The sequence below is a fragment of the Agarivorans sp. QJM3NY_25 genome (genome assembly GCF_050870875.2).
Taxonomy (GTDB): Bacteria; Pseudomonadota; Gammaproteobacteria; order Enterobacterales; family Celerinatantimonadaceae; genus Agarivorans.
In genome coordinates this window covers 4,663,144-4,720,814 of record NZ_CP194041.2, presented here as the reverse complement: position 1 = coordinate 4,720,814, position 57,671 = coordinate 4,663,144, and the positions used below count along the sequence as shown (strand labels likewise).

The window sequence follows — 57,671 nt, the reverse complement described above, 5'->3', positions numbered from 1 at the left end:
TAATCCAAACAACATGCCGATTAACCACGCCAGTCCAGCTGCACCCGATAAGATAATCACGAGACCGAGTAAGATGCTAAACAGCGCTCGGCACTTCGCCCAAATAAGCTGCCCCGCGTTTAGTCGTGAGCCTTTGAAACTTTGGATACCGTAGATGATCAAACCGCCGCCTAAACACAGGGCGGCTAGACCTAAAGTGATTCCAGGAAACAGCGTTAGTAATAGTCCCACGGCTAAAAACAACCAGTAACTACTATGATCGATTGGTTTGACGAGTTGTTTGCGTAGTCGTTGGTTGAACCATAAGCCTACAGCGGCATAAGCAATGATCGATAAGCCTAAAACGATGGCACTAAAGGTCCCTACATAATAGGCCAATAGCATGGTGATGAAGCCAGCGATAATATGTACAATCGCGATTTGTTGAAGATAGCTAAACTTGTGCTTGGAAAGTTTCATAATGTTCTCATTTCCTCAAAATAAATTGTGGTGAGGCGATTTGAGAGCCAGACCCGCATCGTCTTATCAAGGTAGTGATGTGTTGTTGAAAGTACAACTAAAAATAGCGGTATTGTGGCAAAATTAAGGCACTTAGTTTTGCGATGAATTTTATATTTGATTGCTGATTTTATTGATCAATATCTTGTAAAGTTACATAAATTTATTATTCATCATACTAAATGAAGATCTAGTTCAATTAGTTGGTGACTAGAGCTTGCTTGACTATTGGTTAACAGGATGTGAACAGGCATAATAGAAAAATATCGCTTAAGTATGTTTTGTTATGGTGAACGCCAAACGAGAAAGGGGGCTAAATGCTGGAATTGAGTTGTTTACGTTTATCGCAAGATAAGTTGGCTGCGTTAATCGAAATCACACCGCAAGACAGCCATGTTAGCGTCACCGATGTTCAAGCACTGTTGCATCGTTCTGAATATAGCCACTACTTATTTGATGAGGAGGCGATTCAAGACGCTGTTGCTAAGTTTGCCGAGTTGAGGGAGTCTCCTGAACTGATTAAGAAGTGGGGCGATACTTTTATAAAAATTGCCAGTATTCGCAATGCTGAGATTAGTATTCGAATTTCAGAGGATAAGATGGTGGCTCGAGCCACTATTACCGCCGCCTATGGCGGTAGGCCAATCTCTCAGGGGGATCTGGTAAATGCTATGCAAGAAGCGGGGGTGAGCTTCGGTCTACAAAAACAACGCGCTTTAGCATTGCTTAACGCCGCTAGAACTGCCGATCCGGGGATGAAATTGGAGAAGGTTGTGGCCTTAGGTCGTGCAGCGGTTGATGGTCAAGATAGTCGTTTCGAGCGCTTAGTTGCCACTCCTAAAGAACGTTTGTTACAACCTCAGGAAACCAGTGATGGTAGGGTTGATATGCGTGACCTTGGTAGCCTCGAAACGGTTGAGCCAGATAAGCCCTTGATGCGCCGCCATCCCTTCACTGTCGGTCGTCAGGGGATGAGTGTTTGTGGCGATTCCTTACCTTTTAAGCAAGGCCGAGAGATTCCTTTTACCGTGGGCGAGGGTTCGCGTATAGCAAATGATGATCAAAACCTGTTACTGGCGACCTGTACCGGCCTGCCTTTGGAAATCGAAAATGGCATGAAAGTTGACGATGTGTTGTCGATTAAAGAAGTGGATGTCAGCTATGGCCATGTCGATTTTAGCGGTAGCATATTAATCACGGGTAACGTTGCCGAAGGTATGAAGGTGTCCGCGACTGGCGATGTACATATTAATGGTTTTGTCGAATCGGCGAATATTGTTGCGGGTGGTGATGTAGTGGTTGGTAAAGGGGTGATAGGCCACCGACTCAAGGAAGGGGACGAAAACTACTCCTGTTCGATTCAAGCCCAAGGCGAAGTGCATGCCACTTTTATACAGTACTCTCATGTCCAAGCGGAAAAAGATGTGACCGTGACCAGCCAGTTACTGCATAGTAAAATAGAGAGTAAGGGAAAGGTGACGGTGAGTGATGCGGGTGGTTTGCGAGGAACCTTAATTGGTGGCTCTGTCGAGGCTGGTGATGAAATATCGACTGTAGTACTTGGCGCCACTGCGGGCACTGCAACGCAGCTGACTATCTCTGGTGATTTTGATGAAATCCAAGAAGAGCGTCGAAGCTTAAATAATGTGAAGCAAACTCTCCACCAAAAGCTGGGTAAGGTGCTTGATGCCCAGATGAAGTTGAGTTCTGTAAAAAAAGAAGAACGGGAGCCCGATACTGCCGATAAACTTGCGGCAACCTTACATCATACTCGTCAGGAGTTGGTACAAATTGACTTTGCCCTCGATTATAACCAGCAATTAGAGCAAGAATTTTTTGCTAAGGCGAAGCTGACGGTGCGCCGAGAGTTACACCCTAATGTTCGTTTAGATATTGTGGGTCAGAAATTATTTACTAATCGGGAGTACGGCCCCACCGAAACCAAATATGAAGAGGGTAAAATCAGCTTCACGCCTCTAGTGGGTAAAAAGTAAGACCGAGGTTGAATGACTAAGGTGTCGAGTGTGGTGTGAATCGACCAGTGACACAAGCTGTTAGTTTAAGCCATGTTTCTGGTAAAAATGCGTCGAACAGCACTGTTATAACCGACTAATTATTTTTAGGTTTTTCTAAGAGTTCTAGGGCATATTCGAAGGCCGCAATAAAATCACCTTCGTGCTGATTGGCATTTGTTTGCATTGAGCCACTCACCAAGCGAACTTGGGTTTTCGGGCGTTTTTGTTTACTCGGTTTGTTCGATTTACTCAGGTCAGAACGCTTCAAATTCAGCCTCTAGTTGCGAGTAGTGATTCGTTATTGTTGAATAAAACATCTTAATCAACATTCGATGCCAGAACCATAGTTATCTATCGCATATTTAATCATTGCCGCACTACTATCGAGTTTCAGTTTACGTCTGATCTTTAAGGTATGGGTTTCTACGGTACGGATACTAATCGATAATTTATCTGCAATTTTTTTGTTACTACAGCCAGAAGCGAGTAGTTGCAATACCTGTTGCTCTCGTTTACTGAGGGCCGCGCTGGTTTTGCCTGATTCGAACAGTTGGTTAGAGACCCCTGCACTGATATAACATCCGCCATTGGCTACGGCTTGTAAGGCGTTGACCAGCTCGCAAGAGGTAATGTCTTTTAAAAGGTAGCCTTTGGCACCATGACGCATTGCATTTTGCACGTATGCTTTGTTGTTGTGCATGCTTAACATAATTACCTTCGTCTCGGGGGATTGTACTGCTAGTAATTCTAGCAGCTGAATCCCATTGAGCTTGGGCATATTAATATCAGTGAGCACAATTTGGGGTTTTAAGCGGATGACTAAATCTAAGGCTTGTTGCCCATCTGCAGCGGTGCCTACGACTTTAAATTCTTCCGTGGTTTCTAATCGCATCTTCAAACCATCTTGTACTAAGGGATGATCGTCGACGAGTAAAACTGAGGTCATGTAATTTGCTCCAAGGGTATTTGGCTGAATGTTGAGCACTTTTGTAGCGGGAGTTTGATGGTAATTTGAGTCCCTTTCGCAAGTTGGCTATGGATACTCACTTGGCCATCGATGTGGGAAATTCGTTCGAATATATTGCGTAAACCCAAGCCGCTACTGGCGAACTCGGGGCCTCGATTAAATTGTTTGAAGTTTGCTTGAGTTGATTTGTTTTCGATTTCAAAACCACAACCATTGTCGCGAATGGACATCTGGAGTTGTTGTTTACGATGCGTTAATAGAATATCGACAGTATCAGCAGCAGCATGTTTTTCTATATTTTGTAGAGCTTCCTGAGTGATCCGATATAAGGTGGTTTGGACCATTGCTGGTATGTGAATGGCATTGATGTCGCATTCGAAAAATACGTCGATAGCGGTGCGTTGTTCAAATTCTTGGCAGAGACTGGTTAAAGCCGCGCCGAGGCCAAGATCATCTAATACACTTGGGTGTAGATCTTTGGAAATACGTCTTATTTCACCGATTGCTTGATTAATGGTGTGGAGTCCTTGGTGCAAGCTAACGCTGATGGTTGTTGGGGTGTTGCTGCATTCGGTTGCGCTTTCTAGGCGATACTTAATAGAGACAAGCAGTTGATTAATACCGTCATGTAATTCACGACTCACGCGCTGTCGCTCTTGTTCCTGGGAGTCGATGATTCGTTGGGTGAGCGCTTTCAGTTTTTTATCGGCCAGCTTGTGTTCGGAAATGTTGAGAGAGGTGCCTAGTAAAGCGATCACAATGCCTGAAATGCTGGTGACGATGAATAGCCATATAAAATTATGATCAATATTTTGCTCGGTTTGCAGCTTGATTCGAGCCAGTTCTGCATCCACATCATCGAGATAGACGCCAGTGCCTAGCATCCATTGCCACTTGTCGAGCAGGACCACATAAGCCAGCTTTTTCACCCGTTTTCCGGTACTGGGTTTTTCCCATAAGTAATGGCTGAAACCGCCGCCAGCTTTCGCCTGAGTAATCAGATCCTGAATTAACATGGTGCCTTCCGCATCTTGGTAATTCCAAAGGTTTTCTCCGACTAATTCGGGCAATATCGGGTGTACTAAATTTAGTCCATCTAAGGTGTACGCAAAAAAATAACCATCTTCACTAAAGCGTAGTCGAGTGAGGATGTCTCGAACTTGCTGTTTCGCGTATTGATCGTTGGCAGACGCTGGCTCATAAATATTGCGAATGCTCGCAAAGGCTTGCGCGATATGATTTTGCAGTTCCAGGGTTTTGCTGTGCATGATATTGGTTTTGATCAGCTTAAGCTGTTGCTTTGCCAGCGTTGATGATTGCTTAAAGACCAAGCTAGCAATTAAGGCTGTAACGCAAATCAGGGGAACCACCGACAGTAGAATAATTTTAATTTTAAGCGACCACATGACCGAAGCGTCTCATTATTTCTTGTTAATTTAATGTTAAATCTGTTGCCTGAGCTAAAATAGTGAAATCGTACGAACTTATACCAAAGTATAAGGCTACGTGATCTTACGTAATCGAAAACCGTAGTTTAGCGGATAGCGCCCTGTTAACAATGTGATAACATTGTTGGTGCTCAATTCGTGAGCAGCGAATACTGGTCATACCTAAAATAATCAACGGATGATAAGGAAAGGGTGAATCACATGCTTAAGTCCCTCTGCAGTAAAACATTATTGGCTTCGGTCATTATTGCCTTTAGTTCCACGGCTTTGGCCGCAGAGAAAGTTTATAAATTGAAACTCGCCGAAAGCTGGGGGCCCAATTTTCCGGTATTTGGTGACGCAGTGAAAAACATGGTGAAAATGGCCGACGAGATGTCCAATGGGCGTTTAAAAATTCGGGTCGACTCCGCCAACAAACACAAAGCGCCGTTTGGCGTGTTTGATTTGGTGAAAAGTGGTCAATACGATTTAGGTCATTCCGCCTCTTATTACTATAAAGGTAAGGTCCCGAATACTCTCTACTTCACTACGATGCCCTTTGGTATGAATGCCCCTGAGCAACATGCCTGGTTGCAATATGGTGGCGGTCAAGCCTTGATGGATCAGGTTTACGCTGAGCATAACTTGCTGCCCTTTCCTGGCGGGAATACTGGAGTACAGATGGGGGGATGGTTCCGCAAAGAAATTAACTCGGTAGACGATTTAAAGAATCTTAAAATGCGTATTCCCGGATTTGCAGGTGAAGTATTGGCTAAGCTTGGCGCAACACCAGTGAATATTCCGCCCGGTGAGTTATATACCGCCTTAGAGCGGAATACTATCGATGCGCTGGAGTGGGTGGGGCCATCATTGGATCTGCGAATGGGCTTTCATAAAATCGCGCCCTACTACTACATGGGATGGCATGAACCAGCCACTGAGTTAATGTTTATCGCGAATAAGAAAAAGCTTGAAAGTCTACCGAAAGATTTGCAAGCGATCCTTGTGGTCGCGATGCGTAAGGCGGCTTACGACATGTTTATTCACTCCTATGCTGAAAGTGCCAAGAACTGGCAAACCATGTTGCAGGAGTATCCAAATATTCAAGTGAAGACCTTCCCAGTGACGGTGATTAAAGCCTTGAAGGAAGCCAATGATGCATTGCTCCAAGAGAAGGCTGCGAGCGACCCGATGGCCGCTAAGATAATTCAATCGCAACAGCAATTTATGCAGCAAATACGAGCTTATACTGCCATTTCTGAGCAAGGTTACTTAAATAGTACCCAAGATTTGTAGTGGCTTAAGGCGCTGGCGGCAGTGGCGGCTAGCGCCTCCATCGACAAATTAAAGGGGAGGTGAAAGATGTTGCGTTGGCAACGAGCTATTGATGGCTTTTCTAAAGGAATTGCGTCTCTCACTGCGGTATTGATGCTGTTGATGCTGGTAAATATCTTTTATGACGTGGTGATGCGTTACTTTTTTCGCTCCAGTTCAATTGGTATGCAGGAGCTGGAATGGCACTTATTCTCGGCGATGTTTTTATTGGGAATTGCCTCGACCTTACAGGCCGAAGGACACGTGCGAGTGGACATTATCTATGACAAGTTATCTCGTCGTAAAAAGGCTTGGATAGACAGCTTGGGGGTGCTGCTATCGCTGTTACCATTCTGTGGGTTGATGGCTTGGTACGGATATGACTTCGCCTTGGAGTCTTATCATCTTGGTGAAATTAGTGGTGACCCAGGTGGCTTGGCTTATCGCTGGCTAATTAAAGCGATGATCCCTATTTCAGCGCTATGTGTCGCGTTAAGCGGCCTAGGCATGTTACTCAAGAATTTAATTCAGCTGCGAAATCAGCACTAACTCGTCGTCGCTAAAAGGAAGTTTTCATGATTGGGATTGTCATGTTTTTCGTAGCCTTATGCATGCTATTAACTGGTTTTCCGGTGGCCTTTGTTTTTGGCGGCGTGGCGCTGGTATTTGGGGTTCTTTCCGAAGGCTTCGAGCTATTTGCATTTATGCCCTTTCGTATCATGAGCATCATGCAAAACTCAGTATTAATGGCGGTACCGTTGTTCATCTTTATGGGGATCGTGTTGCAAAAAACACGTCTTGCTGAACAGCTATTGGAAGCGATGGGCCAGCTATTTGGAGGCGTACGCGGTGGTTTAGCGGTCTCCACCATTCTAGTTGGCGCGTTGTTGGCTGCATCAACAGGCGTGGTGGGCGCTTCGGTGGTGGCGATGGGGGTTATTTCCTTGCCGGTGATGCTGAAATATAAATATAACAAGGGGCTTGCTACTGGCGTGATCTGTGCCTCGGGCACCCTTGGTCAAATTATTCCGCCGTCGATTATTTTGATTATTCTAGGGGATGTGATGGGAGTTCCGGTTGGCGACCTATTCAAGGCCGCATTAATGCCGGGAGGGGTGCTCGTTGGGGCATTCATTTTATATGTGTTGCTGATTGCCTTTCTCAAGCCTGAAATGGCCCCCGCTTTACCTAAAGATCAAGTTGCTGGGCATGGTCTCAAGCCTTGTTGGAAGGCCTTTAAGGCGATAGCTCCCCCCTTAAGCTTAATGATTGCGGTATTGGGCTCTATCTTCTATGGCATTGCTACGCCCACTGAATCTTCGGCGATTGGTGGTGTTGGCGCTGTTTTGTTGTCTTTGTTATATCGTCAGTTCTCTTGGAAAATTATTTATCAGTCGGCCTTGGAAACGGTTAACGTTACTGCGATGGTGTTCGCTATTTTCATTGGTGCGACGGCTTTCTCGATGGTGTTTTCCTACACTGGTGGCGAAGAGGTCATTGAGCAAGTGATGACCAGCCTTCCTGGAGATAAATGGGGATTCTTGATCTTAACGATGTTAGTCATATTGGTGCTGGGTTTCTTTATCGATTTTGTAGAAATATCGTTTATCGTGGTGCCGATGTTATATCCGGTTGCCGACCTGATGGGGATTAACTTAACTTGGTTTGCGATTTTGATCGCCATGAACTTACAAACTTCTTTTCTTACCCCGCCCTTTGGTTTTAGCTTGTTTTATTTAAAAGGTGTGGCTCCCCCAGCGATTAAAACCACCGATATTTACAAAGGTGTTATTCCGTTTATCGCGCTACAAATTTTAGTGTTGGTATCGCTACTTATATTCCCCGAGTTTTATGGTTTTTCGGTTTAGCTGAGTTTGAGATGATTGGGTGGCGATTAATCTTTGGTGGTATTTTATTGGGAATAAAGTGATAACAATCCTTGAAACATGCTGAATCAATCATCCGAAAGGCTCAGGAAGATTTAGTTTAACTCAAACCAAGTGCGAGCACTCAACAGCTTTAGAGACTGTTGAGTGCTTGCAAAGCCTAGAACGAAGTGCGCTTGTAGTGACGGTATTCTGGGCGCCAAAAGCTGGTTTCAATCGTCTGACTTAATACTTCATCAGAGATGGGGATTGCTAAACCCTGTTGCATGGCCGTTTTGGCGACCGCATAAGCGATGTGTTTGCTAACGATGCGAATTTCTTCGAGGGGAGGCAGCAAAGCTCCCTCGCCGTCATTGGCCAACGGTGAGCATTCGGCTAAGGCTCGGCTGCTGGCAATTAACATCTCATCACTGACTCGAGTCGCTTGACTCGCTAAGACGCCAAGGCCAATGCCGGGGAAAATGTAACTATTGTTACATTGGGCGATGGGGTAGCTCTGCTCTCCTAGTTTTACTGGAGAAAAGGGGCTTCCGGTCGCCACTAGCGCTTGCCCTTGGGTCCAACGAAGGATGTCTTCGGGAAGTGCTTCAACTCGGCTGGTAGGGTTTGATAAGGGTAATACGATGGGTTTTTCACAGTGCCGATGCATGGTTTCTATGATCGCTTGATTGAATACTCCCGGGGCGCCAGAGACGCCGATCAGCACGGTCGGTTTTGCGTGTTCGACCACATCGAGTAAGGATAGACTGTCACTGCTCAAGCCCCATAGTTGCTGCAACTCGGCGGGTTGTGCCAGGCGCTGTTGAAAGTCTAACAGGTTGGGCATGTTGCTTTGCAGTAAACCCCAGCGATCGACCATGAAAACTTGGCTGCGGGCTTGTTGTTCACTGATCCCTTCTTCGACCATGGCGCGCACAATCGCTTCGGCGATCCCACAACCGGCTGACCCTGAGCCAACAAAGGTGATCCTTTGTTCGCTTAACGCCGAGTCGGCGGCTTTACAGGCGGCTAATAATGAACCGACGACGACTGCTGCTGTTCCCTGAATATCGTCGTTGAAGCAGCACAATTGATCTTTATAGCGTTGTAAGAGTGGCATGGCATTTTTTTGGGCGAAGTCTTCAAATTGGATCAGAGCCTCCGGCCAGCGAACCATCACGGCTTGCATAAATAACTCAATGAACTGAGCGTATTCTTCGCCGCCGATCCGTTGATGACGCCATCCCATATACATTGGGTCATTCAATAGCTGCTGGTTGTCGGTGCCCACGTCCAATACGATGGGTAAGGTGTAGGCTGGGCTGATCCCGCCACACGCAGTGTACAGCGACAATTTACCAATTGGGATCCCCATGCCTCCGATGCCTTGATCGCCCAAGCCTAAGATCCGTTCGCCATCGGTCACCACGATAATCTTTACGTTGTGACGGGTGGCATTGTTCAGTAGTTCATCGATACGGTGGCGATTGGGGTAAGAAATAAATAGCCCCCGAGAGCGACGATAAATATTAGAGAATTGCTCACAGGCCGCGCCTACGGTGGGAGTGTAGATAATTGGCATCATTTCGCTGATATGGTCTTCGACGAGTCGGTAAAACAAAGTCTCGTTGGTATCTTGAATATTGCGTAGGTAAATATGTCGATCAAGATCATTGGTGAAACTTTGGTATTGTTTGTAGGCTCGTTCACTTTGTTCATCGATACTTTCGATGGCTTCGGGCAGTAGTCCCTCTAAGTTAAAGAAAATCCGCTCTTCTTGGCTGAAGGCGCTGCCTTTGTTCAGTAGTGGGGTTTCTAACAGTGCCGGTCCGGCATAGGGTAAGTAAAGTGGGCGTTTTTTATCATCCATATCGACAAGGTCTTTCGCTAAGCACAGAGGAATGGTTATTTTTTCACATTCTGCACGCTAGGTCATGGTTATTTGTATCGAATGTTAGCTTAATGTTGATCGAATGTGGGCTTAATATAGGCGAGCCGGCACCGCTAGTAGATTGGGAAGGCATAACGCTTGGTAAACCAAGTATTACAGCCTGAGCATCTAAAAGCGACAACCGACTAATGTAATTATAAATCACAGCCGCTAAATCGCCAGTCCAATGTTGCGAATATGTTAATTTGATGATGCTTATCACTATTTGTCGCTTGGCTATCCGTTCCTCAGGATTTAGTAACGGGCTTGAACTTGCTGAGGCATCGCCTTGAGTTGTTGAGTCACCAGCGCTTCCAATATTGCGGAGAGTGGCCTAGGGTTAAATGCTTCGACTTGCTGTAAGGCATAGCCGATTGCTTCGATAGTGGAGAGTCCCTGTGCAATGGCGGTTTTACGTATTTTATATTGGCCTTGAGGCGGGCTGGTAAAGTGAAACTGGGGCAGAGCATGTAACCAAGGGTTGAGGTGCCAGAGTTTTTGCGCTTTACGCCAGGTGCCATCTAAAAATATCAACGTGGGATAAAGCGCAGGCGTATGGAGAGTGGTCTGCTGAGTGAGCGCCAGACACGCCTGTTGTTCGAGGCTTTGACTGTGCTCACTGGGGTAAATTAGCCAATACTGTTGTGGTTGTTGCTCTACTGCTTGGCGTAAGGCGGCGAAATCCTCGGGCTGCTCACCAGATATCAATTGCGCTTGCTCTAAGGCTAAACAAGCTAAGTGAGCAGTACCTTTGGCCTGCTTCTGTTCACTTGGGTGCTGTAAGATAATAAGCGGATGCTGATGCCGACAGTGTTGAATGTATGAGCATAAGCAGTGACTTTGTGGGCGTAAACAGCGGGCGCAATGGGGTCGACTCATGATCTCGATTGATGAATGTTGGAAATGGTTAATTATACCTATCTCGGCTTCAATTGGCATTGTCCGTTAGTGACGGCCCGTTTAAGCGACATCTTTCTGCTGCATCAAAAAGTGACGGAGGTCGCTCGGACAGTGCGCCGATAGATGAATGTATGTTGCTTGTTCGCCTAGCAGATTTGGCCAGGCTTTGAGGGTTCCTTCGGCTAAGCGTGATTCGACACTGATCTGTGGCAATATTGCCCACCCGAGGCCCGCTTGTAGCGCATCGAGTAGCAAGGTTTCACCCATAAACAGATTGCTTTGCTGTGGCTCCCTCATATCGAAAAGCTTTAAATGTGCGTCGAACTGCTGGCGATGATTCACTAGTTTGGGATGTGCCACTTTTACGAGCTGCGCTTGTTTCCAGGGGAATACTTCAGCTGCTGCATGTTGCTTGTTCGCTGAAAAACTAAAGTGTACCGAGTGTTGTTGAGAACCGCTAAAGCGGAGCTCCAATAGCGGATCATAACGATGTAACTGCTGTGCGAGTAAAGTTAACCAAGGGCTGGGAAACCAGGCTTGATAACTGATACTGAGTTGTAAACTTTTGGCCTGTTGCAAGTGCTGACAGTGTCGCTGGAGCTCGGCGTAACGACCCACAATTAGCTCGGCTTGTTCAACTAAGGCTAGGCCTGCGTGGCTTAATTGATAGAACTGACCGGTTTGTACAAATAGACTACAGGCCAGTTGCTGCTGCAGTTGTTCCAGTTGCTCTAGGATCCGCTCTGCGGGCAAAGCCAGCTGCTCGGAACAAGCATTGAGGTCGGCTTGCTTGGCTAAACAAACAAAGCTTTGTAAAGCGGCAAGGGTGGCGTGTTCATCCATCATAAGCGCTCAGTCCTAACAGGTTTAAGCAATGGGCGACCTGGCTGTCTCGTTGGCTGCTTAACCATAGTATTTCTATCTCTAATTTGGTTGGTGAAAAATAATTACTCAGATGTAATTCAATTAAGCTGCCATTACGAAAGCTCGCTTCTAACCAATGCCGTGGGGCAAAGGCCCATCCCATACCTAATACCAATAGATCATGAAGGATCTCGCGATGTTCCAGTTGCCAACAATTGACTCGGTTGAGTTGCAGTTCGATGGGAAGATGAGGTAAGCAAAGCTGGCGATGGCCTTGTAATTGTTCGACACTAAGTTGTTGGTGTTTACTCAAACTATGCCGTGCAGCGCAGGCGAGGGCTAAGCTAAGATTGCAGTAACGGCGCGAATGGGTTTTTACAGGTTTTTGCTGACGGGCAACTCGTAAGGCAATATCAATTTCCCCTTGGATTAATTGTTCAGATAGCTGTTGTGAGCCAAGTTGCACTAGTTTTAACTGTTGCAGCGATAGTTCGCTAATAAAGCGTGGATAGTAGTGCAATAGACTTTGACAAGGTACAAACTCATCTATTCCAATGATGATTTGTTGTGGCTGAATCGGGTGTTGTTGGTCACTGAGTAAGTTGTTTAGCTGAGAATGTAGTTGTTTCGCTCGTTGATAAAGTAGCTGCCCTTGCGAATTTAGGTTCTGGTAATCGCGATTAAACAACTGGCAGTTAAGCTGGCGCTCAAGTTCTATAAATAGTTGCTTGCGTTGAGTTGCGCTGGTTCGTTCAGGAAAATGGTGGCTTTGTTCGTAATATTGTACAAACTGACGCAGTAATTGGATGTTGGGGAGGGCCATCATTACTCGTTATGATTGGGAAGCCTTGTATAAGGCTAGCAGAAAATGATTGCAGAGTAAGCTGTTAGGATAAGCTTTCATCATTTTTGAACGCTGGTTTTTGTTTGTATCTGGAAGGCGGTGAAGCTGTTATTCGTGACCGGTAAGCTGATTTGCTCGCTTGTCTGTTGAATAAAGCTTGTCGGGGATCGCCAAGCGTGATAAATCTAAGTCGAGTGCAGCGCCGCTGTTTGGCGGGCGCGGGCACCAAGCGCTAGCGATTAATTTGGTTGTAAGGAGTGCTTATGAAAAGTGAAATCGATTTTGCAAAAACCGGTTTATTAAATCGTTATTTAGCTGAACGAGAGCAATTTTTGAAAGGGACTTGTTGTTTTGTTCCCGACAGTGAGATTAACTTGAAAGAACAGCAGCACAGCGCGCTGCAACACGCTTATCAACAATCTTGGATTACAATTTTTGAGTATCAACACTGGTCACAACAACTGGATTTGTGATTCGCTATCTTGGTTAATTCGCTGCGCGAGGGTTTCAGCGAATTTGTTTCTGGCAAAGCATAATAGGCTATCGGCAGTTTGATAGCCGCTAGTTGCCGCCGTAAGAATTGATTTAAGCGGTGGCTTGTCAAGCCGTTTGGGCCAGCGATAAACGCTACTGGTCGCTGGCCGTACTCGGCGCTATCTTGTGCCACCACAATCGCCTGCCTAATTTGCGGGTGCTGCAACAAGGCCTGTTCGATTTCTTCTGGCTGGATGTTTTCACCTGCACAGATAAACATATGATTACTGCGACCTAAGGGATAAAGATTATCTTGCTGCATTCGCCCATGATCACCGCTGTTAAACCAGCCCTCTTGGTCGACGACTGGGCAAATCCCACCATTCTGCCAATAGCCGAGAAATAGTGTTTCGCCCCGTAGCAGGATTTGTTGTGCCTCTATTTTGGCTTGTCGGTAGGGCAGTAATTGATAGCCTCGCTGGCCTAATCGATGGTTGCGGGTGGCCACCTGTGAACTCATTTCGCTACTACCATAGGAGCTATAGACCTGAAATCCCCGCTCGAGCGCTGCATCGATGAGTCTATCATTGCAGGCTGCGCCGCCAATTAAGAGCGTGCTTAACTGCAAATTGGCAGCGTTAAAATCGGGGCGCTGTAATAGCCGGTAAAGTTGCGTTGGTACTAAGGAGACATGGCTGGTGGCGCTGCTCACTAAGTCGGCATACAGTTGGCCCTTGTTCTGTGCCACGACGATCCCGGCCCCCGCTAATAGGCAACGCCATACAATGGCCTGTCCACCAATGTGATAAAGCGGCAAGGATAATAACCATTGAGATTGGGGCACCAGCGGGAGCATGCTGTGCGAACCCAAGGCACTGAAGTAATGATTTGTCCAACTGTGCACCACCGCCTTTGCTGGGCCACTGCTACCTGAAGTAAACACCATGCTTATCGCTTGGCTGGCTTGGATTTGGTCTGGCGAAATTGCCTTTAAATCTCTTTGCTGAGGATTAAATTCAACTCTTTGGCGACCGCTCAGTGTTGCTTGGCTATCAGTCCAATAGAACTTGGCATCAATTCGCTCGCTAAGGCTTTGCAGTTGACTCACTGGGTGATGGTGGTTGAGTGGGCAAAAAATATAGCCTAGTTCTAAACTGGCTAACTGTAGTAGCAACATGCGTAGCTGGTCATCACCAAAACAGCTGAGTCGGTCGCCTCGGCTAAGGCCTTGCCGACGCAGTTGTGCTGCGGTAACGCCCACCATTGCCTGTAACTGTTGATAACTATAGTGCTGTTCGCCAATACTCAGGGCCACCCGGTTCGGGTGTTGTTGGCAAGTCTGATGCAGCGGATGTTGCTGTAGGGGATCGCAATTCATGGCGGCATTATGCCGTACTTGGTGAGCTTTGTCGCCGCTAAGTCGATGCTTGGCGGCGAGTACCCAGTGCAGCAGGTTTGCTGCACTGGGTAAGGTTTAAGCGATTAAGGCTGAGATGCCAAAGAAGGCCGCTACGCTGGCATAGCCGCGCATCAACTTTAGACCATAGGGTGAACGTTGAACCAAGTTTCCAAGCAGATACCCCCCACAAATGATGGCTATCGAGCTGGCAATAAAGCCGGCAAAAAATAGCTTCACATCGGCGCTTGCTGGCACCTCATTACCATGCGCTGCACCATGAAGTGCGGCGACAATACAAACCGCAGCGGTCACTGCACTCGCCGAACTGGGCAGTAGCTTGGCCACTAATAGCGCCATCACTAACAGTGAAATGGCGAGACCCGTTTCCAGCATCGGTGGCACAAAACCAAAGCTGGCGACAACGGCGGCTAAAACTAAGGCGAACAGGCTTTGCATTAAGCTGAGCTTGAGTTTGCCGGTTTGACTGGCTAATAGACCAATAAGGCTTAAGGCGAGCAGGTGGTCAAGACCAGTCAGTGGATGTAAGATCCCCGCGCTCAAGCCATTATGAACGCCTTCATGGGCCAAGCTGGGGAAGCTGACCAGGGCGAGTAAACCAATACTAAGTAATTTTTTCATGGGAGATCTCCGTTAAAGGGTTGAATTGGCGAGGTTTGCAGAGCTTTCTTCTAACATGCCTTGCTCGATAATAAAGTTGATGATGTCTTGTAAACCTTGGTTGGTTTTGAGATTGCTAAAAACAAAGGGGCGTTCGCCGCGCATTTTTTTTGCATCGCGATCCATCACGTCCAGCGAGGCACCTACATAAGGGGCCAGATCGGTCTTGTTGATGATCAGTAGGTCAGATTTGGTGATCCCTGGGCCGCCCTTGCGGGGAATTTTATCGCCAGCGCTAACGTCAATCACATACAGGGTTAAGTCGCTCAGCTCTGGACTAAAGGTGGCACTGAGATTATCGCCGCCACTTTCTACCAGCACTAAATCTAGGCCTTGATGCCGACGGTTTAACTCGGCGATTGCAGCAAGGTTCATCGAGGCATCTTCACGGATCGCGGTATGGGGACAGCCACCAGTTTCAACCCCTAAGATCCGATCTTCGGCCAGTGCGTTGTGACGCAACAGAAACTGGGCATCTTCTTTGGTGTAAATGTCGTTGGTTACCACCGCTAGGTTAAAGCGGTCTTTCAGTTCACGACAAAGGGCGGTCAGTAAGGCAGTCTTCCCCGAACCGACAGGGCCACCGACCCCGACGCGTAAAGTTTGTTTAATGGTCATTTTATATCCTCGATTGGCTCAGTTTCGCCGATTAAGAGCGGAACAAGCGGCAGTATTGGGTTTCGTGAAGGGTGCTGGCCAAACTTAAGGCGGGCAGCGACCCGGTAATTTGTTCAAAGGGCAAAGCCAGGCCATAGGCGCGTGCGGGCGGCAACAAGGGTAGCAACTCGCTAAGTAGCTTTTGGCAGGCGGTTTGCCCGAGCGGTAGCGTTTTACCCGCCACCGCTAGTTGGTTTTCTAACCATGTCCATAGGTAGCCATCTGCCAAGTCGTTGAGTGGGATCTGCCAATGTTCACCTGCAACCGCAAACATACTGGTCCAGCTCATCGGTTCATCACTTAATGGCGCGATGATGTCGGCGTCGAGCTGTTGTAATAAAACGCGCAGCGCATTGCCCATTTGAACGTCTTCTAACTCTAACTCCCGAGTCTCTCGGCTGGCGATGAGTTCCAGATTAAGCTGTTCAAAGCGGCGGTAATCTTGTATCGACCAAGCTTGGTATAAAGCCGCGAGCATTGGGATATCCAGACAGGCAAGGCCTGCTTCCAAACAGCCCTGGACCCAAGCTTTTAGCGCGGCGGGGTTAGTCACCCAAGCATTTTCGATGGCGTACTCCAAACCTTGCGAGTAGGCAAACCCTCCCACTGGTAAGCTGGGGCTTACCAGTCGCATGAGTTGCAGTTGCGCCATACTGGCCATTAGTGACTGTGTCCCGGTAAGTGGCTGTGATAGGCTCCTGTCTCGGGATCAAAGGGGCCTTGGTGTTGCTCCACCCGCAAACCGTACAATTCCACTAAATCTTGCAATACATGGTCGGGTTGAAAACGAACCCAGCCCTCGCCAATTTGCAGAGGGGTATGGCGGTTGCCTAGGTGGTAACAGACTTTGGCGAACATCAATGGGTCATCGCTATAAGCGGTGGTGACCAGTTCATCGGCACTTCTAATTTCAACCACTTCACCATTGTCGGCTTCCAGCAGTTGACCATTTTGTAGCACCTGACCGCGTTCTAAGAAGAAGCCAATTTCTTGCTGGGCCTCGGTTTGCGCCTTGATCCGGGCCTTTTTGCGTAACTCGTAGCTCAATACCACACGGTGATGGACCGGACCATGGTAGTGATGGAGGGTTTGATACACCTTTAACATTCATTCTCTCCTTAAAATAAAAAGTAGCGCTGCGCCAGTGGCAGTTCGGTTGCAGGTTCACATTCCAGTAATTGGCCGTCGGCACGAACTTCATAGGTTTGTGAATCTACTTCCATATGGGGTTGATAGTGGTTATGCACCATGTCTTTCTTGGTGATGTTGCGGGTATTTTTGCAAGCTACCAAGCGACTCTGTAACCCGAGGGTATCCTGTACCTTGGCGTCCAGCGCCGCTTGACTGACAAAGGTGACCCTCGTTTCGCTCATGGCCTTGCCATAGGCGCCAAACATCGGCCGGTAATGAACCGGTTGCGGAGTGGGGATTGAAGCATTGGGATCGCCCATCGGTGCCGCAGCAATTGCCCCACCTTTGATGATGAGTGAAGGCTTTGCGCCAAAGAAGGCTGGTTTCCATAACACCAAGTCGGCTAACTTACCCACCTCCACCGAGCCGACTTCGTGGGCAATACCATGAGTAATCGCTGGGTTGATGGTGTACTTGGCGACGTAGCGTTTAGCGCGGAAGTTGTCGCAGCCTATAGCTTTATCTTCTTCGAGTAAGCCGCGTTGCTGCTTCATTTTATGCGCGGTTTGCCAGGTTCGGGTAATCACCTCGCCGACCCGCCCCATGGCCTGTGAATCGGAAGCAATCATCGAGAAGGCACCTAAATCGTGCAAAATATCTTCAGCAGCAATAGTTTCTTTGCGGATCCGTGAATCGGCAAACGCCACGTCCTCTGGGATTGACGGGTCGAGGTGATGGCATACCATTAACATGTCCAGGTGCTCATCCACGGTATTTACCGTGTAGGGGCGAGTTGGATTAGTTGACGAGGGTAATACATTGTCTAAACCACAAGCGGTAATGATATCGGGGGCGTGACCGCCACCGGCGCCTTCGGTGTGGTAGGTATGGATCACTCGGCCTTTAAAAGCGGCGAGGGTATCCTCTACAAAACCCGACTCGTTTAGGGTATCGGTATGAATGGCTACCTGCACATCGTAGTTTTCGGCCACGGTTAAACAGTTGTCGATAGACATCGGGGTGGTGCCCCAGTCTTCGTGAAGTTTGAGCCCCATGGCACCGGCAACCAGTTGTTCTTCTAGCGGGCGCGGTAAACTGGCGTTACCTTTACCTAAAAAGCCTAGGTTCATGGGAAAGCTGTCAGCCGCTTGCAGCATTTTACCTAAGTGGAAAGGCCCCGGAGTACAGGTAGTGGCATTGGTACCTGTGGCTGGTCCGGTGCCGCCACCTAACATGGTGGTGGTGCCAGACATTAAGGCTTCTTCGATTTGCTGCGGGCAAATAAAGTGAATATGAGAGTCGACTCCGCCAGCCGTTATAATTTGTCCTTCACCGGCGATCACCTCGGTACCGGCACCAATTTCGACATCAATATTATCTTGAATATCCGGATTGCCTGCTTTGCCAATGGCCTGAATGCGACCTTCTTTAATCGCGATATCGGCTTTAACAATGCCCCAATGATCAAGGATCAAGGCATTGGTAATCACCGTATCGGGAACCATCGCACAGCTGGCTTGGCTTTGCCCCATACCGTCGCGGATCACCTTACCGCCGCCAAATTTTACTTCGCTACCATATTGGGCGTAATCTTTTTCGACTTGAATGATGAGTTCGGTATCGCCTAGACGCACCTTGTCACCTAGCGTTGGGCCAAACATCTCGGCGTAGGCGCGTTTATCCATCTTGCTCATGCTTGCTCCTTGGTGTCTAAGGCACCCATTACTTCACCACGAAAACCGTAGACTTCGCGCTTACCACTTAAAGCAACCAGTTCTACTTGGCGACTTTGTCCGGGTTCAAAACGGACTGCGGTGCCTGCTGCAATATTTAGTCGCATGCCAAAGGCGGCCTCACGGTCAAAATGCAGGGCTGGGTTGGTCTCGGCGAAGTGGTAATGTGAACCCACTTGTACCGGGCGATCGCCGCTATTAGCAACATCGACGCTAGTGGTGGCTAAGCCTTGATTGAGCTCTATCCAACCATCTTCAATAATTAGTTCTCCAGGTATCATCTGTCGTTCCTTGTTGTTGGTGCTAGAGGCCAGGCCTAAGGGATCGGGTTATGCACAGTGACAAGTTTGGTGCCATCGGGAAAGGTGGCCTCAACCTGCACTTCAGGGACCATTTCTGCGATGCCATCCATCACTTCATCGCGGCTGAGCAGGGTTCTTCCCCAACTCATTAATTCGGCGACGGTTCGGCCTTCGCGGGCACCTTCGACGATTTGCGCTGAAAGATAGGCAACGGTCTCTGGATAATTGAGTTTTAGGCCTTTGTCTTTGCGTCGCTCGGCAACCAAAAATGCGGTGAACAGCAGTAGCTTGTCTTTCTCTCTTGGTGTTAATTCCATATTTGCCTCGTAATTTGTGAGTAATTAGGTATTCCAAATGCGTGGTGCTATGGCTTCTCGGCCTAGGGTACATGGGCGGATCAGCGCCCATGCTGCTTCAAATTGCTGACGCACGGTTTCGGCCTGATCACCTAAATAACGCAAGATAATTAGGCCTCTGACGAGGGTGATCCCCAGCTGTGGACAGCTAAGATGCTCCCGTAAAAGATCTAATAGTTCGGTTTGTTTGGCCTCACTGAGCTGGTCAACGGTGGCTAGCATACAAGCATAGACATGTTTACTTGCCAGCGCCGCTGGATTGTTGGCACTCACTGCGTTATGAATACGAGTATTCTCGATTAATAGTGGACGCTGCTCGCGATAAACCTTAATCGATTGCAATAATTCACCATGATCAAAGTCTTCATCGCTGGCTTTACGGCCTAAACAGGTGATTTCCCAGGCAATTAATTGGGCATTGCCGTGTAGCTTAAAGTGACTGTCTAAACGGCCTTGAGCGCCATTAAACACGATGGTTTCCGGTGGTAGCCATTCCAAACTGCTATTGGTTTGTAGGTGAAACAACTGTTGTTGACTCTGTTGCTGGCGAGCAAGATTGGAGCGATACAGTTTGCCAGAGGCGGGGGTGGTGAGTAAGACCTTACTGCCTTCGGCACATGTTACGTTCATATGTAACTGGTCACCAGCCACTAAGCCCCCAGGTGGGTGCAATAAGTAAACGTGGCAACAATCGTTTGCTTGCCGCTCAGGGTGAAACGGTCGTTGCACCCGTAATGGGCCAATACTCTGGTTTAAGGTTAAGCGAGTCTTGGCCGCAATTGGCGCAAAACCTAGCTCGAGTTTGGCTAGCCAGCCTTGCTTAATTGGCGCCGGAGTACTGCTGTGCTTGACTTGAGTAAGCTGACTCACATCATTCCTTTTTAGCTAACTAGTTGTTTTTGACCTTATTTATTTAGATAAATACAGCAAGAACCAAACCAGCTTTTCCTGTACTAAGCAGCACTAGCTTGAATGCGTATTGGTCATAAATTCTTATCCTGATTGTGGATCTTTATGGTGCGAGCGCATTTTTTTGGTGCAATAGATGAATACTTATTAGTCACTAAAATATTCTGGTGCATGTTTTTGAGGCAAATGTTCGATTCTTGTGCATTAGGATCTTGTGTTTCGCTTTGTCTCTGGGATTAACTGATTGTTTTATAATGATTTTGGTTGGTTGGCATGGTCAGTGCTGCAGTTCGACTAGCAATGCATGAGGTATCGCATGCTTTAAAAGCAACAAAAATAGGGAATATAGCAATGACACAACACAATACATGGAAGAAAATAGCCACAGTCGCCAGTGGCGTAGCTTTAGCTTTTTCAATGAGCGCAGCTCAGGCAGCAGATACTATCAAGGTCGGAGTCTTGCACTCCTTGTCAGGCACCATGGCGATCAGTGAAACCACACTGAAAGATACCGTGCTGATGATGATTGACCAACAAAACAAAAAAGGTGGCTTGTTAGGCAAAAAACTGGAACCGGTGGTGGTTGACCCTGCATCTAACTGGCCGTTGTTTGCCGAAAAAGCACGCGAATTACTGGACAAGGATAAAGTGGATGTAATTTTTGGCTGCTGGACTTCAGTGTCGCGTAAGTCGGTGTTGCCTGTGATTGAAGAATTGAATGGCATGTTATTCTACCCGGTACAATATGAGGGCGAAGAAAGCTCTAAAAACGTATTTTATACAGGGGCCGCGCCTAACCAGCAAGCAATCCCTGCCGTGGATTACTTGATGAGTGAAGAAGGAGTTCAACGTTGGGTATTGGCCGGTACCGACTATGTTTACCCACGCACCACCAACAAAATTCTAGAAGCTTACCTCAAGTCTAAAGGGGTCGCGCCTGCTGACATCATGATTAACTACACGCCTTTTGGTCATTCCGATTGGCAAACTATCGTTTCTGATATTAAGAAATTTGGTGGCGCAGGTAAAAAAACCGCGGTGGTTTCAACCATTAATGGTGACGCCAACGTGCCATTCTATAAAGAGTTAGCCAACCAGGGGATATCGGCTGAAGATATCCCTGTGGTGGCTTTCTCGGTGGGTGAAGAAGAGCTGTCTGGTTTTGATACCACTCCTTTGGTGGGTCACCTAGCGGCATGGAATTACTTCCAAAGTGCTGAGAGTGAAGCCAACGATGAGTTTATTGCCGCGTGGAAAGCCTATACCGGTGATGACAAACGCGTGACCAATGATCCTATGGAAGCGACTTATATCGGTTTCCAAATGTGGGCAGAAGCGGTTGAAAAAGCTGGCACGACCGATACCGATGAAGTCCGAGAAGCGATGTATGGTATTACCGTACCGAATCTCACTGGTGGATATGCCGTGATGAATACCAACCATCATCTGACCAAACCAGTGCTAATTGGTGAAATTCAAGCCGATGGTCAGTTCGATATCGTATGGCAAACCATGGGTGGTGTGATTGGCGATGCCTGGACGAACCATCTTCCTGAAAGTGCCCTGTTAGTTGCTGATTGGACCGCGCCAATTAGCTGTGGCAACTTCAATATTAAGACCGGCCAATGTTCAGGCCAGAACTATTAAGTCGGTTCGCCTGAACAGCTAAGCGCCTCCGGTGCTTAAATGAAAGGCGCGACTGAATTGCTTCGGTTGCGCCTTTTTTAATTGTTATCCATAGAAAGTAGGGATTGTTTTGAGCATATACATATCTCGTTTCTCCGCACTGTTGTTGGCTCTTTTATTCAGTAGTGCTTTGTTTGCAGCACCAGCCAGCGATTGGTCACAGACCGTGCAGACTTTAACCACCAAAAAAAACACCCAGAAGCAGCAAGCGATTGAACAGCTTATAGAAACTACCGATCCACGGAATAGTTTAATTTTTCAAAGTCTGTTAGACGCTAACTTGTACTACATCAAATCAAGCAAACAAGTGGTTATCGCTAAGCAGAAAGGTAAGCAATATGCCATTACTTCGGTAATTGATGGCAGTGATTTAGGCTCCCTGAAAAAAACGGCAATTAAGAAAATTACCGTGAATAACAAAATTCGCCGTCAACTGCGCAATGGTTTGGCGTTGGTCGGCTTGAATGCAGAGACCAGCGAGCAGCGCATTGCGGCGATCCGCTCGCTAATGAATGACGCAGATAGCTCATATTCTGGGCTCATCGAAAAGCGTATGGTGCTGGAGCAAGATCCGGCGGTGATCGCCAAACTTAAAGAAATGCAGGCGATCATTAACCTGCAATTTGCCGATCTATCGGCGCGTGCCGAGGCTGCCGAACTATTGTCTGGTCAGTTAGATCCTGCCTCACGTAATGTACTGGTAAAACAACAAACAATTGAAAAAGACGCCAAGGTGCTGGCCGCGATTAACGAGTCGATAGCGACCAACCAGCAGTTATTGCAACTGAATAGCGTCGCTGAAAATATCTATTTTGGCTTGAGTTTGGGGGCGGTGTTATTGCTGGCTGCGGTTGGCCTGGCGATTACCTTTGGGGTGATGGGCGTAATTAACATGGCCCATGGCGAAATGATCATGCTCGGCGCCTATACCACCTATGTGGTGCAACAGTTGATGCCTCATCATATCGAATGGTCGCTGTTGGTGGCGATCCCTGCGGCTTTTGTGGTATCGGGGCTGGTGGGGATTTTGATCGAACGCGGGGTGATCCGTTTCTTATATGGTCGTCCGCTAGAAACTTTGTTGGCGACCTTTGGTTTAAGTTTGGTTCTACAGCAGGCGGTGCGCAGTATCTTTGGCCCTTTGAACCAAGCGGTGATTACCCCACAATGGATGAGCGGTTCGTTGGAAATTAACGGCGTGTTGTCGCTGACTTATAACCGCCTGTACATCATTATTTTCAGTTTTATGGTGGTTGCCCTGTTATGGACCATTTTGCGCAAGACCTTTTTCGGTCTGCAAATGCGGGCGGTGACGCAAAACCGAGCGATGGCCAATTCAATGGGGATCCGCTCGAGTTGGGTGGATGCCATGACCTTTGGCTTGGGCTCGGGCATTGCTGGTATTGCTGGAGTGGCCTTAAGTCAGTTGACCAATGTTGGCCCGAATTTGGGGCAAAATTACATTATCGATTCCTTTATGGTGGTGGTATTTGGCGGTGTGGGTAACCTGTTTGGTACGGTGATTGGAGCTCTGACCTTAGGGGTTGCGAACAAGTTAATGGAACCTTTTGCTGGCGCAGTCTTAGCCAAGATTTTGGTGCTGGTTTTCATCATTCTGTTTATTCAAAAGCGTCCTCGAGGTTTATTTGCCTTGAAAGGTCGTACGGTGGAGGACTAGTTCATGCCGAAGTCAGTATTCGTTCGATTTTTAGTGAAAGACAAAGTTGGCAACGCCATGTTGCTGGCCTTGTTATTGTCGGCGGTTTTAGTGCCCTTCATGAGCCTGGCACTTAGCCCGGAAAACCCACTCCATCTTAGCTCTTATTGGGTTACCCTGTTAGGCAAGTATCTGTGTTATGCCTTGCTCGCGCTGGCGGTGGATTTAGTGTGGGGCTATTGCGGCATCTTAAGTTTGGGGCACGGTGCATTTTTTGCCTTGGGTGGCTACGCCATGGGTATGTACTTGATGCGACAAATTGGTGACCGTGGGGTATACGCCAACCCAGAGCTACCAGATTTTATGGTATTTCTTGATTGGTCGGCGCTGCCTTGGTACTGGTTTGGTTTTGATTGGTTTCCCTTTGCCATGTTAATGGTGTTTTTAGCACCGGGTATTTTGGCCTTTATTTTTGGTTACCTGGCTTTTCGCTCCCGAGTGACCGGCGTGTATTTGTCGATTATTACCCAGGCCCTGACCTACGCCCTGATGTTGGCATTTTTCCGCAACGACATGGGTTTTGGTGGTAACAACGGCTTAACCGATTTTAAAGATATTCTTGGTTTTAGTTTGCAGGCGGAGAGTACCCGTGCGGTATTGTTTGCTTTGAGTGCGTTGGCATTAGCGCTGGCTTATCTGCTTTGTCGCTGGATTGTTAATTCCAAGCTGGGGCGAGTATTAATTGCGGTGCGCGATAGTGAAAGCCGGACGCGCTTTATCGGCTACCGGGTGGAACGTTTCAAATTGTTTGTATTTGTGGTTTCGGCGATGTTAGCGGGGGTTGCGGGGGCGCTGTATGTGCCACAGGTTGGTATTATTAACCCTGGTGAATTTGCACCGCTCAACTCGATTGAGAGCATTGTTTGGGTGGCTGTAGGTGGTCGCGGCACTTTATTTGGTGCCATCTTTGGCGCACTGTTGGTGAACTTTGGTAAGTCTTGGTTTACGGGCGCTTTCCCCGAGCTGTGGTTATTTTTCTTAGGCGGTTTATTTGTGGTGACGACTTTGTGGCTTCCCAAGGGCGTGGTGGGATTATATGCCAGTATTAAGGCTAAGTTCGCCGCTCATTCTGCGCGAAAGCCTGCCATGACAACTTCCGATAGTAAAACAAACGCACAAGCTAGCCCAACAGCGGAGTCGGGTAAAAAAAGTGAAGGAGTGGTGAATGCGTAGCGTACATATTCCTCAAGACACAATCTTATATGTGGACGGTGTCACCAAAAGCTTCGACGGCTTTAAAGCCTTGAATAGTTTGTCGTTGATCCTTGAACCGGGTCAAATGCGGGCGATTATTGGCCCCAATGGCGCGGGTAAAACCACCATGATGGATGTGATTACTGGCAAGTTGCGTCCCGATGAAGGCTCGGTATTTTTTAATAATGATGTGGACCTGACTCAATATGATGAAGCTGAAATTGCTAATTTGGGAATTGGTCGTAAGTTTCAAAAACCGTCGGTGATTGAAAATCTCTCGGTCTTTGAAAATCTTGAGTTAGCCCTCGCTGGGCATCGAGGGGTGTTTGAATCCTTGTTGCATAAACTCTCCAGGCGTGCTCATAAAACCATTGACGATACGCTGGCCTTAATCCGCTTAGCCGATAAACAAGATTGGCTGGCAGGCTCGCTGTCGCATGGACAAAAACAGTGGTTGGAAATTGGCATGTTAATTATGCAGGAACCGCAGTTGTTACTTATCGATGAACCGGCTGCTGGGATGACCGATGAAGAAACCGCTTTAACCGCCGAGTTATTTAAACAACTGGCCAAGAAGCACTCGCTGGTGGTGGTTGAACATGACATGGATTTTGTAAAAGCCCTCGATTGTCCGGTTACGGTATTACATGAAGGTTCGGTATTAGCTCAAGGCACCCTTGAGCAGGTACAGCAAAACCAGCAAGTGATTGAAGTTTATTTAGGGCGCTAGGAGGTCGTAATTGATGTTGGAATTTTGTCAATCAGGCTGCCATCACAGTGCCGCCAGCCAAGCGTTATGTAAGGTGGATAAATGTTAGAACTTTCTCAAGTGAATAGTCACTATGGCGCTAGTCAGGCGCTATACAGTGTGGATTTGAACGCTGAAGCGGGCAAGATCAGCTGTGTACTGGGTCGTAATGGGGTGGGCAAAACCACCTTGCTGAAGGCGCTGGCGGGCCAACAAGCAATTAGTGCCGGTCGCATCATGTTTAACGGTAAAGATATTAGTAAACTGTCGGCCGCACAGCGTGCCAAGCAAGGCATTGCCATTGTGCCGCAGGGGCGCGAAATATTTGGTCAGTTAACGGTTCTGGAAAACTTGAAAACTGGTTTTTCGGTGCTGCCGAAGTCGGAACGTTTTATTCCCGATGAAATTTTTCGTTTGTTTCCAGTATTGAAGCAAATGCTCAGCCGTCGCGGCGGTGATTTATCGGGCGGGCAGCAACAACAACTGGCGATTGCTCGGGCCTTAATTATGCAGCCAAAGTTGTTGATGCTCGATGAACCTACTGAAGGCATTCAGCCTTCAATTATTAAAGATATTCAAAAAGTACTGGCGCTGCTGCGCGATCGCGGTGAAATGGCGATTGTATTGGTAGAGCAGTACTTTGATTTTGCGGTGGCTTTGGCCGACCATTACACCGTACTCGATCGAGGTAATGTGGTCTTGCAAGGTCGTAAAGAGGACGTCGATGAGGCTGATGTAAAACGTTGGATGAGTGTTTAAGTTTTTAGCCACTTTAAGCGACACTGATCAAGCCGCTCTTTTGAGTGGTTTTTTTGTCGCTATTGTTTGGCCTAACGTTACGCTTGGAGCTTGATCGTTGCGTTTCATGAGGCTGCGGGTCAGAAGTATGATTTAGTCAAAGATCACGTTTAATTCAATCTTGCTCACGCTGGTAGATGATAAACCTGCGTTATTAAATATTTAAAGTTATAATGCTCAATATCTTGGGCTGTGATGGAGAATCAAGCCAAGAATTCTCATCTATTCACTTTGTCGATGATCATATTGTTCAATGACCACCGTGACATAGTGTCGACCGCCGTTAGGCGGGCATAGCTGTTTCCTTTTCCCAATAGAGGTTATGAATGTTTAAAAAAATATCCCTGAAAAATAAACTCGCCATTTCTGCTAGCTTGGCGATTATTTTGGGTGGATTACTAGTAGAAGCCCTATCATTTAGGGCATCTTTGTCGCGCCTCGATTATGATATGGAGCAACGACTACTTAGCTCTTCGACTGCTTATAATCAATACGTAAGCAATTGGTTGCTATCTAAAGAACGGGCTTTGACATCTTTGAGTGAAGCCGCTCAAGAGCAACAACTGGTACTGCATTTACAACAAATTCGTGATTCGGGAGCCTTCGATAATGTGTTCCTCGCATATCCCGATGGTTCGCAAAAAAATGCCAATGGCGTGGTATTGCCAGCCGGCAACAATGACCCGCGTCAGTGGGGGTGGTATATCAATGCGAAGGCCAAGCCGAGTGAAGTTTTTATGGATAACCCAACCGTAGCCGCGGCCACTGGGGCCAATGTGGTGTCATTGGGTAAAGCTTTAAGGCTGAATGGTCAACAAGTAGTCTTGGGCGCAGATGTTGAAATTACCGATATTATTAATACTCTGGATAAAGTGATTTTGCCGGGCCAGGGGGACATGTTCATCGTGAACCAGCAAGGCCAGTTTTTCGTGTATTCAGACACTAAGTTATTAAATAAATCGGTGGCAGAGCGGGGTTTAAACTACGCAGATATCCAAAATGCATTGCGTGTCGGTAAAACTGCCTCGGTGAATATCCAGGGTGAGCAGTTTGTTTTATTTGCTAAAGCTATCGTCGGTACTAATTTGGCGACGGTGATTGTGGTGAATCACGATTCGTTGGTTAAGCCCTTGTTTGCCGCAGTTTGGGGACAAGTGATGGCGACTCTGGCGGTTGTGGTTGTGTGTGTCATTTTATTCAATTTGTTGTGTAACATCTTATTCAAACCATTGGGGCGAGTGTCGAGTGCCTTAGCCGAGTTTGCTCAAGGCAGTGGTGATTTAACTCAGCGGATCGATATCGATAATCAAGATGAAGTGGGTGAGCTGGCCAATAACTTTAATATTTTTGTCTCAAGTCTGCAGCAGCTGATCAGCCATGTGCAGCAGCAGTCGATCCAGTTAACACAGCAATCAGAATTAGGTATTCGCAGCGCCAATGAGACGGTTGCAGAAATTGAAGGCCAGCAGCAAGAAATTGTTATGGTTGCGACTGCTGTGACCGAGATGGCCTCGGCCACAGTCGAGATCGCCTCGCATGCGGATAAAACTGCACAGGCCACTCACGATTCGGCGAGTAGTACAAACCACGGTCATGAGTTGGTGGTGAATAGCAAGGCTTCGATCAACCGTCTGGCCAACGAGGTGCAGGAAGCAGGTTCGGTGATCGCCGATTTAAGCCAACATGCCATGGAAATTAGTACTGTGTTAACAACAATCCAAGGGATTGCCGAGCAGACCAACTTACTGGCTTTAAATGCGGCGATTGAGGCAGCTAGAGCTGGAGAACAGGGGCGTGGTTTCGCGGTGGTTGCCGACGAGGTTCGAGTATTATCGCAACGCACGCATACTTCTACCGAAGAGATTAAAGCCACCATCGATATGCTACAAAAAACTAGCGAGCGTGCTGTCTCGCTGATGGCCAGTAGTTCTGAGCTAGCTAGCGGATCGGTGGATGATGCCGATAAGGCGAGTGATGCCTTAGAAGAAATCACCGCTTCGGTGATGTTAATTCGAGACATGGCTACTCAAATTGCGACCGCCGCAGAAGAGCAAACCCATGTTTCAAATGAAATTTCACAAAATGTAGTGGCGATTCAAGATGTGACTGAAAACCTGATCTCGAGAGCGAATAATAGCTTGAAACAATCACAAGCCTTACAAACGCATGCCGAAGAACTCAATAGCGATGTTAAAACTTTTAAATTGTAAGCCGTGATCGTGTGTTTAAAGGGACGCATTGCGTCCCTTTTGATTTAGGGAGCGTGACTGTCCTGTGCAGCGATAGACATTGTTATCGGTATCGAGCGGGTGTGTTTCGAGATTGGCCGGGTGATAATTTACCCAGAGCGTTTTAGCGGACAATAAGTAAAAATGTAATCATTTGATTTATAAATTAAAAATAACTTACTACCTTGTGGCCCGAAAATTGTTTGAGTGAATCAGACAAGAGTCTTCTACGGAGTGAGTTATGGACGAGCATGCAAAGGGAAGCTCAGCCCCTTTTAAACCTTTATTCGACACCACTCGGTTTTTCAGCCGCAATGTTAATCGGCTACAGAGCCAATTTTCCTCTTATCAGCCACCGTCTTTTCAGTCCTCGCCCTTCGGTCAGCACTTGGATTCCGTGAAGGACTGGACCCAGCAACGCCGTAACACCTTTCACCAACAGTTGGATTCAAGCGTTCAGGAATCTGCTGTAGTCGCCAACAATAAAGGCAGAGAAATGCTTAAGTTTAAGAGCAGCCAGGATGACTGGCTGCCTCAACGTATCCAAAAAGCGGTGTATAATAAGGGCGTTGATGTATTGGCAGATAATAGCGAACGTTTGCTTCGATACGGGAAAGGTTATGCCAGTGGTGTGGGCGATAAAATGCCTTCTAAAACAATGGAACGTTATCATCCTGGCAATATTGCAAGGCTCTTTACTCAGCCGGATCAGTCAATGCGCTATCTGCAGCAGCGCAAAGCCCAGCTGTTGCAGCCGTGGGAGCTGTACCAGAGTCCAACTCAGTTTGGTAAGCAGAAAATGGGGGAAGCTAAACGTACTTTTTGGAATATGCATGAGCGGTATCAGGAGTTGGACTCTGGAAACAAGCTGGCCCACGGTGGTCGAGCCGCTGTCGATTATACTCAGGAAAAAATTGCACCGGTGTTAGGCTCCAGTTTATTGGCATTCTCGCTCTACCATCGTTACCAACAGCGGCAAAATACCAATCAGGCGATGGACCGAATGTTTCCTCGGCAAACCCGCGTGGGTAAAACGGCCCGCTTCCTACCGACTCGGATGATGTTCACCAAGCCTCTCTCAAGGGTGGTTGGTAACCCTCGTTTGTCCTTAGCCTTATTGACTTATGGTGCGCTGACAGGTGTCGGGCAGAGTATAAAAGACAGCATGGACTTACAGCATTCGGCGCCGAATACCTTTAGTCGCTTAAAACAGGATAACCGCGAAATGTATAAGTCGTCTTTTCAGCGGGACTTACAGAGTTCGGTGCAGAACACCAGCAGGACCCGCTCTCAGTCGACAGATTTGACTGGACACAAATAGTCTAAGCTACGAGCTTGTTTGTTGCAGCTTGAAGCAAGGCATGATTCCCTTATCAAGTGAAATAGACAGCACCGAAAGCGCTGTCTATTTCATGGTTTTACAAAGAGCGTCTAACTACTTTTGGTGATGGCAGCTAGCTATAAGTGATTTGTCTTAATTGATAGTTGATGGTTATTACTGGTTTATGGCGTTTAGCTAAAGCGGGTCCGTTCACGATTGCTAAACTGTTCAGAGTTCCAGCTTCTTTGATATATACAAATCGGTAATTGTGCTATTTTGTACGACTTATCTTTTTCTCCCTCCCCCCTTTCACCCTGATAAGCAGATATTCGCATCTGTCGATGTTGTGATTTCAATCCATCTTCTTTGAATTTATTTCATAACAACGACTATTGATCCAACTTGGGTCTAATCCAATGGAAATCGGAAATGAACATAGAAATTATTAGCACTAGAAATATAAAACTGAAGGAAACTGGCTTTGGTTCGTTGTTCGCTTGTGAGGATGTGTCAGCCTCTTTAATCAATATTGGGCATTCAGTTTTACTCACAGTATGTGAAACCTTAGATGATCTCGCGAGAGTGGTGAGCCGCAAGCCTGATTTGCTTGTTTTAGCGGCAAAATATATGCCGATTGACGGTGAAAACGATGTGTGGTTTTCTGAGTATTTTGAACAGCATCACATCATTTGTTCCGGCTCGGATCGAGAAACACTGCGGTATGATTCAAACAAAGTGTCGGCGAAAGCGCGTTTAGCGAGCCTCGGTATTAAAACAGCGAAGCATTTTATGGCAATACCGGGTCAATATCGGATAGAAGAAGATCTGCCGTTTTCATTTCCCTTGTTCCTTAAGCCAATGGATGCCGACAATGGGAATGGCATTGATGATCATTCTTTTGTGGAAAGCTTTGCAGAATTTGAGTTAAAAGTCATGTCTTTATATGGTCAATACCAGCAGCCTGTATTGGTAGAAGAGTATTTAGCTGGCAAGGAGTATACGGTCGCTGTTATTAAGAGCAGCCTCGGTAAAATGATGGTATCGGCGATTGAAATCATTCCTCCAGTATCTTCGAATGGGCTTCGGATCCTTGGTGCGATAGTTAAAACATCGGATAGCGAAATGCTGCAAGAAATCGAAGCGCATGATATTTGCTGCTGTGAAGGCTTTGGCTGCTGCCGCTTTTGTAGGTTTCGGTGTGCGAGGTTTTGGGCGAAACACCTTGTTTTCAATTAAATCTCAACATGGATGCACTCGGCTTATGTTCTCTTATGGAAACCAATTTGGTTTCGGGAATGAATCATGGGACTCGTTATTTCCCAAGAGCTTGCGAAATTGCGGATCAGATGCCGTACGATGAGGTGATCTGCATGATGCTCGATGAGTGTGTCGCCAGGGCGAGCTTAGACAAAGCATTGAGCCCCCTTGTCAAACCACATGCCCTAAGCTGCGCAGTGTAACTAAGTCCTTGCCGTGAAATATAGCGATGGATATCAGCATTACTTCTTTTCTTTTTTTGCCAGAATTACGCAAACACTTGAAAAGCTCAGGTCGCAGCATCGGGGATATAAAATATTGCGGAACGGATGATTTCTCCGTTGCGTACAGTTTGCTGGGGATTTTGCTTGAGTGGTGTTTAGACTGCGGTTTAAACCGTTATCGTTAGCCACTGTCTGCAGCGCAAAATTGCTTAGTGTTGGATTCTGCTGCGATATGTTGACGTATTAATTTGGCCGAATCAGAAGCGTTGGCTTGGCAAACAAATAAGCCGATTTGCTCATAGCCTCCCATCATCTGAGTTTTGGGCAGAAACTCGATGTATAAACCACAGCCAGGCCCGTTATTCACAATCATATTATAGGCAGGGCTCATCCCCATCTGTTCCATCAGGTGCATGATTGCCCGAATCGCCTGTTGTATACCCAGCACTAATTGCTGTTGCTGTTGTTGATTGAGTTGGTGTAGGTAGCGTTTTTCGTTGTCTTTAAAGATCAAAAGCATGTCTAGTGGTCTTTTCATGAAGTAAGGCACGATTAGTTGTACCTCGCCATAGTCTTTTACTAATAGCTTTTTAGGATTTTCGTCAATCATGTACTGACTGAAGGGGCGGTTATGACGTTTTCTAAAACGTAGGTTATTAAAAAAATGCTGTGGCAAAATATTGCTATAAGCGATCTGTTGATGACCATGGCTCAGCGAGGCCCCAGCGGTGGCACCATAGTTTTTTATAATTGAGACATATCCGCTGACCACCTGTTGTTCCACTTTGCTTTCGGAACGAGACATAAAATCGGTGGGTTGATGCAGCAAGCTTTGCTCTAAAGCTGCCAATCGCTGAAAGCTAATCATGGCGTCAGCATAGGGCAAGTTATGCCAGTCGAGTTCGTGGATCGACGAGGTCCACTGTAAGAGGTGAAAGCCATAGGAGGCGCGACCATTGTGGTAAGGATCTTGATGCTGAAAGTAGTCTGCGGCTTCTTGAGGTAATTCCTTGATCGGATGAAAGATAGGGTACAGGTTTTTATTGATAAAGGTAAAACCTTGACTGTGTTCGGCAATATCTAAAATATCGGCGCTTTTACCTTCACAGATAGGGCACGCTTGGTTGGTATTTACGTTTATCGGCGGGCTGGTTGTATGGATCCGTTTGGCGCGCGCTGAATTATAGATAATTAAATTGCCGTTGCGCGGGTCGATTTGGCAGATCCCATCGGGCGCAAATTTTTGCAATTGAGGATCATTGCTAATGTTCTTTAGCAGATGTTCAAAGTTTAGCTGGCTCACGTCTTGGCATAGTGCTATCGATTGAGCCCAAGCAAGCGGAAGTTGTTGCCGCATCGCATTCTCCATAACTCTGCAAGTGATTGATGTTTGGTGCCTTAATTATAGTTGAATACGCTTATGATGCAGGCTCTCTCGGGCGCTTTGTTAATTTTTTGCGATACGTTATGGCGGAAATTTGAACTCTTGGTGGAAAGGATTTAGCGCTTGAACGGCCGGTGAGACTCAATATTTCAAGCACTTAAAAACTAATGATCAATCACATTATAGATGCGGTGATGATGTCTGTCCGACGACAATAAAAATTCATATTATTTTCAGTGTACAAGTGTACGCTGAAAGTTTAAGCTGATTCAGTTGATGATAAATGGGTTGCGAAATGAGCGTATTGACCAGTGGCTACAGTGAGCGTGAAGAGAAACTGAATGTTGCTTCTCATGGGATTGCTTTGTTGATTGCGATCATCGGTTTAGTCATGTTAATCATTAAGGCTAATGGTTTGATGGCGGTGAGTGCGGTGACAATCTATGGAAGCGCATTGATCCTATTATTCCTGGCTTCGTCCTGGTATCACGGGTGTCGCAATGTCACTTGGAAGGCAGGCTTAAAACTGTTTGATCATTCTGCTATTTACTTGTTAATTGCCGGAACTTATACCCCTATTTTGTTGCTTCGCTTTGAGGGGATGCTATCGTGGGGATCGATGTTGATCATATGGGGCCTCGCGATTTTTGGGGTCGCTTTTAAGCTACTCACTGGCACTCGCTTTCCTAAAATTTCCTTGAGCACTTATCTCATTATGGGATGGTTATCGTTAGTGCTCGCTTATCCTATGTACTTGAATATCGCCACCCTAGGTCTCGTCTGGTTAGCTGTTGGCGGTTTGTTGTTTAGTATTGGCGCGCTTTTTTATGTCGCTAAACATCGAGTCTACAGCCATGCGATATGGCATGTATTTGTGGTGGCGGGCTGCGCTTGCCATTTCGCGGCGATATATCATTATATTGTTTAGGGCAGCCAGACCAGCTTTGGCAAGGCGCTCAAGTCTAGTTTATCGCCGCGTTTTGCGGCGACTAAAGCTCTGGGGGGCGGACTGAGTTGCTCATTGATAGCGGCGATTAAACCTTGTTGAGCTAGTGGTTCGCCATGTACTAAAACTAAGGGAGGGCTCGCTTTAAATTGGTGATACCAAGCGATGAGTTCCGCTTGGTCTGCATGGGCAGATAAACCGCCCACGGTATGTAGTTTAGCCGCCACTTTCACTGGTTTACCATGAATGGTGAGGTAATCAGCCCCATCAACCAGTAGCCTTCCGGGAGTGCTAATTGCTTGATAGCCGCATATAATGACATCACATTCGCTGCGCCAAAGATTATGCTCTAGGTGGCAACGGATCCGGCCGCCATTACACATGCCGCTGCCAGCGATGATGATCAAACCGTGATTGATATCGTTGAGCGCCATCGACTCTTCGGTGCTTTCTATAAATTCAACATTAGACAATAAGGGATGCTCGCCAGGGTGTTGCCGAGTAAAGCGCTTAAAGTCATCATCCATTACCGGATAATTATTGATGTATACCTTGGTTGCTTCTATCGCCATTGGACTATCTAAGCAAACCTTCCAACGAGATAAATCCCATTGTTTGGCATAAAGATGAAATAGGTAGAGCAATTCTTGGGCTCGGCCCACCGAAAAAGCGGGGAGTAAAATATTACCTTGACTATGGCTGATCGCAGCGGCAAATATTTGTTCCAGTTCGGTGATGGTTTCTTCCCAAGAGCGGTGAAAACGATCGCCGTAGGTGCTTTCCATTAATACTAAATCGGCATCATCAATGGCAACCGGATCGTTAAGAATTGGCATGCCCTCTCGGCCTAGATCACCACTAAAGACAATTTTTTTCTGACCGATGGGGTCGGTTAACCATAGTTCGACCAAGGCAGAGCCAAGGATGTGCCCCGCATCGGAGAGGCGCAGTTCAATACCGGGGAAAATGCTGACTCTTTGTCCGTAGGTAATGGGCAAGAACTGCTTTATTGCTTGTTCGACATCGCGTTCGTCATAAAGTATATCGATCGTGGGAAGATTGTTTTTCAATCGCTTCTTATTGACTCGTTCGGTATCGCGTTGCTGCAACATGGCGGCATCTTTGAGCATGATTTCGGATAGTTCTGCCGAGGCCTTATGAGTGTAGATCGGCCCGCTAAAACCTGATTTCACCAGTTGTGGGATCCGCCCGGAATGGTCGATGTGGGCATGACTAAGAATGACAGCATCGATGCGACTCGGATCAAAATAGAAGTCTTGATGATTGCGTAGGGCATCAGTTTTGCTGCCTTGGATCAACCCGCAATCTAATAGGATCTGGCGATCATTGATGGTGAGTAAGTGACAAGATCCCGTGACTTCTTCGGCGGCTCCTAAAAAGGTGAGTGTCATGTCCATAAACCAACTCCAATGACTTGTTTCTTCTAAGGATAGGCTAGTTTAATGAAGTTACTCGCGAGTTGGCTCACGGCATGAAGGGATGGATGATTGAGAACGGGAACTGAATTAAACCGCTCATCGGAAGGATGAGTACCAGCTGGCAAAAAGTAAACTGGTACTCATTAACGATAACTTAGGCCTTCAAAGTCGCCAGTTGGTCATTGAGTAACAGGGCCAATTGAGATAATTCGGTGCTGAGATTTTCAATATCATGAGTTAAGGCATTTTGCTGCTCAGCCGCTTCACCCATGCCGCTAATATTATTATTGATATCGCCGCTGACATGGCTTTGCTCCTCCGCTGCGGTCGCAACTTGAGCGGCATTGTCGTTGATGGCCGAAATACTAGCGACCACGCTATGCAACTGTTCGTAGCTACCTTCGGTATCTAAAGCTGTTTTGTTGACTTGTTCTCGACTGGTGGATATTAAATCTACGGTTGCATTCACATCACTTTGTAAGGCTTGAATCAACTGGTTAATTTCTTCGGTGGAGCTTTGGGTTCTTCCTGCAAGATTACGAACCTCATCGGCTACAACCGCAAAGCCGCGTCCTTGTTCACCAGCTCGAGCGGCTTCAATGGCGGCATTTAAAGCTAATAAGTTGGTTTGCTCGGCGATACCGCGAATGGTTTCTAAAATACTGTTAATATCTTGGCTGCGTCCGGCAACCTTGGTGATTCGCTCGCTAATTCCTTCCATACTTGATGATACGTCGCGGATCTGTTCCACAGAATATTGAAACTCTTGCTGAGTTTGACTGAGCTGTTGCTCGGCTTTTTGGGCGTTACTGGCAGTACCATTGGCCAGTTCGGCGACTTCTCCGGCGCTGGATGACATCTGATTGACCGCGGTGGCGACATTGTCGGTTTCATTATGTTGGCGGCGACTTAAGCTACCAGAGGTTTGAGCATTTTTTGCCAGTTGCTGTGAACTTTGAGTGAGCTGATTGGCCTGCTGTTGTAGCTGTAGCATTATTTGGCGAAGTTTTTCGGTAAAGGCATTAAATTGCAGCGCCATGTCGGTTAACTCTTGGCTCTGTTGAGCCTCCAATTTCAATCTTAAGTCACCATCTTTTCCTGCGAGATAACCCATGTGGCGGGTCATTCGAGCTAAAGAGGCTAAGAAGTTTTGTAATATCATGGTCACCACCACTAATATCACAAGGCCACCAAGCGCTGAAATTAACAACATTTTAGCTTTTGCCTGAGCTGTCGTTTCGGCAAATAATGCCTGAATTTGATTGGCATTTAATTGGGTGGCAGCAGCAGCCTGCTCGGTACTGAGTGATGCGTTCCCAAAAATCAGCATTGTCACTAACAAACAACAAAATAGTACCGTAATACTGATTAGTAATTTTAGTTTAAACGACAACTGCGCCATTATATTTCTCCGTAAATAACTAGTCTTCTAAGATCGCATACTTTTGCTCTAAGTGCTCAATTTTTATCGAGAATTGAAGAATAATTAGCAAATTAATGGTCTCGTCGCGAAGATCTTGTGAGCCGAGTAAATTATTCGTGGATTTGTTGATTGCTGGCCAGAGCGCCGTGCTTCATCGAACCACCTGCTTGGTCAAAGTATCATGGCTGTTTTGGTTTCGACGAACCGGGTTTTGTTTGATCTAAAAATAGACCTGAGCATAGGGCTTTATCACTCATGGTTTGTCATATCATGAGCCATTGAATTGGTGCCGCTGCTCTAGCTGTGGTTTTTGTTCGCTAAGGTTGGCTTTCGTTCGGTAAATACAGGGCTGAATGCTAACTAAAGAAGCTAAATTTGTCAGGTGGTTTATAGTTTTAGATAGTGATTATTTTCCTAGGTTTAGACTTTGCTTAAAGTCATCGCTTTAATCTTTATTTTTTTGAGTGCTTGCGTATTTGCGCAACCTTCGGTGGTGTTTCTTAATCCAGGTAAGCCGACGGAGAATTTTTGGGCACACGTCGATTTGTTTGCCCTCGCGGCGGCACAACGTTTAGATTTAAAATTGACAATTTTCCACGCGAAACGTGAGCAGTATTCAATGATTAAGTATCTCGAGAAGATGATTCAGCAACAGCAATTGCCCGATTACTTGATGTTGGTTAACGAGAAACAAAGCTTGCCACGAATGCTTCATTTGTTGGAAGAGCAGCCAGTTTATGTATTGATATTACTCAACGATTTAGAAGCAGTGCTGCGCTCAAAATATGCGCTAAATACGCATTGGCAACAGTATATTATTAGCCGTTTGGTGCCGAATAATTATTGGATTGGCGAACAAACGGCTAAAGCGATGTATCAGCAAGCGGGCGGGCAGCCTGGCGGAGTGGTGCTGATATCCGGTGATCGAGCCACTCCGGCCTCCAAGGAAAGGGAAGCGGGCGCTCTTAGCTTTTTTCATCAGCAAACTAATTTAAGCGTGAAACCAGTGATATATGGTGATTGGGAACAGGCTCGCAGTTATCAACAAAGCAAATCTTTGCTGCGTCGATATCCCCAACTCAAATATATTTGGACGGCCAATGATCATATGGCTTTTGGCAGTTTGCAAGCGATACAAGACATTGGTAAAAGCGCTGGAAAAGATATTTATTTAAGTAGCGTGAATGTTTCACTAGAAGCACTCAAATTAAGAGAGCAGGGACAACTCAGCGCGCTCGGGGGAGGACACTTTATGGCTGCAGGTTGGGGTTTACGCCTAATTCATCTGCACTATCTGGGTTACGCACTGCCGTCAAATGTGACGCTACCGATGTTCAGACTAGTACAACCAAATACAGAATTTTATCAACAGCTCAAAGCGCAAGACTGGTCTGGGATCGCCTTTGAACGACTATTTTTGGATGAGCATAATAAGCTAACACTCGAGTTTGTCCATTGAGGATGCCATGCTAAAAGCCTTGTTGAAATCGCGATCTCCAATTGCTAAAAAAATGGTGTTTCTGATTGTTGGTGCTAGCACGGTGTTTGCGTTGGTCTCGGTTGTGGTGCAGTTAGCGTTTCATTTCACTGGTGCGGTAAGACACATCGAACAAAGCATTGATGAGTATAACCAGGCCAATATTACCGCACTTGAACAAGCCTTATGGTATATCGACTACAACTTGGTTGATGATTTGCTGCAGGCTTTGCTCAAACAACAATATGTGGGAATGCTTAAGTTAGAAGTTAACGATGAGCTGAATATTGCTATCGGTGTGGCTGAGCTGAGTGAGAAAATTTACGTTTATCCCTTGGTTTATCAACAGCAAAACCTTGGTCAATTAAGTGTCGGTTTAGACTTATCGGTGGTGAAACGTGATATTGTAAATCAAGCTTTGGTTATCTTTCTGACTAACGGCTTTAAGACGTTGTTGATGACTCTTATTATTCTGCTATTGGTGACGCGTCTGGTCACTCACGACCTACACCGTTTAGCCAAGGTGGCGGATCAAATTTTCACCAAGCAGCAGCAAATCGTGCAATTGCCAGATCAGCTATTGCAACGTAACGATGAAATTGGCTTGGTTGCGAGTTCAATGCGGCAATTGCAACATCGTTTTCAGCGGGGGTTGGATGCGCGTTTAGCTGCCGAATTACAGTTACATCAACATCGAGAGGAGCTGGAAGCTACCGTTGAACAGCGAACGGCTTTGCTGAATTGGCAAATCGAAGCCAATAAACTGTTATCCGAGATATCACTGTCCTTTCTTACTCAAGGCTCCACGGATGAGTTATTACAACGTGCGCTTGCTATCATTGGTCGTTTATTTGCGGTGGAACGGGTCTGTATCTTTACTTTTGAAGGCCCGTTGGCGGTTTATCGAAATGTTTGGACGCTTTTTGAGCAAGAGGTCCGACTCGATCCGATTGATTTAGAGCCATTGAGATTGCTGAATGCATATTTGCGCGATGCGACACCCTTTACCGTGAATGATATTGAAACGGTTAAGCAACAGGCGGAGCCTGAATATGATTTGTTGCGCGAGCGTGGTATTAAGTCTTTTGCTGGTTTTCCTTTACACGATGGCAAGCAGACTTTTGGTTTGCTGAGCTGTGCGAGTCTCAATTATCGATCGATATGGCATGATCATCAGGTAACGCTGTTGAGCCAATTTGCGACCGCGATTACTAGTTTGCTGATCAAAGAAAAGAAAGAGCTGGCACTGGTGCGATTGCAGTCTGAATTACTACAAGCAAATCAACGCTTATTGGTATTAGCCGAAACCGATGAGCTAACCGGCTTACTGAATCGCCGCCCCTTTAAGCGTGAACTTACTCGAGCAATTGCGAGTGCTCGTCGTCACAAGTCTAAGCTTGCCGTGATGATGGCAGACCTCGACTATTTCAAGGCTTATAACGATCGCTATGGGCATTTGCAGGGGGACGAAGCTTTAAAATTGGTGGCGAAGGCTTTAACTTCGGTGGTTCAGCGTAGCGAAGATTGTGTTGCGCGAGTCGGTGGTGAGGAATTTGCGTTGCTGTTAACCGACGTGAATCAAGATGAACTACCTTTGATGGCCAGGCGAATCGTAGAACAGGTGGCGGCTCTTCAAGTTGAGCACCAGGATTCGCAAGTGAGTCCAGTGTTGACGATTAGTTTAGGCGGGGTATTGCTGAGCTCGATGTCGGTTGATGATAACAACGAGATACTCCAGATGGCCGACAATTGTTTATACGATGCCAAACACCAAGGGCGTAATCGTGCGGTACTTGATTTAGTGAGTGACTGAGTCGATGTTGTTTGCTTTTTAGTCAGAAATATCCATAGTAAACATATCGCTGTGCATTGTTTTGGATAGCTCATTTGCGAGGTTGTATATGACTCATACTCGAATGATGAAATGGACGATTAACGCTTATGTGGGTTGCGCATTATTGGCGTGGCTTGTTGCGGTTTTCAGTGGAGTACTTACGGAGGCTGAATCAGGCCCGAAGCTATGGATTTTTCCACTCAATTTTGAATTGACCTTAGTTGTATTATTGTTCAGTTTATTGGCTGCTTACTCCTTACGCTACGGCAGTATTCACGGCCGTTTGCTATTGTCTGGCCTTGCCTTGATTGATTTGCTTAATATGATATTTACCAATCCCTTGGTACAGTCCTCGTTGGTCTCTTCGCTTGATGTACTGAGCATGCTTGCCTTGTTTGTTTTATTGTATATCGCTTGGACCAATACTTTGGCTGATAAGGTGAAACGCTTACAGGCATACCAGCATCAGCAAGTAAAAGGTAAAAGCATCCAATCGCAAGCCGAGCTCCAGCCTAAGCCACAAAATGAGTCACAGCACAAACCACATCGCCCTGAGTAATGCTGGGAAGCCAAGAGCCCTCCTGCTTAAGGGCTTCTTTTTTAGTAACCGGATTAGCTGCAACTAGCGGCTCTCAACATCAGAGTCATCATCGAAGATGAGCGTGCTTAGCGTGAGTCACTCACGATAGCACTAGAAATGTCAGCACCTTCAGCAAACAATGAAAGGCCTGAAAGCAGCCAAGCTTGGCATGTCGTCAGTCCTACTGAGCATTACGGAGTTTAAATAAACATTGAAGTATTAGACAATCCTACTCAACAGCCGATTGATTATCTCGATAAACAAATCAAGGACTTTAACTCGCCAATTGGGAAATTACCGAAAGAATTCCGCTCGTGGTTCAACTTAAAAGTAATTCCGGTGAGGTGATTGCTGGTGCGATCACTCGCTCTTTTGGTGATTGCTTGTTATTGGATACGCTAGGGGTTTGTGAAGCATTACCCGGTCAAGATATTGGTCGTCAAATTTTAAATAAAGTAGAGCAAGTGGGGAAATTTCGGGCTTGTCTTAAGTGCTTCTTGCACTCACTAGATTTTCAAGCCATGCCCTTTTATAAACCGCAGGGTTATCAAGTGTAGTGGGTGCAAGAAGGTTACCCCAAAACGGGCTGTCAGTACTTCATGGTGAAACAACGATAGTGTTGCCAAGACATGTTGTAGAGCGTGTTTTAATTTTCTACGAGGTGCTGAGAGGGCAGTGATAGATCACTGGCTATTGCAGGCGAAATCAGCGGATAGATGTTCCGTTGAAGCTTTAAACCATGGTCGTTGATGGGGCTCGCTTTGGCATTTTGAGACTTCGCCAAGCCTCATGCCCCTCACTTCTGAAATCCGTGATTTATTTGATGTGAAATACTTTTAAGACATTATTTCGCTGAGGATTAAAATCCCTTTGAGTCATGATTTGCTTGGTTGCAGCTGTTGGCAGTAGCTCCATAAATAGAGGCTTCCGAATAATACGCCGGGTAGCATCGCTTGCTGCCAATTTGGGGTATGTTGCCACAGGTGTAACAGGCTGGGAATGCTCAGCATTACCAACCAACTTAGCAGCATTGCTAAGTAACGGATGTGCTGGTGATACCCCCAGCGTTGCAATACTGCTCGAGCGACATAACTAATCAAGGCCGTTGAAACAAACGCGTAGCTGCCTTGTACCAGTCCGGCTCTTAAGCTGACAACTGGCCCATATTCCCGATTAACCAAAGCGGCCCAAGCGCCGTATCCCAGTGCCGCTAAGATGGCTATTTGCCAAGGGCTGAGGCCATTCACTAACTTGCTGTAGCGCTGTATCATTTCAGTACACTGGGCCAGTTTTTATCGGCGTCTGCAATATAGTTATCGCGTTGCGCGAGCCATTTTTTTTGTATTTCGGCATCGTAATTGAGATAGAGCTTACCTTGGTTCACGGTGAATTGCTCTGGCTCAATACTGGCGGTGCTATTGTTGGCGACGGCATAGGCGCAATAGCCGCCATACTGTGGGGCATATTTTTCCGGTTGCGCCTTAAACATGGCGAGATGTTCGGCATTACTAAATTGCCAGATCGCACCCTGCCACTGATATTGGTATTGCTTGCTGCCTTCTATCGGCGCATTGTCGGTGAAGTAGGCGACGCTGTCGTAGCCTTTAATTGCTAAATTGTTATACCAAGGCGTATAAATAGCATCGGCGGCGTAGCTGGTGCCAGATAGTAGTAGCAAACTAAATAGGAGCTTTTTCATCATGGTTCCTCTCTCATTGACTGGGGGTAAGGCGGATTAACTGGCGCTGCTGTCTATGCAATGACTGCCAGTCTCTTTTTGGATTTGCCGCTTGGTTGCGCCAGTGCGCTAAACTGTTTTCGGGGTAGTAGTTAAAATTAAGATTTTTCCTACCGAGGACCACTTGGCATATGCTTTTGCTGTGAGCATCTTGGCGATCCATTAATACGGATTCATTCGGCTGCTTGCCTTGTTGGAGGTGAACGGCTTGCAGTACACCGTTGGCCAACTGTTCTGCATTCTGTTTGAGATTTTCCTCCTGACTTTGCCACCATTGCGCAAAGTACTGTTGGCGCTTGGCGATAATCCGCTTGGTATCTAGCGCCGAAGAACTGAATAGCAGCGCTTTTTGAGTGACTGGACTGGTGCTGAGTTGTTGGCCATTCCAGCGGTAGTGTTGACATAAGTGTGGTGACATCATCAATAAATCGAAAGGATTATAGTCACGGTAATCTTGGTTGGTTAAATGTTCTTCAAGTGCTTCGGCTGCGCCAACATTGAGCGCCTGTGGAATGATGGTTCCGCGGCTTGGCGCATCGCTGTGCTGTGGATCTTGATAACGATTGAGTAAGGCCAGCGTTACCCCATGATTGTTCACTCCAAACCAGCTGCCACCCGCTTGAGCATCGCGTGGATATAAGAGCTGAGTGTTGCATATGCTGTGCTGGATGAGTCCGGCTTCATGACGAGTTCTTGCCTCATCACGATTCATGGTGATGACTAGCTGCTGTGGCAGGCGTATCAGACTTAAAGTACACATTTAATTGGCCTGCTGACGCAGATAACTGGCGGTACTTGGTGCTATCCCAATTTTGGCATTTACCAGCAGCCCGAGTTCTTTAGCTACCAGCTTGGCGTAGGCGACATGGTGCACCGTATGATTAATCAGATAACAAAGCTCTCGGTCGATGCTGCTGTCAAATTGCTGGCTACACTGCTGCACACTGGAAATTTCAGATTCAACTCGAATGGGCGCGTCTGCGAGCGTAGTCTCGCTTACCGAAAACCAATGGTTCAGTTGGTGAATGAGTTGTAATGCAATCATTGGGTCCTGTTCTAACTGACTGTCGCGATGACGCTGATTGTAGTCGATACAGCCTTGTTTAATACCTTGTTGTAGTGCTAAAAAGTGGTCCAAAATATGTCGCACATGGCGTCCTATCCCAGATTCACTGTGTCGTGAGGGTTGATTGTAGCGTTGTCTATCACTGGCTTCGACTAAGTGTTGTACTTGTTGCAATGCCTCGATGGTTGCCTTATGCAGCGGCTTCATTATGTCTCCATTTAGTTAAAAATATTTCACTACCGGTTTGACCGAGGTAACGCCGTAAATATTTCTGAGGGGTCTTTCTAAGATCAACAATAATTAACCCATCGAGTGATTGATTGAAGCGGTTGTTTACCGAGAAACAAACAAAACGACCGTTTAGCGCTAAATAATGACGTAATAAAATTGGGATCGATTTCCCCGGTTCGCATTGCCCAATCAGTTTGTTTAAGATGGCGATATTACTTAAGGATGCGAGTACCTTGGTGGTCCATACCTTGCCTTTAACCTTGAGAGGCACCATTGGCTTGACGTCATTTAAGTAACGTTGTTCAGCCCGAAAGGCAGAAATCATAGAGTCAGATATAAAAGCTTGGGCGAGCTCAGAATGCTCTTGAGAGATACTGACACAGCCAAATAAGGTGTGATATTGCGGATGTTTGGCAACATAGTGACCAATCCCCTGCCAAAGCAAGTCGAGAGCCCGCGGATGGCGTTGATACTTAGGAACCACAAACGACCGCCCCATCTCCAGACAGTCACCCATGCGTTGCAGATATTGTGGTTCAAAATCATACAGAGAGCGGCTATATAAGGCTTTAATGCCATGTTGTTTCACAATCTCATTGGCTTGACCTAAACGATAACCGCCAACTAAGCAATTGGCTTGTTTATCCCAAACAAACAGGTGCAGGTAGTGAGGGTCAAACTGATCACTATCGAGTGGTTTTCCGGTGCCTTCGCCAGCGGCTCTGAAGGTGACTTCTCTGGCGAGAGCTATTTCATCCATCATCGGGCCTAATCGTGAGTATGGGGCACAATAGACTGCAAAGTTGCGTCGTTCGAGTAACATGCAATCTTCGAGCGCTTGTAATTGCTGACGTAATTGTTGGCGGCCATGGGGCAGGCTTTCAACCAAGTGTAGCGGGGGATATTTCGACACCAGCTTGGGAGTGGTGAGTGGCGATAAACTCAGTAGGTCGGTGGCGACTCGAAAATAATCGGTCACGGCTTGCTCATCGGCTAAGTCTTGATAGTCCTTAGGGGCAATCGTTTGACCTAGCTGCAGGGTAAATTCACGGCCACGTTTATTCACCAGTTCTCGGGGCAGCAATAGAGTTCTGAGTCGACGATGTACGAGGCCGGCTAAATAAAACAGCTTCGAGTTGCGGCCTGAGACAAAACAGGGTAGTACCGTCGCCTGATAACGCAGCGCCAAACGACCAACCAAAGTATGCCATTGACGGTCTTCAATTTTGCCGGTGTCGGTATTGATGGCCGAGACCATGCCCGCAGGATAAATCATCAGCGCGCCGCCCTTGGCGAGGTGCTGGCAAGCCGCTCTGATCCCTTTGGCGTTAGCTTTGGTAGCATTTTTTGATAATACATCCACCCCAATGAATAGCTGGTTAAACTCGGGAATATTGGCCAATAGTTGATTGGTGAGCACCTTTAAGTCTGGCCTCACTTGTAGCAGTTGCTCACTCATCGCGACGCCTTCTAAACCGCCTAAAGGATGATTCGCCACAATCAATAGTGGGCCTTGTTGCGGGATAGTTTGAAAGATTTCAGGATTGTTGACCAATAATGAGAAATCCAGGCTGCGCATAGTATGACGTAAAAACGTAGCGGCGATGTGCTGCTTATCGGCGTGCCGTGGCCGACTTGCATAGTGCTTGGCCAAGGGCGAAAGAGCCAGTACCTGCTCAAGGATGCGTGCCAGCCATTGGGGACGCAGCTTTAGCTTAAATGGGTTATCGAATTTTTGCATGGACTGCTCCTTAGTCTGTTTCTGGGTAGCTAGCGCTTAGTTCGCGCTCGTGTTTCCAGCGAACCAGCAGTTCTTTAAATTTTGGTGGTTGATAGCCTCGTTTACGATTTGCAGCGCCGAGTTCGAACAGGGTTTTATATTGAAACAGCAATGAGCGGATTGCTTCTCGAAAAGAGGTATTGCGATCCCAAATATGTAGTGATTCAGAACTGGCGCTATTGATCTCCACTATTTCTAAGTTTTTGCCCTGTTGTAACTGCTCTATATCGGCAAATTTTATATCCATGCGGCCGTAATAAAACTCTGGTAGATCAGCCATGATCCGATTGATTGCAGCATTCAGTTGTGGCGTGATCAGATGCTGAGCATCGCGGAAAATAGCGCCACGACAGTGGCTGGCAGAGAATACCAGCTTATAAGGTTGGTCGAGGCGGAGCACTTCATCTAATTTGTCTTGGTGACGAGATAGATATAGGTGCTGTAATTGGCTGGCGCGGGGATCAGCTTGAATGAGTTGCCTTAAGGTACTGGTTCCATCGCCGAGTACATAGGGGGTGTACTTGAGTGCCAATGAGATAATTTTCCCCTCGGCTTGTTCAGGGTGACGAACAAAAAACACGCCCGCTTCCGCTTCATAACTGGCCAGTTTTTGGAGCAACATCACGGCATTGAGTGGGTAGCTGGCTAAACATTCGCGTAATTGTTTGGTGTTGTGCAGTAACTTGACTCCTGCACCTCGACAGCCGATATCGGGTTTTCCAACCAAGGGAAATTGCAAGTCACGTTGCGCCATTAAGGATATTAAGTCTTCAACTTGGCGTTCTAGTGGTGCGCCACTGCGAGTCACTTTTAACCAACGCAGCACGGCTTGTTCGCAGTGTCCTTGCGCTTGACAGAGTAATTCACTCTTGCCAACACCAACCATGCCCGCTAACGGCAACTTGGGGTTGGCGAGTAGTGGTAAAGTGAGCGAGCGATGCCGTAGGCTTAACAGTAAGCACTGTACCACGACTGGAATGTAGACTGCCCAAGTTGGCCAAAACTCAAAGAATGAGGTGGCTTTGCCACTCATATCTAAGGCGGGCATACCGGGAGAGACATAGGGTGTGGAGGGTTTATGATTTGATGCTTGAGTCACGGTATAGAGGCGTCCAATTATATTTGTTCTGCCCTATCAGACCTGAGAAACCCAATAAATAATTCAAGGTCTTCAAATTTAGTCCGCTGACAAGTGGGTAAGGATTTTCAAATTATGCTGAATATGGCAATAAAAGGGCTTCTTAAGCTGACTTTATGTCTCGGCTAGATTGGTCGTAGTGGGCAGTGAAATGCCAGTGTTGACCAATCGTCATGAGGGATTTAGATGAAGATAAGGGACGTTTAATTTATGCTATTGCGGCCAGGGATGAATCGTGTTTCATCTCCAACAAGTATCCCCTAAGGCTCTAGGAAGTATTTCGATGATCATACAAGACTTGGTACTGCTCGCCGGTGAGCGGCGTTTAGCAATCAAACATTGGTCGATAGCAGCAACTGAGCACTGGGCCATTTTAGGCCACAGTGGCAGTGGTAAATCTTTGTTGGGGGCGTGGTTCAATGGTGAATTAATTGCTCAAGCTGGCGAGTGTTGCGGTGCGCCGGAGCGAGTGGCTTTGGTCTCCCTAGAGCAGCAACAAGCATTGTTAGAGCGCGAGTTAGCCGAAGATGACAGCGATTTTAGTGACCAATTCGACCCCGGACATAGTGTGGCTGAATTATTGCTGCGGGTTAACCATGAGCCAGCGCAACGACAAGCAGTGATCGAACAGTGTGATTTAAGTGGTTTGTTGGCGCGTGGTTTTAAGCTGCTCTCTACGGGAGAAACTCGCCGAGTGATGCTGGCCTTGGCCTTACTTCGCCAGCCGCAGTTATTGGTGCTCGATGAACCCTTTGCCGGTTTAGATCTGGCGCACCAACAACAGTTACTGGATTTACTGGCCTCGCTTGCCCAGCAGAGCCAACTGATGCTGATTAGTTCGCGTGACGAAGAGCTACCTGCGGCGATCAGTCATGTTGCGGTGCTCGACGATCAGGCTTTGAGTCAACAACTCACCATCGAGCAATGGCGCGAGCACCCAGAGCGTCGTTTGTTAGAGCAACAGGCTGAGCGGCAGTCATTCGCGATTGTTGAAGGTTTACGCCAACAGTGCCAATCGCCGCCATCGGGTCCCTTGTTTTCGATCCGCGATGGGCAAGTGGCCTATGCCGGTGAAACTCTATTTGAGAGCCTAACTTGGAGTATTGAAGCAGGTCAGCATTGGCAAATTCGGGGGCCGAATGGCTGTGGTAAGAGCACTTTACTTAACCTGATCTTTGGCGACCATCCCCAGTGTTATAGTAATCAAATTGAAGTCTTGGGTTATTCTCGGGGAAGTGGCGAAAGCATTTGGGAAATTAAACGGCAAATTGGCATGGTTTCCTCGAGTTTACATTTGCAGTATCGGGTTAACTGCAGTGCTCTGGAAGTGGTGTTGTCAGGTCTTTATGATTCCATCGGTATCTATCAACAAGTTTCGGAGCTGGAACGACAACAAGCCAAGTTGTGGTTGGAACTATTTGGTTTAACTGAGCTGGCTAACTGTGGTTTTAAATCTTTATCCTACGGACAACAACGGCTACTGCTGATTGCTAGAGCCTTAGTGAAAGGCCCCGCTTTGTTATTACTTGATGAACCATGCCAAGGCTTAGATTTTTTACAGCGTCGTTTGGTGCTGAATGCCCTTGAGCGAGTCGCAAAATATCAACTGAGTCATCTGGTGTATGTGACGCACCATCAGCAAGATGCATTACCCAGTATTCACCATTTCATCGACTTTGTGGATGGTAAAATTCAGATCAGTCGTTCGCTAGGATCTGAGTTTGGATAAGTCGGAACCGGGTCAATCAGGTTTATATCGTGATTACTATCGGCGAGGGCCCGATTACCGTCATGGTGATGAAGTGGATTTTGCTGACATTAAAAATACTTTTGGTTTTGCGGGCTTAAGCATTGGCGCTTGGGTGACTGCGCAAGAAAAGGTGCTGGCCGCAAACTTATTATTTGATGCTTTGGCCGATCTTGCTTTTCTATTAAATTTGCCGCCTCAGGCCTTGGGGTTACGCGGTCATTTAAACTTGGCCTTTGGGCATGGCGGGCAGCCTTTAGCGCAAGCCCATTACGCACTCAATTCACGAACCCTTGCCTTAGCAAAAAATGCAGGGGCAGGTGCTTTGGCCCATGAATGGTGGCATGCCTTCGATCATTATATGGCCGATAAGTTATTTGTTGAGCCCGCGGCTATCCATGATTTTGCTTCAAGTCGCTGGTTGTCTGATGATCGGCAACGCCAGCATCCATTGAATCAACGCCTCAACCGCTTGTTTGCTGTGGCTCTATTAAGCTCAGATGGACAAGATCTAAACTCTTATGTGCGACGTTCGCTGGCCTTAGATAGGCAGTTTAAGCAAAGTTATTTTAGTCTGCCAACGGAGATGATGGCTCGTGCTTTCGAAGCTTGGGTGCAAAGTCGCGAGGAACTCAAAAATGCCTATTTGGTGAGTGGAACCAAGCAAAGTGAGCTTGCTCAAGCAGGGGCTTACCCAGATTCCGAACATCTGCAGCGGATTGGCGTTGCGCTACTGGCTTATTTTGAATCACTGGGTCAAGCGTTAACCCAAACTGAACTCTAATATTCATTTTTCTTGTAGCAATCAATCGTTCACACATGGATTTTGTATAAGCGCTGAAGAGTAAGCTAAGCTTTATAGCGATGGTTTGTTGAATGCGCTTAACTTTTAATTCACATTATGGACATTATTCGTATACTTAATCACTCTATTGTTATTTTACGTTTTATAGCTTAGCTCTAAGTAAACATCAAGGAACAAGGAATGTTGCGAGTTATATCAGCAGGTTTGCTGGTTGCTTGGTTAGCTATTTTGCCAGCGGTTGCAGAGCAGGTCGATTTGCGGGTACTGGCTTGGCCCGGTTATGCTGACAGCGATATTGTGACCGTGTTCGAGAAACGCTATCAAGTAAAAGTTAAAGTTAGTTATGTGACTAACGATGATGATATGTGGCTACGGATCGGTCATCAGCAGGGGGCTGATTTTGATGTATTTGCGGTGAATAGCGCCGAATTGCAGCGTTACATCAACGCTAATTTGACCCAGCCGCTCAATCCAAAACTACTGCCGAATGTGCTTCATCAACGGTCTCGCTTTAAGGCATTGCAATCGATCCCGGGAGCGACTCGCGGCGATGCCGTGTATGCGGTACCTTATACCTACTCTGAAATGGGGCTTATTTATAATTTAGCCATGTTTAAACAGCCTCCTACTAGTTGGCAGGTATTATGGGATCCCCGTTATCGTGCTCAAATTTTGGCTTATAACGGCAGTTCGCATAATTACTCTTTGGCGGCGATGGTCGAGGGGGTTGCTAATCCGTTTCAATTGGATGAGACGCAATTCAGGCAAGCCACCGAACGTTTAGTGGCTTTGCGACGGAATGTATTGACCTTTTATGCTTCCCCCGAGGAGGCGCTAGATTATTTTACTCAGGAAAATATAGCGCTGATGTTTGCTAACTATGGCGCGCAGCAGGTCAAAATGCTCACCGATGCTGGCGCTCAGGTTGGTTACGTGATCCCAAGAGAAGGAGCCTTAGCCTGGCTTGATTGTTGGGTTCTTTCGGCAGGCATGAAAAACTCAGAGTTAGCCCATCAATGGATTAATTACACTTTAGAGCCTTGGGTGAGTGAGCGTTTAACTCAGCGCCAAGGGCTGGCGAATACGATTGTACAAGATCCGCGAAGTGTTACCGAAGATAAAATTATCTGGCTACAAGCGGTAGAGGATCAGCAACGTCGTAGTCAAGTTTGGCAGCTTATTCTAAGTGGCAAAAATATGGCCACGATGGAATGACCATGAGTAATTCCATCTCACTTCGTCTTGGCTTATGGTTTTCAATGTTTGGGATCTTAGCCTCGATCGTGACGGCGACCATCAGTTATCACGAAAGCCGCGGTTTGCTCAGCCAAAGCGCCGAACGAGAACTAGCCACAACCACTCAAATATTAACCCGTGAGTTTAGTCGAACCATCGATGAAATTGCCAAAGATGCACGTTTTTTGAGTGCTATACCACAGACTGTCGGTTATTTTAGTACGCTTCAACCCGCTGAATTTGCCGAGCAACTGAATTCAATATTTACCCAAAAACTGAAGTTAAACTCTTCTTATTTTCAGATCCGTTTTATTGGTGCCGCCGACTTTGGTCGAGAGTTGATTCGGGTGGACCGTTTAAGTTCTGGTGTGGTTTCTCGCAGCCCTTCTGAGTTAGAAGAAAAAGCTCATTATCCTTATGTTTTTCGAACGTTGCGGCTTAGTCCGGATGAAGTTTATCTATCGGATATTGAAATTCATACCGAGCAGGGCTTGGAAGTGGATTTGCATCATCCAACTTTAAAGGTTGCTTCGCCAGTGTATGTTGATGGTCAGACGCTCGGTTTGGTGGTGATTAATGTAAGTTTGACCCAATTGTTTAGTTTATTACAGGCGGATTTACCGAAAGGTGTTGATATTTATCTGAGTAATCAGCACGGTGATTATTTAGTGAATCCAGATTCTGATAAGCAGTTTGGTTTTCATTTTGGCCACCGCTATTTAATTCAACAAGATTTTCCCGAAATGGAAGCGTTATTTAGTAACCATCAACCGCTGACCTATGTATTGCCCTCCTCTGTTGGCGTGAATTACCAACGGGCGGTATCATTTACTGCGTTGTTTTATGGTTCTATCACCAATCAAAAAATGGCGGTATTGGGTTTGGCTAGCCCTTTACCAAGCTTGAGTGCGATTATGGATGTCTTGGCTGGTTCAATGATTAAGGTGTGTTTGGGTTTGAGCCTATTGGGATTATTGACCTCACTGTTGTTTGCTCGGATTTTGTCGATGCCGATCCGTAATATGGTGGCGGCAGTGAAAGATTTTTCTGCGGGCCAGTCGTTGGATCAGCGTTTATTACCAAGCGACCGTAATGATGAGATTGGTTTACTTGCGAATAGCTTCTATGCCATGTCGCAGCAAATTAACCTGCAGATTAAAATACTGAAAGACAATGAGACTAATCTACGTCATCTCGCCAGTCACGACGGTTTGACTGGCCTGCCAAATCGAGCGCTGTTCTTGGAGCAGTTAAATGCCTCGATGCGTCAAGCACAACTTAGTGAGACTCAATTGGCCGTCGTGTTTATTGATTTAGATGATTTTAAACAGGTGAATGATAGTTTTGGTCATGCTGCGGGTGATCAATTATTGCAGCAAGTTGCGCAGGTGGTGCGAGACACCATTCGAGCGGAAGATTCGGTGGCTCGTTTTGCGGGAGATGAGTTTATGCTCGCATTGACTTCGATAGACCAGCATCAGGATGCATCGTCGGTGGTGAATAAGGTTTTGAGTCGTTTAGCCGAAGAAATATATTTGGATACTCAGGTTCATCCGGTGTACGCCAGTGTTGGCATCAGTATTTATCCGGGTGATGGCATTAATGCCGAAATGTTGATCCGAAATGCTGATGCCGCGATGTATAAAGCCAAGGAAAAAGGTCGTAATTGCTTTTGCTTTTACGACCTTAAATCTGCTCAGTCCAACAATTAAGCAGCCTGGTGTGCGATCATTGTCGGTTTGCACAGCGTGCTGTTTTAAGCGCGTTTTTTACTGGCAACATCCATCCATACTGCGAGTAGCAAAATACTGCCCTTAATGATCGATTGCCAATAGGTCGGTACATCCATCATGCTCATTCCGTTGTCCAGACTGGCCATGATAAAGGCGCCTAAAACAGCTCCGAATACGGTACCGACCCCACCCGCTAAGCTGGTACCGCCAATCACACAGGCGGCAATTGCATCCAGTTCGGCGATATTACCCGCCGAGGGGGAACCCGCACCTAAGCGGGAGGCCAAAATTAAACCTGCGACCCCAACTAATAAACCATTAATGGCAAATACACTGAGTTTAGTTTTTTCTACATTGATCCCCGATAGGCGGCTGGCTTCGAGATTACCGCCAATGGCATAAATACGCCGTCCAAAAGCGGTTTTTTTGGCCATGAATGCGGCGATAAACATCAAAACTACCAATAGTAGTACCGGGGTGGGGACGCCGCGATAATCGTTGAGCAACAATATAGCCGCTAAGGCAAAAATTGCGATAAAACCAAATTTCAGTATATCCCCGGCAATTGGACTGTTATCTAGCTGGTGGGCACTACGGTTTTTACGTCGTTTGCCTTGCCAAGCAAAAAATACGACCAATGCGCCAACAGTGGTCATTAGCGAAAACAGATCGGGGAGATAGCTTTGGCCAATAATCGCCATACTGGGGCTGGTGGGCGCCACGGTACTGCCACCAGTAATACCGATCAGAATTCCTCGAAAGGCCAATAAACCGGCGAGAGTGACGATGAAAGAAGGCACTCTACGATAGGCAACCCACCAACCATTCCAAAGCCCGAGCAGTAAGCCAGCACATAAGGTGAGAACAATGGTGAGAGGCAAGGGCAGTTGCCACCATACATCCATAATTGCAGCAGCGCCGCCGAGTAGCCCCATCATTGAGCCGACCGATAAATCAATCTCAGCAGAAATGATGACAAAGACCATACCGATAGCGAGGATCCCTGTAATTGCAGTTTGTCGTAACAGGTTTGAAATATTACGAGGGGTGAGGTAACTACCGTCAGTAGCAAAATAGAAAAACAGCATGATCAAAGCAATAGCGGCAAACATTACTAATACCTGTAGCTGCATTTTTTTCAGTTTATCCATCAAGTTGCCCTTGACTGCAGGGGGGGTGATGGTGGTTTCTTGACTAGACATGTTTTACTCCTCGGCCAATGCACAATCCATCACCATTTCCTGGCTCAGGTTTTGATTGTCTAATAGGCCTTTTAATTTACCTTCGTGCATCACCAAGACTCGGTCACTGATCCCTAATACTTCGGGTAATTCTGAAGACACCATAATGATGCTAATTCCTTGTTTAACAAGCTGAAAAATAAGTTTGTAGATCTCATATTTAGCCCCCACATCGATCCCTCGTGTTGGTTCATCGAGAATTAAAATACGCGGTTTTAGTAGCAGAAACTTCGCCAAAATTGCTTTTTGCTGATTACCGCCACTAAGGCTTTTAATCGCCAAGTCGGCAGAAGCGGTTTTGACTTTGAGTCGTGCGATGGATTGGTCTATTGAGGCCTGTTCCGCCGATTCGTTTAAGGCTTGAGCGGGGCCAGTAAACATATTTAATCCTGCCAAGGTAATGTTATGGCCAACGCCCATGATCGGAACAATCCCGTGACGCTTGCGATCTTCAGGTACCATGGCAATGCCATATTTAAGAGCATCCCGATTATGACGGATCTTAATTGGCTGACCGTCTAGTTCGATCGGACATTGATAAATGCCCTCATAGGAACCAAACAAGCATTGCATCAGTTCGGTGCGGCCCGAACCCACTAAACCAGCGACCGCTAATATTTCGCCCTTATGTAGGCTAAAATTGACTTGGTCCACTTGCTTTAAGGGCGAGCCTTTGGTGAGCTGGGCATTCACCGGCCCAACTTTTAATACCACGTCACCGATCGGATGTTCTTCCCGAGGGAACAGTTGTTTGAGTTCGCGGCCAACCATCATGCTGATAATATCGTCGGTGCTCATTTGTTTGGCAGACTGAGTCCCAATATGCTCACCATCGCGAATAATGCAGATGCGGTCAGAGATTTCTTTGACTTCGGTGAGCTTGTGAGAAATATACACACAGCTAACGCCTTCACTGCGCAGCTGTTTGACGATGTCTAACAGTATCCGAGTTTCCGACTCGGTGAGTGGGGCGCTGGGTTCATCTAAGACCAAAACTTCGGCTTGTTTGGATAAGGCCTTGGCTATTTCCACCAGTTGTTGCTGGCCGACGCCTAACTCGCGGATCGGTGTATCCGGCGAAATATCTAAGTTCACCCGTTGCAACAGGGCTTTGGTTTGCTGAAACATTGCGCTGTGATCCAGCACGCCATAATGGCTGAGCTCGGCGCCCAGAAAAATGTTCTCCAAGATCGATAGTTCTTTCACCAAGGTGAGTTCTTGGTGAATAATCGCAATGCCTTTTTCCTCACTATCTCTGACATTGTGTGAAATTAAGGGTTGGCCTTTGTAATGGATTTGACCTTGATAAGATCCGTAGGGGTGCACCCCGGTGAGCACCTTCATTAAGGTTGATTTACCCGAACCGTTTTCGCCGCAAAGTGATACCACCTCACCGCGCTCAAGATTAAAATTGACTCCATTTAAGGCCACCACGCCGGAAAATTTCTTAACAATGTTAGACATTGTTAATAAGCTGGTTTGACTCATAAGTGCTCCTCAAAAGGCGGGGAAGGCCCCGCCTTTCAATACCGCTGGATGAACAGAAGGTTATTGGTAAACGTCTGCTTTGGTGTGGAAACCATCGGCAATAATCGTGCTGTCGATGTTGTCTTTGTCTACGGGGATCGGAGTTAACAAGTAAGCGGGCACATCTTTAGTGCCGTTGTTTAAGCTCGAGTTGGCTTTGGGCATTTTGCCTTCGCCCATTTCAACCGCTAATTCGGCTGCGGTGGTGGCTAATAGCTTTATGGGTTTGTAAATCGTCATGGTTTGCGTGCCAGCAAGGACCCGACGAGTTGCTGCTAAGTCGGCATCTTGACCGGAAATAAAGACTTTCCCGGCTAAACCTTGCGCTTCAAGCGCTTGAATTGCACCACCAGCGGTGGAGTCGTTGGAGGCAACAACAACATCGATATTGTTGTTATTGGCGGTGAGTGCATTTTCCATGATTTTTAATGCGTTTTCAGCGAGCCAGCCATCGACCCATTGATCGCCAACCACTTTAATATCGCCTTTGTCGATCAGCGGTTGCAGGATATTCATTTGTCCTTGACGGAATAATTTCGCGTTGTTGTCGACAGGTGAGCCTCCCATCAAAAAGAAGTTGCCATTGGCTTTATGTTGGATCAACGCTTTGGCCTGTAATTCACCTACTTTTTCATTGTCAAAAGATAGATAAAAATCGATGTCTGCATTATTGATTAAGCGGTCATAGGCGAGCACTTTAATGCCCTCAGATTTTGCTTCAGCGATAACATTCGACAAAACCTTGCCGTTGTAAGGGATAATTACTAATACATCGACACCGCGAGAAATCATGTTTTCAATTTGAGATATTTGTGCAGTCTCGTTGCTATTTGAAGACTGTACGAATACTTTGGCACCAAGCGCCTCAGCTTTCTCAACAAAAAAATCGCGGTCTTTCTGCCAGCGCTCTAGACGTAAATCATCGATGGCTAAACCGATTTTTACGGTTTTGGCAAAGGCTGGTGTGGATAGGGCTAATACGGCTGTACAGATTAACATGATCAGCTTTTTCATATATGGCTCCTTGCTTGATAGCTTGTTTTATTATGTTTTTATTTAGAGCGATTGTGCCTGGCGAGAATTACATCGTTCGGCCAATCTGCTCTAGTTGTAGGGTGTAGAGGTCATCCCAATAAGGCACTCCTCAGCAATCAGCCTAAGTCGATATTGGTAAACAACCAATGACGCTTTTTTGTACGCTTATGACGTTTATTCACAAACGTAGTGAGAGTGTGACAAGGCTCTAGAAAACGCTTTTTAAGTGATGAGCGATGCTTGAATGAGATCTGGGGTTTCATCGAAAACGCGGCAAGATGCTATGAATTGGCTGCTCAAAAGTTGAGCTGGCGGTGCCGTTATTGATTTATTTAGGGTCACCGCTGAGCGAATTAGTGGTTATTTTGAAGTTGTTGGATCAGCTCAAGTTGAATGGTTTGGTCGCTAAATGCTTTAAGTGTGTCCAGTCCTGGCGCTTGCTCGGGAGTAAAGTCTTTCGCCATGTTCTGGATCCATTGTAAACCTATTTCACTTTCGTAGGCTGAGCTGAGTACACAGCTAACCTGGTCGGCATGCGCTTGATCAATTAAGCTGGTACAGCGATGCCATGTTCCGATTAGACTCGGCTTGAGTACTAAGCTGCGTAAACCGTCGAAGTAGTGGTAGCGATAACTGCTATCTTGTAGGGTTTCATCTAGAGCTATTCCGACTTGGGTTCGCTTGGCGAGCATCGCGCACTGTTGGCTGTTGACAAGCGGTTCTTCGATGTAATCAATACGATTTAAATCGATATTTTCTAATACATAAATTGCTTGGTTCCAGAGCCAACTTTGATTGGCATCTAAACGTAAACGCAGTTGAGGATAATGTTGTTGCAATTGGGTAATTAGCTCTAGATCACTTTTAGGGGAGTTACGAGCCACTTTGAGTTTGGCTAAAGTTGCATGACTCCGGTCTAAGGTTTGCTGGCACTGGGCGAAGTCACCGTCTAATAGGGGGTACGCGACCTTGATCGGTACTTCTGGGGGCATACCCGCGACACAGCAGTCGATGGCAAAGGCGACACTGGGATAGAACTTGCGAATACTATGGCCCTGTAAATAATCCAGTAGTTGTTGCTCTGCTTGGTCGAGTGTTTCTTCGCTAAAGCCCGGCAGCGGGGCAACTTCCCCACGACCTCTTCGTCCATCGTTAAAACAGACGTCCAGATAGAGACCTTGCCGTTGGCTGATTTGCTGTGGACCAAGGTTAATTGGGTGACGAAGTTGCAGAGTATAGCGAGAGATCTTTGCGCTTTGCCAATTACAGAGCATACCGAGTTCCTTATTCGCAGGCGGGATGAAAGACATTTTCATCCCTTAAATTAATCACAGCAAGTTAACTTACTAATATTAGATGATTAATTTGTTATTTGCCTAAGGGTTCCTTTTAAATTTATTGAATTCCGGAGGGCGCTTCTCGTTAAAGGCGTTGCGTCCTTCTTGGCCTTCTTCGGTCATATAAAATAGCATGGTGGCATTACCCGCGAGCTCTTGCAGGCCTGCTTGTCCATCACAGTCGGCATTCAATGCGGCCTTCAGGCAACGTAGCGCCATTGGGCTGTTTTGCAGCATTTCACGACACCACTGTACGGTTTCGGCTTCCAATTGAGCGTAGGGCACCACGGTGTTGACCAAGCCCATGTCGAGCGCCTCTTGGGCATCATACATTCGACAGAGAAACCAAATTTCGCGGGCTTTTTTCTGACCGACGATGCGTGCCATGTAGCTGGCTCCCCAGCCACCATCGAAGGAGCCAACTTTAGGCCCAGTTTGGCCAAACTTAGCATTATCGGCGGCAATGGTTAGGTCGCACATCATGTGTAAGACATGACCGCCACCAACAGCATAACCAGCTACCATCGCGACCACGGGC

The 57,671-nt window shown here is 46.8% G+C and carries 53 protein-coding genes (2 of these 53 only partly in view); 22 read left to right on the top strand and 31 right to left on the bottom strand.

Going from position 1 to position 57,671, the window contains the following annotated elements:
• On the bottom strand, positions 1-459 hold the 5' portion of the coding sequence (locus ACRRSW_RS21620) for a hypothetical protein (RefSeq protein ID WP_432460427.1). The gene continues 48 nt to the left of window position 1, outside the view; the window shows 459 of its 507 coding nt (coding positions 1-459); its start codon is at positions 457-459; the stop codon falls past the left edge of the window.
• A 356-nt stretch (positions 460-815) separates the two neighbouring features.
• Here ACRRSW_RS21620 and ACRRSW_RS21615 point away from each other — a divergent pair, with 356 nt between their 5' ends.
• Positions 816-2,492 carry a DUF342 domain-containing protein gene (locus ACRRSW_RS21615; protein ID WP_432460426.1) on the top strand — a complete coding sequence of 559 codons (1,677 nt, stop codon included), beginning with the start codon at positions 816-818 and terminating at the stop codon, positions 2,490-2,492.
• A 115-nt stretch (positions 2,493-2,607) separates the two neighbouring features.
• Here ACRRSW_RS21615 and ACRRSW_RS21610 read toward each other — a convergent pair whose 3' ends face one another.
• From ACRRSW_RS21610 to ACRRSW_RS21600, 3 genes are read right to left on the bottom strand one after another with little or no spacing between them, the layout of a single operon-like run.
• Positions 2,608-2,781: a hypothetical protein gene (locus tag ACRRSW_RS21610; RefSeq protein ID WP_432460425.1), complete on the bottom strand. Its 174-nt coding sequence runs from the start codon at positions 2,779-2,781 to the stop codon at positions 2,608-2,610.
• A gap of 54 nt (positions 2,782-2,835) precedes the next feature.
• Positions 2,836-3,459, bottom strand: a complete 624-nt coding sequence (locus ACRRSW_RS21605; RefSeq protein WP_432460424.1) for a response regulator — start codon at positions 3,457-3,459, stop codon at positions 2,836-2,838.
• Positions 3,456-4,886: a cache domain-containing protein gene (locus tag ACRRSW_RS21600; RefSeq protein WP_432460423.1), complete on the bottom strand. Its 1,431-nt coding sequence runs from the start codon at positions 4,884-4,886 to the stop codon at positions 3,456-3,458. Before ACRRSW_RS21600 ends, ACRRSW_RS21605 begins: the two co-directional genes overlap by 4 nt.
• 243 nt (positions 4,887-5,129) lie before the next feature.
• On the opposite strand from ACRRSW_RS21600, the gene ACRRSW_RS21595 reads away from it, so the two are divergent.
• The 3 genes from ACRRSW_RS21595 (at position 5,130) to ACRRSW_RS21585 (ending at position 8,089) form a co-directional block, all read left to right on the top strand.
• Entirely contained in the window at positions 5,130-6,203 is a 1,074-nt protein-coding gene (locus ACRRSW_RS21595) for a TRAP transporter substrate-binding protein (protein WP_432455496.1), read from the top strand.
• A gap of 66 nt (positions 6,204-6,269) precedes the next feature.
• A complete protein-coding gene (locus tag ACRRSW_RS21590; protein ID WP_432460422.1) occupies positions 6,270-6,770 on the top strand; it encodes a TRAP transporter small permease subunit in 501 nt (166 codons plus the stop codon).
• A 26-nt stretch (positions 6,771-6,796) separates the two neighbouring features.
• Positions 6,797-8,089, top strand: a complete 1,293-nt coding sequence (locus ACRRSW_RS21585) for a TRAP transporter large permease (protein WP_432455498.1) — start codon at positions 6,797-6,799, stop codon at positions 8,087-8,089.
• 178 nt (positions 8,090-8,267) lie between these two features.
• On the opposite strand, the gene ACRRSW_RS21580 is transcribed toward ACRRSW_RS21585, so the two are convergent.
• The 4 genes from ACRRSW_RS21580 to ACRRSW_RS21565 all read right to left on the bottom strand — a co-directional run bounded on the left by ACRRSW_RS21580 (position 8,268) and on the right by ACRRSW_RS21565 (position 12,606).
• A complete protein-coding gene (locus ACRRSW_RS21580; protein ID WP_432460421.1) occupies positions 8,268-9,956 on the bottom strand; it encodes an NAD-dependent malic enzyme in 1,689 nt (562 codons plus the stop codon).
• 315 nt (positions 9,957-10,271) lie between these two features.
• On the bottom strand, positions 10,272-10,895 hold the full coding sequence (locus ACRRSW_RS21575; protein ID WP_432460420.1) for a tRNA-uridine aminocarboxypropyltransferase: 624 nt from the start codon (positions 10,893-10,895) through the stop codon (positions 10,272-10,274).
• An 81-nt stretch (positions 10,896-10,976) separates the two neighbouring features.
• A complete protein-coding gene (locus tag ACRRSW_RS21570; protein ID WP_432460419.1) occupies positions 10,977-11,762 on the bottom strand; it encodes a hypothetical protein in 786 nt (261 codons plus the stop codon).
• On the bottom strand, positions 11,752-12,606 hold the full coding sequence (locus tag ACRRSW_RS21565) for a LysR substrate-binding domain-containing protein (protein WP_432460418.1): 855 nt from the start codon (positions 12,604-12,606) through the stop codon (positions 11,752-11,754). The genes ACRRSW_RS21570 and ACRRSW_RS21565 overlap by 11 nt, the downstream gene beginning before the upstream one ends.
• Positions 12,607-12,887: 281 nt before the next feature.
• Here ACRRSW_RS21565 and ACRRSW_RS21560 point away from each other — a divergent pair, with 281 nt between their 5' ends.
• Positions 12,888-13,097: a hypothetical protein gene (locus ACRRSW_RS21560; RefSeq protein WP_432455503.1), complete on the top strand. Its 210-nt coding sequence runs from the start codon at positions 12,888-12,890 to the stop codon at positions 13,095-13,097.
• Here the strand turns inward: ACRRSW_RS21560 and menE are convergent.
• From menE to ACRRSW_RS21515, 9 genes are all read right to left on the bottom strand, one after another.
• A complete protein-coding gene (menE, locus tag ACRRSW_RS21555; protein ID WP_432460417.1) occupies positions 13,067-14,476 on the bottom strand; it encodes an o-succinylbenzoate--CoA ligase in 1,410 nt (469 codons plus the stop codon). The two genes, ACRRSW_RS21560 and menE, sit on opposite strands and share 31 nt — an antisense overlap.
• Before the next feature lie 96 nt (positions 14,477-14,572).
• Positions 14,573-15,136 (bottom strand): HupE/UreJ family protein, encoded by a 564-nt coding sequence (locus tag ACRRSW_RS21550; protein WP_432455505.1) that lies wholly within the window; start codon positions 15,134-15,136, stop codon positions 14,573-14,575.
• 12 nt (positions 15,137-15,148) lie between these two features.
• Positions 15,149-15,793: an urease accessory protein UreG gene (gene ureG / locus ACRRSW_RS21545; protein WP_432455506.1), complete on the bottom strand. Its 645-nt coding sequence runs from the start codon at positions 15,791-15,793 to the stop codon at positions 15,149-15,151.
• A 31-nt stretch (positions 15,794-15,824) separates the two neighbouring features.
• Positions 15,825-16,493, bottom strand: a complete 669-nt coding sequence (locus ACRRSW_RS21540) for an urease accessory protein UreF (protein ID WP_432460416.1) — start codon at positions 16,491-16,493, stop codon at positions 15,825-15,827.
• Positions 16,493-16,939 carry an urease accessory protein UreE gene (gene ureE / locus ACRRSW_RS21535; protein WP_432455508.1) on the bottom strand — a complete coding sequence of 149 codons (447 nt, stop codon included), beginning with the start codon at positions 16,937-16,939 and terminating at the stop codon, positions 16,493-16,495. Before ureE ends, ACRRSW_RS21540 begins: the two co-directional genes overlap by 1 nt.
• Positions 16,940-16,950: 11 nt before the next feature.
• Positions 16,951-18,657: an urease subunit alpha gene (gene ureC, locus ACRRSW_RS21530; protein WP_432460415.1), complete on the bottom strand. Its 1,707-nt coding sequence runs from the start codon at positions 18,655-18,657 to the stop codon at positions 16,951-16,953.
• Positions 18,654-18,977: an urease subunit beta gene (locus ACRRSW_RS21525; RefSeq protein ID WP_432460414.1), complete on the bottom strand. Its 324-nt coding sequence runs from the start codon at positions 18,975-18,977 to the stop codon at positions 18,654-18,656. The genes ureC and ACRRSW_RS21525 overlap by 4 nt, the downstream gene beginning before the upstream one ends.
• A gap of 35 nt (positions 18,978-19,012) precedes the next feature.
• On the bottom strand, positions 19,013-19,315 hold the full coding sequence (gene ureA, locus ACRRSW_RS21520) for an urease subunit gamma (protein ID WP_432455511.1): 303 nt from the start codon (positions 19,313-19,315) through the stop codon (positions 19,013-19,015).
• Positions 19,316-19,339: 24 nt separating this feature from the next.
• Positions 19,340-20,224, bottom strand: a complete 885-nt coding sequence (locus ACRRSW_RS21515; protein WP_432460413.1) for an urease accessory protein UreD — start codon at positions 20,222-20,224, stop codon at positions 19,340-19,342.
• A 390-nt stretch (positions 20,225-20,614) separates the two neighbouring features.
• On the opposite strand from ACRRSW_RS21515, the gene urtA reads away from it, so the two are divergent.
• The 8 genes from urtA to ACRRSW_RS21475 all read left to right on the top strand — a co-directional run bounded on the left by urtA (position 20,615) and on the right by ACRRSW_RS21475 (position 31,191).
• On the top strand, positions 20,615-21,910 hold the full coding sequence (gene urtA / locus ACRRSW_RS21510; RefSeq protein WP_432460412.1) for an urea ABC transporter substrate-binding protein: 1,296 nt from the start codon (positions 20,615-20,617) through the stop codon (positions 21,908-21,910).
• A gap of 109 nt (positions 21,911-22,019) precedes the next feature.
• Complete coding sequence (gene urtB / locus ACRRSW_RS21505) at positions 22,020-23,627, top strand: urea ABC transporter permease subunit UrtB (protein WP_432460411.1); 1,608 nt, start codon at positions 22,020-22,022, stop codon at positions 23,625-23,627.
• A 3-nt stretch (positions 23,628-23,630) separates the two neighbouring features.
• Positions 23,631-24,839, top strand: a complete 1,209-nt coding sequence (gene urtC, locus ACRRSW_RS21500) for an urea ABC transporter permease subunit UrtC (protein ID WP_432460410.1) — start codon at positions 23,631-23,633, stop codon at positions 24,837-24,839.
• On the top strand, positions 24,832-25,590 hold the full coding sequence (gene urtD, locus ACRRSW_RS21495) for an urea ABC transporter ATP-binding protein UrtD (protein ID WP_432460409.1): 759 nt from the start codon (positions 24,832-24,834) through the stop codon (positions 25,588-25,590). Before urtC ends, urtD begins: the two co-directional genes overlap by 8 nt.
• Positions 25,591-25,671: 81 nt before the next feature.
• Positions 25,672-26,367, top strand: coding sequence for an urea ABC transporter ATP-binding subunit UrtE (gene urtE, locus ACRRSW_RS21490; protein WP_432455517.1), 696 nt, complete (start codon positions 25,672-25,674; stop codon positions 26,365-26,367).
• A 365-nt stretch (positions 26,368-26,732) separates the two neighbouring features.
• A complete protein-coding gene (locus tag ACRRSW_RS21485; RefSeq protein ID WP_432460408.1) occupies positions 26,733-28,616 on the top strand; it encodes a methyl-accepting chemotaxis protein in 1,884 nt (627 codons plus the stop codon).
• A gap of 259 nt (positions 28,617-28,875) precedes the next feature.
• On the top strand, positions 28,876-29,955 hold the full coding sequence (locus ACRRSW_RS21480) for a hypothetical protein (protein ID WP_432460407.1): 1,080 nt from the start codon (positions 28,876-28,878) through the stop codon (positions 29,953-29,955).
• A gap of 429 nt (positions 29,956-30,384) precedes the next feature.
• Positions 30,385-31,191, top strand: a complete 807-nt coding sequence (locus ACRRSW_RS21475) for a D-alanine--D-alanine ligase (RefSeq protein ID WP_432460406.1) — start codon at positions 30,385-30,387, stop codon at positions 31,189-31,191.
• Between the two features lie 426 nt (positions 31,192-31,617).
• On the opposite strand, the gene ACRRSW_RS21470 is transcribed toward ACRRSW_RS21475, so the two are convergent.
• A complete protein-coding gene (locus tag ACRRSW_RS21470) occupies positions 31,618-32,793 on the bottom strand; it encodes a hypothetical protein (RefSeq protein WP_432455520.1) in 1,176 nt (391 codons plus the stop codon).
• Between the two features lie 322 nt (positions 32,794-33,115).
• Here ACRRSW_RS21470 and trhA point away from each other — a divergent pair, with 322 nt between their 5' ends.
• A complete protein-coding gene (gene trhA / locus ACRRSW_RS21465; protein ID WP_432455521.1) occupies positions 33,116-33,748 on the top strand; it encodes a PAQR family membrane homeostasis protein TrhA in 633 nt (210 codons plus the stop codon).
• Here the strand turns inward: trhA and ACRRSW_RS21460 are convergent.
• Together ACRRSW_RS21460 and ACRRSW_RS21455 are read right to left on the bottom strand one after the other, a co-directional pair.
• Positions 33,745-35,184, bottom strand: coding sequence for an MBL fold metallo-hydrolase RNA specificity domain-containing protein (locus ACRRSW_RS21460; protein WP_432460405.1), 1,440 nt, complete (start codon positions 35,182-35,184; stop codon positions 33,745-33,747). The two genes, trhA and ACRRSW_RS21460, sit on opposite strands and share 4 nt — an antisense overlap.
• A gap of 175 nt (positions 35,185-35,359) precedes the next feature.
• On the bottom strand, positions 35,360-36,607 hold the full coding sequence (locus ACRRSW_RS21455; protein WP_432455523.1) for a methyl-accepting chemotaxis protein: 1,248 nt from the start codon (positions 36,605-36,607) through the stop codon (positions 35,360-35,362).
• A gap of 448 nt (positions 36,608-37,055) precedes the next feature.
• Between ACRRSW_RS21455 and ACRRSW_RS21450 the strand changes: the two genes are divergently transcribed.
• The 4 genes from ACRRSW_RS21450 (at position 37,056) to ACRRSW_RS21435 (ending at position 41,076) form a co-directional block, all read left to right on the top strand.
• Entirely contained in the window at positions 37,056-38,087 is a 1,032-nt protein-coding gene (locus tag ACRRSW_RS21450) for an ABC transporter substrate-binding protein (protein WP_432460404.1), read from the top strand.
• Positions 38,088-38,094: 7 nt separating this feature from the next.
• A complete protein-coding gene (locus ACRRSW_RS21445; protein ID WP_432460403.1) occupies positions 38,095-39,918 on the top strand; it encodes a diguanylate cyclase domain-containing protein in 1,824 nt (607 codons plus the stop codon).
• Positions 39,919-40,006: 88 nt separating this feature from the next.
• Positions 40,007-40,498, top strand: a complete 492-nt coding sequence (locus ACRRSW_RS21440; RefSeq protein ID WP_432455526.1) for a hypothetical protein — start codon at positions 40,007-40,009, stop codon at positions 40,496-40,498.
• Positions 40,499-40,833: 335 nt separating this feature from the next.
• Entirely contained in the window at positions 40,834-41,076 is a 243-nt protein-coding gene (locus tag ACRRSW_RS21435; RefSeq protein ID WP_432460402.1) for a GNAT family N-acetyltransferase, read from the top strand.
• 318 nt (positions 41,077-41,394) lie between these two features.
• Here ACRRSW_RS21435 and ACRRSW_RS21430 read toward each other — a convergent pair whose 3' ends face one another.
• Genes ACRRSW_RS21430 through ACRRSW_RS21405 form a run of 6 tightly spaced genes read right to left on the bottom strand, consistent with a single transcriptional unit; the run spans position 41,395 to position 46,433 of the window.
• Positions 41,395-41,790, bottom strand: coding sequence for a hypothetical protein (locus ACRRSW_RS21430; RefSeq protein WP_432455528.1), 396 nt, complete (start codon positions 41,788-41,790; stop codon positions 41,395-41,397).
• Positions 41,787-42,221, bottom strand: a complete 435-nt coding sequence (locus tag ACRRSW_RS21425) for a YHS domain-containing (seleno)protein (RefSeq protein ID WP_432455529.1) — start codon at positions 42,219-42,221, stop codon at positions 41,787-41,789. The genes ACRRSW_RS21430 and ACRRSW_RS21425 overlap by 4 nt, the downstream gene beginning before the upstream one ends.
• A 10-nt stretch (positions 42,222-42,231) precedes the next feature.
• The gene (locus ACRRSW_RS21420) at positions 42,232-43,017 is read right to left on the bottom strand and encodes an NRDE family protein (protein ID WP_432455530.1); all 786 of its coding nucleotides are present in this window, start codon (positions 43,015-43,017) and stop codon (positions 42,232-42,234) included.
• Positions 43,018-43,530, bottom strand: a complete 513-nt coding sequence (locus ACRRSW_RS21415) for a hypothetical protein (protein WP_432460401.1) — start codon at positions 43,528-43,530, stop codon at positions 43,018-43,020.
• Positions 43,514-45,295 (bottom strand): lysophospholipid acyltransferase family protein, encoded by a 1,782-nt coding sequence (locus ACRRSW_RS21410; protein ID WP_432455532.1) that lies wholly within the window; start codon positions 45,293-45,295, stop codon positions 43,514-43,516. Before ACRRSW_RS21410 ends, ACRRSW_RS21415 begins: the two co-directional genes overlap by 17 nt.
• A gap of 10 nt (positions 45,296-45,305) precedes the next feature.
• Positions 45,306-46,433, bottom strand: a complete 1,128-nt coding sequence (locus ACRRSW_RS21405) for a D-alanine--D-alanine ligase (protein WP_432455533.1) — start codon at positions 46,431-46,433, stop codon at positions 45,306-45,308.
• Between the two features lie 322 nt (positions 46,434-46,755).
• Here ACRRSW_RS21405 and modF point away from each other — a divergent pair, with 322 nt between their 5' ends.
• From modF to ACRRSW_RS21385, 4 genes are all read left to right on the top strand, one after another.
• Positions 46,756-48,201, top strand: coding sequence for a molybdate ABC transporter ATP-binding protein ModF (modF, locus tag ACRRSW_RS21400; RefSeq protein WP_432455534.1), 1,446 nt, complete (start codon positions 46,756-46,758; stop codon positions 48,199-48,201).
• Positions 48,194-49,003, top strand: coding sequence for a CLCA_X family protein (locus ACRRSW_RS21395; RefSeq protein ID WP_432460400.1), 810 nt, complete (start codon positions 48,194-48,196; stop codon positions 49,001-49,003). Before modF ends, ACRRSW_RS21395 begins: the two co-directional genes overlap by 8 nt.
• Positions 49,004-49,204: 201 nt before the next feature.
• A complete protein-coding gene (locus tag ACRRSW_RS21390) occupies positions 49,205-50,239 on the top strand; it encodes an extracellular solute-binding protein (protein WP_432455536.1) in 1,035 nt (344 codons plus the stop codon).
• A 2-nt stretch (positions 50,240-50,241) separates the two neighbouring features.
• Positions 50,242-51,972 carry a diguanylate cyclase domain-containing protein gene (locus tag ACRRSW_RS21385; RefSeq protein ID WP_432455537.1) on the top strand — a complete coding sequence of 577 codons (1,731 nt, stop codon included), beginning with the start codon at positions 50,242-50,244 and terminating at the stop codon, positions 51,970-51,972.
• A gap of 44 nt (positions 51,973-52,016) precedes the next feature.
• On the opposite strand, the gene ACRRSW_RS21380 is transcribed toward ACRRSW_RS21385, so the two are convergent.
• The 5 genes from ACRRSW_RS21380 to menB form a co-directional block, all read right to left on the bottom strand.
• The gene (locus ACRRSW_RS21380) at positions 52,017-53,195 is read right to left on the bottom strand and encodes a sugar ABC transporter permease (protein ID WP_432460399.1); all 1,179 of its coding nucleotides are present in this window, start codon (positions 53,193-53,195) and stop codon (positions 52,017-52,019) included.
• Positions 53,196-53,198: 3 nt separating this feature from the next.
• Positions 53,199-54,722 (bottom strand): xylose ABC transporter ATP-binding protein, encoded by a 1,524-nt coding sequence (locus ACRRSW_RS21375; protein ID WP_432460398.1) that lies wholly within the window; start codon positions 54,720-54,722, stop codon positions 53,199-53,201.
• A gap of 60 nt (positions 54,723-54,782) precedes the next feature.
• Positions 54,783-55,775: a D-xylose ABC transporter substrate-binding protein gene (xylF, locus tag ACRRSW_RS21370; RefSeq protein WP_432460397.1), complete on the bottom strand. Its 993-nt coding sequence runs from the start codon at positions 55,773-55,775 to the stop codon at positions 54,783-54,785.
• Positions 55,776-56,149: 374 nt separating this feature from the next.
• A complete protein-coding gene (gene menC, locus ACRRSW_RS21365; RefSeq protein ID WP_432460396.1) occupies positions 56,150-57,106 on the bottom strand; it encodes an o-succinylbenzoate synthase in 957 nt (318 codons plus the stop codon).
• Positions 57,107-57,172: 66 nt separating this feature from the next.
• Positions 57,173-57,671 carry the 3' portion of a 1,4-dihydroxy-2-naphthoyl-CoA synthase gene (gene menB, locus ACRRSW_RS21360; protein WP_432460395.1) on the bottom strand. The gene runs 347 nt beyond the window's last position, so the window shows 499 of its 846 coding nt (coding positions 348-846); its start codon lies off the right edge, out of view; its stop codon occupies positions 57,173-57,175.

Bases quoted from the DNA above. Each gene is read 5' to 3' on its own strand.
- ACRRSW_RS21485 (WP_432460408.1), top strand. From the start codon at position 26,733: ATGTTTAAAAAAATATCCCTGAAAAATAAACTCGCCATTTCTGCTAGC.
- ACRRSW_RS21585 (WP_432455498.1), top strand. From the start codon at position 6,797: ATGATTGGGATTGTCATGTTTTTCGTAGCCTTATGCATGCTATTAACT.
- ACRRSW_RS21480 (WP_432460407.1), top strand. From the start codon at position 28,876: ATGGACGAGCATGCAAAGGGAAGCTCAGCCCCTTTTAAACCTTTATTC.
- ACRRSW_RS21470 (WP_432455520.1), bottom strand. From the start codon at position 32,793: ATGCGGCAACAACTTCCGCTTGCTTGGGCTCAATCGATAGCACTATGC.
- ACRRSW_RS21390 (WP_432455536.1), top strand. From the start codon at position 49,205: ATGTTGCGAGTTATATCAGCAGGTTTGCTGGTTGCTTGGTTAGCTATT.
- ACRRSW_RS21420 (WP_432455530.1), bottom strand. From the start codon at position 43,017: ATGTGTACTTTAAGTCTGATACGCCTGCCACAGCAGCTAGTCATCACC.
- urtD (WP_432460409.1), top strand. From the start codon at position 24,832: ATGCGTAGCGTACATATTCCTCAAGACACAATCTTATATGTGGACGGT.
- ACRRSW_RS21615 (WP_432460426.1), top strand. From the start codon at position 816: ATGCTGGAATTGAGTTGTTTACGTTTATCGCAAGATAAGTTGGCTGCG.
- ACRRSW_RS21540 (WP_432460416.1), bottom strand. From the start codon at position 16,493: ATGGCCAGTATGGCGCAACTGCAACTCATGCGACTGGTAAGCCCCAGC.
- ACRRSW_RS21525 (WP_432460414.1), bottom strand. From the start codon at position 18,977: ATGATACCTGGAGAACTAATTATTGAAGATGGTTGGATAGAGCTCAAT.
- ACRRSW_RS21575 (WP_432460420.1), bottom strand. From the start codon at position 10,895: ATGAGTCGACCCCATTGCGCCCGCTGTTTACGCCCACAAAGTCACTGC.
- xylF (WP_432460397.1), bottom strand. From the start codon at position 55,775: ATGAAAAAGCTGATCATGTTAATCTGTACAGCCGTATTAGCCCTATCC.
- ACRRSW_RS21455 (WP_432455523.1), bottom strand. From the start codon at position 36,607: ATGGCGCAGTTGTCGTTTAAACTAAAATTACTAATCAGTATTACGGTA.
- ACRRSW_RS21605 (WP_432460424.1), bottom strand. From the start codon at position 3,459: ATGACCTCAGTTTTACTCGTCGACGATCATCCCTTAGTACAAGATGGT.
- ureC (WP_432460415.1), bottom strand. From the start codon at position 18,657: ATGAGCAAGATGGATAAACGCGCCTACGCCGAGATGTTTGGCCCAACG.
- ACRRSW_RS21600 (WP_432460423.1), bottom strand. From the start codon at position 4,886: ATGTGGTCGCTTAAAATTAAAATTATTCTACTGTCGGTGGTTCCCCTG.
- ACRRSW_RS21440 (WP_432455526.1), top strand. From the start codon at position 40,007: ATGACTCATACTCGAATGATGAAATGGACGATTAACGCTTATGTGGGT.
- ACRRSW_RS21580 (WP_432460421.1), bottom strand. From the start codon at position 9,956: ATGGATGATAAAAAACGCCCACTTTACTTACCCTATGCCGGACCGGCA.
- ACRRSW_RS21430 (WP_432455528.1), bottom strand. From the start codon at position 41,790: ATGATACAGCGCTACAGCAAGTTAGTGAATGGCCTCAGCCCTTGGCAA.
- ACRRSW_RS21415 (WP_432460401.1), bottom strand. From the start codon at position 43,530: ATGAAGCCGCTGCATAAGGCAACCATCGAGGCATTGCAACAAGTACAA.
- ACRRSW_RS21375 (WP_432460398.1), bottom strand. From the start codon at position 54,722: ATGAGTCAAACCAGCTTATTAACAATGTCTAACATTGTTAAGAAATTT.
- ACRRSW_RS21445 (WP_432460403.1), top strand. From the start codon at position 38,095: ATGCTAAAAGCCTTGTTGAAATCGCGATCTCCAATTGCTAAAAAAATG.
- modF (WP_432455534.1), top strand. From the start codon at position 46,756: ATGATCATACAAGACTTGGTACTGCTCGCCGGTGAGCGGCGTTTAGCA.
- ACRRSW_RS21550 (WP_432455505.1), bottom strand. From the start codon at position 15,136: ATGAAAAAATTACTTAGTATTGGTTTACTCGCCCTGGTCAGCTTCCCC.
- ACRRSW_RS21560 (WP_432455503.1), top strand. From the start codon at position 12,888: ATGAAAAGTGAAATCGATTTTGCAAAAACCGGTTTATTAAATCGTTAT.
- ACRRSW_RS21385 (WP_432455537.1), top strand. From the start codon at position 50,242: ATGAGTAATTCCATCTCACTTCGTCTTGGCTTATGGTTTTCAATGTTT.
- ACRRSW_RS21565 (WP_432460418.1), bottom strand. From the start codon at position 12,606: ATGATGGCCCTCCCCAACATCCAATTACTGCGTCAGTTTGTACAATAT.
- urtE (WP_432455517.1), top strand. From the start codon at position 25,672: ATGTTAGAACTTTCTCAAGTGAATAGTCACTATGGCGCTAGTCAGGCG.
- trhA (WP_432455521.1), top strand. From the start codon at position 33,116: ATGAGCGTATTGACCAGTGGCTACAGTGAGCGTGAAGAGAAACTGAAT.
- ACRRSW_RS21460 (WP_432460405.1), bottom strand. From the start codon at position 35,184: ATGGACATGACACTCACCTTTTTAGGAGCCGCCGAAGAAGTCACGGGA.
- urtA (WP_432460412.1), top strand. From the start codon at position 20,615: ATGACACAACACAATACATGGAAGAAAATAGCCACAGTCGCCAGTGGC.
- ACRRSW_RS21590 (WP_432460422.1), top strand. From the start codon at position 6,270: ATGTTGCGTTGGCAACGAGCTATTGATGGCTTTTCTAAAGGAATTGCG.
- ACRRSW_RS21380 (WP_432460399.1), bottom strand. From the start codon at position 53,195: ATGTCTAGTCAAGAAACCACCATCACCCCCCCTGCAGTCAAGGGCAAC.
- ACRRSW_RS21425 (WP_432455529.1), bottom strand. From the start codon at position 42,221: ATGATGAAAAAGCTCCTATTTAGTTTGCTACTACTATCTGGCACCAGC.
- ACRRSW_RS21410 (WP_432455532.1), bottom strand. From the start codon at position 45,295: ATGCAAAAATTCGATAACCCATTTAAGCTAAAGCTGCGTCCCCAATGG.
- menC (WP_432460396.1), bottom strand. From the start codon at position 57,106: ATGTCTTTCATCCCGCCTGCGAATAAGGAACTCGGTATGCTCTGTAAT.
- urtC (WP_432460410.1), top strand. From the start codon at position 23,631: ATGCCGAAGTCAGTATTCGTTCGATTTTTAGTGAAAGACAAAGTTGGC.
- ACRRSW_RS21475 (WP_432460406.1), top strand. From the start codon at position 30,385: ATGAACATAGAAATTATTAGCACTAGAAATATAAAACTGAAGGAAACT.
- menE (WP_432460417.1), bottom strand. From the start codon at position 14,476: ATGAATTGCGATCCCCTACAGCAACATCCGCTGCATCAGACTTGCCAA.
- ureG (WP_432455506.1), bottom strand. From the start codon at position 15,793: ATGACCATTAAACAAACTTTACGCGTCGGGGTCGGTGGCCCTGTCGGT.
- ACRRSW_RS21595 (WP_432455496.1), top strand. From the start codon at position 5,130: ATGCTTAAGTCCCTCTGCAGTAAAACATTATTGGCTTCGGTCATTATT.
- ureE (WP_432455508.1), bottom strand. From the start codon at position 16,939: ATGTTAAAGGTGTATCAAACCCTCCATCACTACCATGGTCCGGTCCAT.
- ACRRSW_RS21570 (WP_432460419.1), bottom strand. From the start codon at position 11,762: ATGATGGATGAACACGCCACCCTTGCCGCTTTACAAAGCTTTGTTTGT.
- ureA (WP_432455511.1), bottom strand. From the start codon at position 19,315: ATGGAATTAACACCAAGAGAGAAAGACAAGCTACTGCTGTTCACCGCA.